The organism is Kitasatospora sp. NPDC006697, assembly GCF_042869935.1.
Classification (GTDB): Bacteria; Actinomycetota; Actinomycetes; order Streptomycetales; family Streptomycetaceae; genus Kitasatospora.
This window is the reverse complement of record NZ_JBIAGU010000008.1, coordinates 164903-221725: the sequence shown is the minus strand read 5'-3', so window position 1 is coordinate 221725 and position 56823 is coordinate 164903. Positions and strand designations below refer to the sequence as shown.

Sequence of the window (56823 nt, the reverse complement as noted above, 5' to 3'; positions counted from 1 at the left end):
GCCGCCGTCCGGCCGCGGGAGGCCGTCGTAGAAGGTCTGGAGCCGGCCGGAGGTGCGGTCCACGAACTGGTCGGGCACCACCAGCGTGCCGGGCCCGTACTCGGGCCGCAGCCCGCCGACCGCACACGGACCGACCACCTGGCGCACCCCGAGCGAGTGCAGCGCCCACAGGTTGGCCCGGTAGTTGATCCGGTGCGGCGGCAGCCGGTGGTCGCGGCCGTGCCGGGGCAGGAAGGCCACCGTGCGCCCGGCGATCTCGCCGAGGAAGACCGAGTCGCTGGGCGCCCCGTAGGGCGTGCCGACCCGGACCTCGGCGACCTCGTCGAGCAGCGCGTAGAGACCGGAGCCACCGATGACCCCGATCTCCGCGCGCCGCCGTGCCGTGGACATCAGTGGTGCACCGTCGGGCGCAGCACGGTCTTGAAGGCCGGTACGTGCCAGCGGCCGGCGACCTCCTCCTCGGGTTCCCGGTCGCCCGGGTGCCGCTGCTTCCAGTAGGGGTTGTCGTGCGGCAGGTGGCCGCTGACCCGGCCGTACATGCCGAAGGTGGCGACCACCAGCCCGAACAGGAAGCTGAAGATCACATTGACCATCCGGAACGCCAGGTGGTTCCAGCTGCTGTCGAGGGCGATCAGGCCGACGAATCCGGCCACGAAGAAGATCGCGCCGACGATCATGTTGGTCCAGGAGGCGATGTTGCCCCCGATCACCGCGGCGACCACCAGGATCCCGCCGAAGACGATCGACAGCACGCTCAGCGCGCCGTTGCTCGACATCCCGGCGATGTTCTGTCCGTGGGTGCTCAGGAAGCCGGGCGTGCCGGCCAGTCCGAAGCAGCCCCAGATCAGCAGCAGCAGGCCCATCAGGCCGGCGCCCGCGCGGTAGACCTGGGCCAGGCGGTGGTCCACGGGAAGTTCGTCCTGCAGTTTCATTCGCTGCCTCCACCGGAGGTTTCCGGGCGGGAGCGGCCGGTCGGTGCTCCCGGCTGTGGGCTCCACGCTACGCCCGCGGCAGCGGGCGGGCGCCCCGGAGAGCGATTGTCCGTTCTCGGCCAATCCGTCGGCGGCGCCTTTCGGAGCCGGGGCGGCACCGCGTAGCGTCACGGTGCGCGTACGCAACGGTGCGTACCGGCGGGAGGGGGCGACTGCGTGGCGGAGCCGAGCGCGAGCGGACCCGGGGCGGTGCCGGGCTTGCTACGCGCTGACCGGCGGTGGGGCGCCGGTCAGCGCGGGTACTCGTCGTCGTCGACCGGGACCTGGCGGGTCTGTTCGACCGCGTCGGCCACGTCGGCGGCGGCGTCCAGTGGGAGGTCGGAGCGCGGCGGCAGCGGTGCGTCCGCCCCGGTCTCCAGGTCCTCCGGGTCCAGCGAGTCGATGGCGAATTCGGTGGCGTTGTCCGTCATGACCTCACCCCATCAGGGCCGCGAGGCCCTTGTGGCCCCGGCCGTTCCCCCCAACACTTACCCGACCCGCGGCGTCCCACTCGGCACCCGCGGGCCGCGTCGGCGTGTTGCCGGGCGGCGAGGTCGGCGGGGCTCAGGTCCAGGCGGTGTCGCGGTCGGCGGTCATGTCCGGGTCCTCCCTCTGCGGTGCGGTGCTTCGACCAAGGCCGACCCGGCCGGTGCCCTCCCCTGTTCGGCACCGGCCCGGTCCGGCTCGGTCGTCTTGAGCCTGCCGCAGGCCGCTCACGGGCGGGTAACATCCGGATAATGGACCATCAACAAGGGCCTGTGGCAGGCCGCCCGACCGGCCCGGCACCGGAGGCGCCCGCACTGCGCTTCGGTCTGCTGGGGCCGCTGACGGTCCATGGGGAGAACGGCGCCGCACTGCGGGTCAGCTCCCCGAAGGTGCGCGCGCTGCTGGCCATGCTGCTGCTGGAGCCCGGCCGGGTGGTCTCCCGGGACCGGCTGACCGGCGCGCTCTGGGGCGAGCACCCGCCGCCCACCGCCGCCACCTCGCTCAACAACCACGTGGTGCAGCTGCGCCGACTGCTCGGCCCGGGCGGCCCGGCCCGGCTGCGCACCGCCTCCCCCGGCTACCTGCTCCAGGCCGGCCCGGGCGAGCTGGACACCGCCGTCTTCACCGAGCTGCTGGACCAGGCCAGGGCGGCCCGGCGCACCGCCGAGTGGTCCACCGTGGCCGAGCGCTGCGCGGCGGCGCTGCGGCTCTGGCGCGGCACCCCGCTCTCCGACCTGCCCGGGCTGGCCGAGGAGGCGCTGCCGCACGTGCAGCAGTTGCAGGAGCTGCGGCTGCAGGCGCTGGAATGGCAGTTCGACGCCGAGCTGGAGCTTGGCCGTCCGCACGGGGTGATCCCGGCGCTGAACCGGCTCACCACCGAGCACCCGCTGCGCGAGGCCTTCCACCGCCAGCTGATGATCGCCCTGCACCGCACCGACCAGCGGGCCGAGGCACTGGCCGGCTACCAGCGGCTGCGCCGCACCCTGATCGAGGAGCTGGGCATCGAGCCCGGGCCCCGGGTGCGGGCCGCGCACCAGGAGATCCTGCGCGCCGAGCAGGCCGAGGCCGAGCGGCAGGAGGACGAGGCCGCGCCGACCGTGGCGGCCGGCGCCGGGCTGCCCCGGGACGTGGCCGGGTTCACCGGCCGCTACGAGGAGTTGGAGCAGCTGCTGACGGCCTGCCGCTCGGGCGTGGACGGCCCGGTCGGCATCGTGGCGCTGGACGGCATGCCGGGGGTGGGCAAGAGCGCGCTCGCCGTGCACGCCGCGCACCGGCTGGCCGCCGACTTCCCGGACGGGCAGATCTTCCTGCCGCTGCACGCCCACACTCCCGGCACCCCGGCGGTGGAGCCGGCCGACGCGCTGGCCGCGCTGCTGCTGACCGTCGGCGTGGCCCCGCAGCAGATCCCGCCGGACCTGGACGCCCGGGCCAACCTGTGGCGCGGCCGGCTGGCCGGCCGGCGGATGCTGCTGCTGCTCGACGACGCCCGCAGCAGCGAGCAGGTCCGCCCGCTGCTGCCCGGCACCGCGGGCAGCCTGGTGCTGGTCACCAGCCGCCGCCGGCTGCCGGCGCTGGGCGACGCGGTGCCGATGACGCTCGGCGTGCTGCCGCCCAACGAGGCCGCCGAGCTGTTCACCGCCACCGCGCAGCGCCGCGACCTGGCGCCGGACCAGCCGGCCGTCACCGAGGTGGTCCGGCTCTGCGGCAACCTGCCGCTGGCGATCCACCTGACCGCCGCCCGGCTGCGCCACCGGCGGGCCTGGACGGTCGCCGACCTGGTGCCCGACCTGGCGGCGGCGGCCGGGCGGCTGGCCGCGCTGCGCGCCGAGGACGTCTCGGTGGCCGCCGCCTTCGACCTCTCCTACCGGGACCTGACGCCCGCTCAGCGCCGGCTCTTCCGCCGGCTCGGCCTCAACCCGGGCGACCACTTCGACGCCCGGGCCGCGGCCGCGCTGGACGGCACCGACCTGGCCACCGCCCGCCGACTGCTGGAGGAGCTGGAGGACCACCACCTGGTGGACGAGCCGGTCCGCGGCCGCTACCGGATGCACGACCTGATCCGCGAGCACGCCCGGGCGCTGGGCACCATGGACGACCCCGGGGTGCGGCACGCGGCGGTCGGTCGGCTGCTGGAGAGCTGCCTGGCCACCGTGGTGGAGGCCGAGCAGCGGCTGGCGGCGCGGCGGCCGCGCTGGGTGCCGGCCCAGCGCTCGGCCGGCACCGAGTTGCCCACCGAGGAGGCGGCGATCGCCTGGCTGCGGGCCGAGCGGGGCAACCTGCACGCCGCCGTGGAGTACGCCGCCGCGCACGGGCACCCGGACTACGCGATCCGGCTGCCGATCGCGCTGCACGACTTCCTGCGCACGCAGGGCCACTGGAGCCAGGCGCTGGCGCTGCACCGGATCGCGCTGGAGACCGCCCGGGCCACCGGCGACCGGTTCGGCCAGGCCTCCTCGCTGACCCACCTGGGCACCTTCCAGCGGCTGACCGGCGAGCACGAGGCGGCCGCGGAGCATCTGCGGCTCGCACTGGAGCTCTTCCGGGAGCTGGACGAGCCCTGCGGGCAGGCCTCGGCCCGGATCCAGCTGGGCGCGATGGAGCGCACCTTCGGCTGCAACTCCCGGGCCCGGATGCACTTCATCTCCGCGCTGGCGCTGGCCCGGGACGCCGCCGACCGGCCCGGCGAGGCGGACGCGCTGAGCCAGCTGGGCATCCTGGGCCGGATCACCGGCGAGTACACCGAGGCGACCGAGAGCACCGAGCGGGCCCTGGAGCTCTTCCGCGAGCTGGGCAACCGCACCGGCCAGACCGCCGCGCTCAGCGAGCTCAGCCTGATCCGCCAGCTCACCGGCGACCTGGACGGCGCCGAGCAGAGCCTCTGCCAGGCGCTGGAGCTCTGCCGGGCCCGCGGCGACCGCCCGGGCGAGGCCTACGCGCTGGCCAGCCTGGGTTCGCTGCAGCAGCTGACCGGCCGCTACCGGGAGGCCGAGGCCACCCACCGCCGGGCCGGCTCGCTCTACCGGGGCCTGGGCAACCTGATCGGCGAGGCCAACGCGGTGATGGCGCTGGGCGCGGTGCGGCTGGTGATCGGCCAGTACCGGGCGGCCGAGCAGGACCTGCTGCGGGCCAGCGCGATGTACCACGAGCTGGACGAGGCGCGCGGGCGGATGAACACCGTCGCCTACCTGGGCGTGCTGCGGCTCGCCACCGGCCGCCCGGCCGAGGCGGAGCAGAACCTGCGGGCGGCCCTGGAGCTCTACCGGGCGCAGGGCGACCGGCTGGGCGAGTCCCGGGTGCTCGCCTACCTGGGCGACGCGCTGGCCGCGCTGGGCCGCGCCGAGGACGCCGAGCGGACCCTGCGGGAGGCGCTGGAGCTCTGCCGGGAGCGCGGCGACCGGGCCGGCGAGGCGGAGCTGCGCAACATCATGGGCCGGCTGCTGGCCGGCACCGACCGGCCCGCGGCGGCCCGCCGGGAGTTCGCGGCGGCGCTGGACGGCGCGCTGGCGGCCGGCTCCCCGCTGGAGGAGGTGCGGGCGCTGGCCGGGCTGGGCCAGCACGAGCTGGCGGCCGGGCAGCACGCCGAGGGCACCGCCCACCTGGCCCGGGCGCTGGAGCTGGCCGAGCGGCTGGGCGTGCCGGAGGCGGTGGGCCTGCGCGATCTGCTGGGGCGGCCGGCGGGGGCGGTGGCGAACTTCTGACCGGGGGTCGGCTGACGTCCGGTCAGCCGGGCGGGGCAGTCCGGCTTGCGGGGCGGCCGGCTGCTGGCAGGCTGGTGCGCGGGGGCAGGCCTGGCGAAGGGATGTGCGGTCGCGGTGAGCTACGCCCACTGGTCAGTGCGTGTGGTGGCCTTCCTGATCGACTGCCTGGCCTGCGCCGCGCCGAACATCATCGCCGGGGTGCTGGACCCGGGGGCCACCGGGCTGCAGACCGGGCTGCTCCTGCTCTCGCTGGCGCTGCTCGGCTACAACCGCTGGTGGCGGGCCGGCCGGACCGGGCAGAGCTGGGGCAAGCAGCTGATGGAGCTGCGGCTGGCCGGCCCGCTGGACGGCGCCGAGACGGGGGTGCGACGGGCCTTCCTGCGCGACCTGGCGCACGTGCTGGACACCCTGCCCTGCTTCCTGGGCTGGTTCTGGCCGATCTGGGACCGCCGCCGGCAGACCTTCGCCGACAAGGTGCTGGCCACGGTGGTGCTGGTCGGCACCTGAACCGATGGTGACCCCAGGGCGAATTCTCGGCAATCGCCGCCAAGGGGGGCTTGCCTCCGGCTACTTGCCGGTGAATCCACGCCGAACAGGACGGTTAGGGTGCGGGCAGATCGTCAGCTGAACTGCCCGCACCACCGATCGGAGTCCCCGTGTCCTCCTCCAGCCTCTGGCCCGCCGGCCCGCGCCGCGTCCTGGTGGTCGGCATCGACGGCGTCCGGCTCGACCTGCTCCCCGGGCTGCGCACCCCGCACCTGGACGCGGTGGCGGCGGCCGGCTTCCTCGCCCCGGTCGAGGTGGACGAGGCCACGCCCACCATGTCGGGCCCGTGCTGGGCCACCATCGCCACCGGCGTCACCGTGGCCAAGCACGGGGTCTACGGCAACCACCTGGGCGGCAACCGGCTGGACGTGTTCCCGGACTTCACCACCCGGCTGGCCACGGCCCACCGCCGCCGCACCTTCGCGGCCGGCGGCTGGGAGCCGCTCTTCCTGGCCCGGCAGGGCGGCCCGCTCTTCGCCGCCCCCGGCCGGCTCGCCTACATCGGCCCGCTGGAGGACACCCCGCAGGCCTGGGAGGTCTGCGACGAGCGGGTCACCGCCGAGGCGGTCGCCGTGCTCACCGGCGACGACGACCCGCAGGCGAGCTTCGTCTACCTGGGCGCGGTGGACGAGACCGCGCACTTCCTGGGCTGCGGCGCCGAGTACCGGGCCGCGATCGAGGCCGCCGACGACCGGCTCGGCCGGCTGCTGGCGGCGCTGCGCTCCCGGGCCGGCTACGCCGACGAGGAGTGGACGGTGATCGTGGTGACCGACCACGGCCACCTCGACCAAGGCGGCCACGGCGGCCGCAGCGGGCTGGAGCGCACCGCCTGGGTGGCCGCCTGCGGGCCGGGCCTGGAGCCGGGCGCCCCGGTGGCGCCGGTGCGCCACGTCGACGTGGCGGCGCACGTCTATGCGGCGCTGGAGATCGCCCCGGACCCGCACTGGACGCTGGACGGGCGCCCGTTCACCCCCGCCGGGGTGCCGGTCCCGCAGCAGGCCTAGCGGATCAGAGCGCCTTGACCAGCTTCTCGAAGGCCAGGTCGGGGCGCTTGGGCATGCCGAACCGCTCGTTGCCGTACGGGAACGGCGAGAGCTCGCCGGTGCGGCGGAAGCCCCGCCGCTCGTACCAGGCGATCAGCTCCTCGCGCTGGACGATCACCGTCATCTCCAGCTCGGTGGCGGCCCACTCGGACCGCACGTAGCGCTCGGCCTCGGCCAGCACCGCCTTGCCCAGGCCGCCGCCCTGGAGGGTGGGCCGGACCGAGAACATGCCGAAGTAGGCGCCCGGGGTGCGCTGCTCGACCGTGCAGCAGGCGACCAGCAGGCCGTCCAGCTCGGCCAGCAGCACCACCGTGCCGGGCGCGGCCAGGGTGGCGGCCAGCGTCTCGGGGTCGGTGCGCTGGCCGTCCAGCAGGTGCGCCTCGGTGGTCCAGCCGACCTGGCTGGCCTCGCCGCGGTACGCCGACTCGACCAGCTCCGCCAGGGCGGGAACGTCCGCGGCGGTGGCGGGGCGGAAGGTCAGGTCGGCGGCCATCTGGACTCCTGGGACGCGGCGGCGGGTGGTCCAGGCATGGTGCCACACCGGCGACACACCCCGGATGGCCCACTCGATGTCCGGTGGCGGGCGGTAACCGGTCAGGATGAGACGGTAACCGTACGCAACCGAACGGCAGGGGAGCCGACCAGCCATGCAGCCGCGCCTCTTCGCGATCGTGACCGCTGTCCTGCTCGGCGCCCTGGGGCTCGGCGCGGTCGCCGTGACCCAGTGGGTCCCGCCGGCCGCCTCGGTGGCCGGACCGGCGGCCGCGCCCGCCCGCGGCCGCCCGGCCGCGGCCGCCGCCTCGGCCTCCCCCACCGGCGATCCGGCGGTCTGGACCCGCAGCACGCTACGGAACAAGCTGATGGCCGAGATGACGGCGACCGACCCCGGGGTGGCGCTGGCCGATCTGGACAAGATCACCAAGGAGAAGCCGTACACCGTGCGGTTCTGCCACCCGATCGCGCACGAGCTCGGCCACGCCGCGGTCAAGCGCTACGACCACGACTTCCAGAAGGTGCTCTCCTTCCCGCACGACACCTGCGCGGCCGGCTACCTGCACGGCGCGGTGGAGGAGATGCTGGTCGCCTCCAGCGACCCGGGCAACGACCTGCTGAAGCTCTGCCAGCCGCAGATGAGCGGCCCCTGCGTGCACGGGGTGGGGCACGGCACGATGTTCGTCTCCGACCAGGACGTGGCCAAGGCCCGCGACCTGTGCAGCCGGTTCGGCAGCCAGAGCCGGATCATCACCTGCTCGGAGGGCCTGTTCATGCAGCTCTTCGGGCCGGACGAGGAGGACGAGAAGGCCAAGGCGCTGGTGCCGGCCGACAAGCTGGCGGCCGAGCCGCTCTACCCGTGCCCGGAGCAGCCGGCGCTCTTCCAGTCCGCCTGCTACTTCTACGCGCCGACCTTCTACCTCTCCTCGCACGACTACCCGAACCACCCGGAGATCTACGCCCAGGCGCTGAAGTGGTGCCTGAACGCGCAGGCCGGCGGTGGGGCGAACGACTGCAGCCGGGGCGTCGGCTCGCGGCTGATGAAGTACAACCTGGACCGCGAGGACTGGGTGGGCCAGCAGTGCGCCACGGCGGCCGACGGCTGGCAGCGCAAGGCCTGCACGGACGGCATCGTCAGCTACTACACGGTCAACTACACCGACCCGGGCGCGGCCGGCCGGCTCTGCGGCAAGATCACCAACGAGGAGATCGCCCGGGACTGCCGCTCCTCGGCCCACCTCTCGGGCTCGCTGGACTGACCTCGTACGATCGCGGGTATGTCTGCCCCCTCCGATGCGAGCTTCCGCAGTGCCGCGCACGCCACCGCCGACCTGGTCGCCGACTACCTGGCGGCGCTGCCCGCCGGCAAGGTCTGGCAGCCGATGGACCCGGCCGAGCGGGCCGCACTGCTGGACGCGCCGCTGCCGCGGGCCGGGCGCGGGCTGGCGGAGCTGCTGGCCGAGGTCGGCGAGCGGATCATGCCCGCGCCGATGGGCAACGGGCACCCGCGGTTCTTCGGCTGGGTGAACTCCGCGCCGGCCCCCGCCGGGGTGCTGGCCACCCTGGCGGCCAGCGCGATGAACCCCAGCTCGGCCGGCGGCGACCACGCCGACGTGCACCTGGAGCGCGCCGTAGTGCGCTGGATCGCCGAGCTGGTCGGCTTCCCGCACGCCCCCGGCGCCGGACTGCTCACCTCCGGCACCTCGATGGCCACCATCGTCTGCCTGGCCGCCGCCCGCTCCCGGGCCGCCGAGCGGGCCGGCTGGGACGTCCGGGCCGACGGCCTGGCCGGGATGCCGCCGCTGGTCGGCTACGTCACCGGCGAGACCCACTCCTGCGTGCGCAAGGCCGCCGAGCTGCTGGGCCTGGGCAGCCGGCAGCTGCGGACCGTGCCCGGGGACGCCGAGGGCCGGCTCGACCCGGTCGCGCTGCGCGCCGAGATCGCCGCCGACCGAGCGGCCGGCCGGCTGCCGTTCCTGGTCGCCGCCTCGGCGGGCACCGTGAACACCGGCGCGGTGGACGCCTTCGAGCCGATCGCCGACCTCTGCGAGCAGGAGGGCCTGTGGCTGCACGTCGACGGCGCCTACGGCGCCTTCGGCGTGCTGGACCCGGAGATCGCGCACCGCTACGCCGGCCTGGACCGCGCCGACTCGCTCGCCCTGGACCCGCACAAGTGGCTGGGCGTGCCGGTGGACTGCGGCTGCGCCCTGGTCCGCGACCCCGAGCAGCTGCGCGCCACCTTCAGCCTGGTCCCCTCCTACCTGCGCGACGAGGAGGCCGGCGGGCTCGGCTGGTTCTCCGAGTACGGCACCGAGCAGACCCGCCCGTTCCGCTCGCTGAAGGTCTGGGCCACCATCGCGCACCGCGGCCGGGACGGCATCGCCGCCGACATCGCGCACTGCACCCGGCTGGCCCGCCGGCTCGGCGAGCTGGTGGCGGCCGATCCGGAGCTGGAGCTGATGGCGCCGGTGGACACCTCGATCGTCGCCTTCCGGGCCCGCCCGGCCGGGCTGGCCGAGCCGGAGCTCAACCTGCTCAACCAGCGGCTGCCGCTCGCCGTGCAGCGGCGCGGTGAGGCCTTCGTGACGGGCACCGTGCTGGCCGGCCGCGAGGCCGTGCGCGCCTGCCTGCTCAACCCGGCCACCACCGAGGCCGACCTGGCCGTGCTGCTGGCCGAAGTCCGGGCCGCGGCGGCCGACCTGACTACCCGGCAGTAGTCATTCCGGGACTGATCGTCCCCGGAAGACATTTACCGGGCGGTCATGGCGGATTCGTGATCGTGAAACACCGGTGAGTCATTGTGGTGGCATGAGTGAATCCTCCGTCACCACCCGTACCCCTGCCCCGTCGCGCGCCGAGCGCCGGCGGGCCCGCCGGGACCGCTGGCGGCACGCCACCGTGGAGCTGGCCGCCGTCTTCACCGCCGTGGCCACCGCCGACCTGGTCGCCAACGTGGTCGTGCACGGCCACGACGGCCCGGTGCTGCTGGTCGCCTCCGCGGTGGCGCTGATGGCCGCCGCGGGGTTCCAGGCCTGGTGGGCACACCGGCACCCGCACGGGGCACCGCCCCCGCTGCCGGCCGCACCGCCACCGCCGACGGCCGACCAGGCCCCGGTGGAGACCAGGCTCTGGCGGGTGCGCTGCACCGTCTCGGACTCGCCCGGCAGCCTGGCCGCGATCTGCACGGCGCTGGCCGAGGTGCGGGCCAGCATCATCTCGCTGCAGACCCACCCGCTGCCCGACGCCACCGTGGACGAGTTCCTGCTGCGCGCCCCCGCCACGCTCCTCCGGGCCGCGCTGACCGAGGCGGTGGCCGCGGCCGGCGCCCGGGAGATCTGGACCGACCCGGCCGACGCGCACGACCTGGTGGACGTGCCCGCCCACGTGCTCGGCCTGGCCACCCGCACCGCGCTGGACGCCGCCGAGCTGCCGGTGGCGCTGCGCCAGCTGTTCGGCCGGCTCACCGTGCGCCAGTTTCCGGGACGGCGCGGCGAGCAGCCGGCCGTGCCCAGCCTGGACGGCCACCTGATGCGGCTGGCCGCGCCCGGCGGCGGGCAGATCGAGCTGTCCCGCCCGCACCTGCCCTTCACCCCGACCGAGTTCGCCCGGGCCAAGGCGCTGGTCGAGCTGGACGCGGTGCTCGGGCCGCGGGTGCCCAAGGTGGCGGCCCGGCTGCGGGTGCCGGAGCGCGACGAGCTGACGGTCCGCCGGGCCGACCCCGGCGACCGCACGGCGGCCCTGGCGATGCACCGGCGCTGCTCCACCGAGACGCTGCGCCGGCGCTACCACGGCCCGGTGGCGGACGCCCAGCGCTATGTGGACCACCTGCTGGACCCGCGGCACGGCCAGACCCTGGCCGTGGAGACCCGGGACGGCGAGCTGGTCGCGCTGGCCCACCTGCTCTGGGACGACGACAGCGCCGAGCTGGCCGTGCTGGTCGAGGACGCCTGGCAGCGGCACGGCCTCGGCCTGGACCTCCTGCGCCGGATGGCGGCGCTGGCCGCCGAGGCCGGGGTGGCCACCGTCTACGCCGTCACCCAGGCCGCGAACACCGCGCTGATCGGCGCCATGCAGCGGCTGGACATCCCGCTGGACTACCAGGTGGACGAGGGCACCCTGGTGATCACCGCGCACCTGTCCGGGGCGGCCGAGCAGCTGCCCAGCCCGTGGACCACCCTGCCCGGACGGCCCTGAGCCGCGGGTCCGATCCCGGTGGCCGCCCCGACGGGGGCGGCCACCGGCCGTTTCGAGCCGCCGTCAGGCCCGGGCCGCCCGCGGCTTGCCGGGCCGGAGTGCCGCTGACCGGGGGCCATGGCTCGGCGCCGTCCCGATGAGCCGTTAGGCTGGCTCCGTCCCAAGCCGTCCGTCGGCACCCGGTCAGGACTGGCCGCCACCGACGGGGGGTCGTCAGTCAGAGGAGGAACCCCTGAGCATGCCAGGCACCGGATCGGAGGCCGCAGCCACCGGCGCGCGCGACTCCTCACTGCCCGCCCGCTCCAAGCTCGCCGTCACCGCGGGGCGGATGGCCGCGGCCGCCTCCCGTTCGGTCGGCCGCGGCAGCGGCTCGGTGATCGGCGGCAAGGTCGCCCTCAAGCTCGACCCCGACCTGCTGGCCCGGCTGGCCGAGCACCTGGACGTGGTGCTGGTCTCGGCGACCAACGGCAAGACCACCACCACCCGGCTGATCGCCGAGGCGCTGGGCGCCGCCGGCCCGGTGGTCTCCAACGCGCTGGGCGCCAACATGCCGGCCGGCATCACCTCGGCGCTGGCCGGCGGCTCGGACGCCCGGTTCGGCGTGATCGAGGTGGACGAGAAGTACCTGGCCGGCGTGGCCCGGGACACCGCCCCCAAGGCCATAGCGCTGCTCAACCTCTCCCGCGACCAGCTGGACCGGGCCGCCGAGACCCGGATGCTGGCCGAGAAGTGGCGCGAGGGGCTGCAGCACACCGAGGCGGTGATCATCGCCAACGCCGACGACCCGCTGGTGACCTGGGCCGCCTCCTCCTGCCGCCGGGTGGTCTGGGTGGCCGCCGGGCAGGCCTGGAAGGAGGACGCCTGGTCCTGCCCGTCCTGCGGCGGTGTGATGCAGCGTCCGGGCGACGACTGGTTCTGCCAGGAGTGCGGCTTCCGCCGCCCGCAGCCGCACTGGGCGCTGCAGGGGCAGCACGTGATCGACCCGAACGGCTCCGCCTGGCCGATCCAGCTGCAGCTGCCGGGCCGGGCCAACCTGGCCAACGCGACCAGCTCGGCCGCGGTGGCCGCGGTCTTCGGCGTGCCGCCGCAGACGGCGCTGGAGCGGATGCGCTCGGTGACCGCGGTGGCCGGCCGCTACGACGTGGTCGGCTTCCAGGGCCGCGACGTGCGGCTGCTGCTGGCCAAGAACCCGGCCGGCTGGCTGGAGACCTTCTCCCTGATCGACCCCCCGCCGGCGCCGGTGATCCTCTCGGTGAACGCGCTGGACGCCGACGGCACCGACACCTCCTGGCTCTGGGACGTGGACTACGAGCGGCTGCACGGCCACCCGATCTTCGTGATGGGCCAGCGCAAGCTGGACCTGGCGGTCCGGCTGGAGGTGGCCGGCCTGCAGTTCCAGGTGGTCGACTCGGTGGCCGACGCGGTGCGGCTGGCCCCGGCCGGCCGGATCGAGGCCATCGCCAACTACACGGCGTTCCAGCAACTGCGGAAGGCGGTGGCGGCCGGATGAGCACGCCTCCCGGATACGGCGGTCAGCAGCAGCCCGGCTACGGCGCCCCGCAGCAGCCGCCGCAGGGCTACCCGGCCCAGCCCTACGGCCAGCCGGGCCAGCCCGCGCCGCAGCCCGGCCACCCGGCGCAGCCCGGGTACGGGCAGCAGCAGCCCGCAGGCCCGCAGCCCGGCTACGGGCAGCAGCCCGCCGGCCCGCCGCCCGGCTACCCGGCGGCGCCCCCGCAGCACCCCGGCTACCAGCAGCAGCCGCCGCAGGCCCCGGCGGCCGCCCCCCAGCAGCCGGCCCAGCCACAGCAGCAGCACTATGGGAGGCCTTCTCGGATGAGCGACAGCAGCCTGCGGCTGGTCTGGGTCTATCCGGACCTGCTCAGCACCTACGGCGACCGGGGCAACGCCCTGGTGGTCGAGCGCCGGGCCCGCCAGCGCGGGCTGAACGTGCAGCGCATCGACGTCCGCTCCGACCAGCCGATCCCGACCAGCGGCGACATCTACCTGATCGGCGGCGGCGAGGACCGGCCGCAGCGGCTGGCGGCCGAGCGGCTGCGCGCGGACGCCGGGCTGCCGCGGGCCGTGGACAACGGCGCGATCGTCTTCTCGGTCTGCGCGGGCTACCAGATCCTCGGCCACGAGTTCATCAACGACCTGGGCCAGCGCGAGCCGGGCCTGGGCCTGCTGGACGTCTGGTCCACCCGGGGCGAGGGCGCCCGCAGCGTCGGCGACGTGCTGGCCGAGCCGGACCAGCGCCTGGGCCTGCCGGCCCTGACCGGCTTCGAGAACCACCAAGGCGTCACCCACCTGGGCCAGGGCGTCTCGCCGCTGGCGCAGGTGACGGCGGGCGGCGGCAACGGCGACGGGCACGGCACCGAGGGCGCCTGGCGGGACACCGTCTTCGGCACCTACCTGCACGGCCCGGTGATGGCCCGCAACCCCGCGGTGGCCGACCTGCTGATCAAGCTGGCGCTGGACGTCAACGCGCTGCCGCCGGCCGACACCACCTGGTACGACGCGCTGCGCGCGGAGCGGATCGCGGCGGCGAGCCAGCCGGCCTGATCCGCGCCCGACCAGTGGTCGGGGACGTGTGAACCGGGCGACCCCCGTCCCCGGGCGAAGTGAACGTTCTCCGGCCGCCGGATGTCCAGCATCCGGCGCCGGGAACGTCCGGTTCGCGAAAGTACGACAATAAGCACCGTCGGATGCAACCCTCCTCGGCAACCGGCAGCACCAACGCGCGGGCGCGCCGACGACGCCGCCCCCGCGCCTGCTCCCGCCCGGCCGGAGGTGGGGGCCGCTATGATCAGCTTCGGCGTGATATGTCCGATTCTGACCCCGCCCTTCCAAGGTGGTAGTCCGGCCTTCCGGTTATTCCCCCAGCCGCGGCTGGGGCGGTGCCCCCAGGGGAGTTGCAAGAACAATGCGAATTGGTGTGCTGACCAGCGGCGGCGACTGCCCCGGTCTGAACGCTGTCATCCGCTCCGTGGTCCACCGGGGGGTGGTCGACCACGGCGACGAGATCATCGGTTTCCAGGACGGCTGGAGAGGCCTGCTGGAGGGCGTCCACCGCCCGCTGACCCTGGACTCGGTCAGCGGCATCCTGGCCCAGGGCGGCACGATCCTCGGGTCCTCCCGGGTCCAGCCCAGCCACCTGCGCGACGGGGTGGAGCGCGCCAAGCAGTACTGCGCGGACCTCGGCATCGACGCGGTGATCCCGATCGGCGGCGAGGGCACCCTGAAGGCCGCGAAGCTGATGAGCGACGCCGGCCTGCCGGTGGTCGGCGTGCCGAAGACCATCGACAACGACATCGCCTGCACCGACGTCACCTTCGGCTTCGACACCGCCGTCTCGGTGGCCACCGAGGCGCTGGACCGGCTGAAGACCACCGCCGAGTCGCACCAGCGCGTGATGGTGGTCGAGGTGATGGGCCGGCACACCGGCTGGATCGCGCTCAACGCGGGCATGGCCGCCGGTGCGCACGCCATCGTCGTGCCGGAGCGCCCGTTCCACATCGACAAGCTCACCGAGGTGGTCCGCGAGCGGTTCGAGCGCGGCAAGAAGTTCGCCATCGTGGTCTGCGCCGAGGGCGCCAAGCCCGAGCCCGGCACCATGCGCTGGGAGGAGGGCACCAAGGACATCTACGGCCACGAGCGGTTCGCCGGGATCGCCACCACGCTCTCCGGCGAGCTGGAGCACCGCCTCGGCAAGGAGGCCCGCCCGGTGATCCTCGGCCACACCCAGCGCGGCGGCACCCCGACCGCCTACGACCGGGTGCTGGCCACCCGGTTCGGCTGGCACGCCGTGGAGGCCGCCCACAAGGGCGCCTTCGGGCACATCACCGCGCTGCAGGGCACCCAGATCAACCTGGTGCCGCTGGCCGAGGCGGTCGCCGACCTGAAGACGGTGCCCGCCGACCGCTACTCCGAGGCCGAGACGGTCATCTGACCCCGCCCGGATCCGCTGCCCCGCCGCGCACCCGCGGCGGGGCAGCGGCGTCTGCGCCCCTGGCGCATGCACCCGGCATACGCCGGAACGCCGGGTTCCGGCCAGCCGCTCTCCTGACGCTGTCTCAACTATCGGACGGTGCTGGCGAGTTCCCCGCCGGCCTCCGGTTCCACCGGTCCCCACCGGTGCCCGTCCACCCCGTGCGCGCCTGCCGTCGCGGGCCGGAGCGGCGATCCGGACAGCCGTCCTCCTGTCCGGAAAAGGGCTGGAACGTCCGCCGCGTCCGCTGGTTAGGCTGCGGAGTACTCCGGACCCACTCCATCCCACCCGGTGCGGCACACCGCGCCCGGTGTGCCGTGCCCGAGGACGGGAGAAGCACAGATGGCAGACGATTCGAGCACCGGACGAGGCCCCCAGCCGGACGGACTGACCGAGGGCACCATCGTCACGGTCGCGGGCAACGGCAGCCCGGGCTACGGCTCCGACGGCGGACCGGCCACCGCCACCACCCTCAACCGCCCCCAGGGCGTGGCCGTCGACGGCGCGGGCAACCTCTACATCGCCGACTACAACAACCAGCGGGTCCGCAAGGTGACCCCCGGCGGGATCATCACCACGGTCGCCGGCACCGGCACGGCGGGCTACGGCTCCGACGGCGGACCCGCCACCGCCACCACCCTCTACGGCCCGAACGACGTGGCTGTCGACGGCGCGGGCAACCTCTACATCGCCGACTACTACAACCAGCGGATCCGCAAGGTCGACGCCAAGGGCATCATCACCACCGTGGCCGGCAACGGCACCGCCGGCTACGGCTCCGACGGCGGACCCGCCACCGCCACCCCGATCAACTACCCGTACGGCGTGCTGGTGGCCGCCGACGGCAGCGTGTACTTCAGCGAGTGGTACGGCAACCGGATCCGCAAGGTGGACCCCGCGGGGATCATCACCACCGTCGCCGGCAACGGCAACGGCGGCTTCGGCTCGGACGGCGGACCCGCCACCGCCACCAGCATCTCCTACCCGTCCGGCATCGCGCTGGACACGGCCGGGAACCTGTACATCGCGGACTGGAGCAACCAGCGGATCCGCAGGGTCGACACCAGGGGCATCATCACCACCGTGGCCGGCAACGGCATCGCCGGCTTCGGCTCGGACGGCGGACCCGCCACCGCCACCTCCCTCTACAACCCCACCGGCGTGACGGTCGACCCGGCCGGGAACCTGTACATCGCGGACTGGAGCAACCAGCGGATCCGCAAGGTGGACACCAAGGGCATCATCACCACCGTGGCCGGCAACGGCGCCTCGGGCTACGGCTCCGACGGCGGACCCGCCATCAGCACCTCCCTCTACTACCCCACCGGGGTCGCGCTGGACGCGGTCGGCGACCTCTACGTCGCCGACAGCTACAACCACCGGGTGCGCGGCGTGAGCGCGGTGGCCGACATGGCCCCGCCCGCGCAGCCCGCCGCCGACCTGTACGGCGAGAGCGTCCACCCCTCCGCCGTCCAACGCGGACAGCAGTTCGACCTCGGCGCCCGGATCAGGAACCGCGGGCCCAACCCGGTGGACGGGCAGTACGTCACCGTGGTGCTGACCCTGCCGGACGGTCTGGTCGGTGGGCCGGGCAGCGACGGGCAGCGGCTCAGCCGCAGCTTCGCGGGCCAGCGGCTGCTTCCCCTTCAGGGGTCCCTGGACGGCGTGTTCCGGGTCGCCACCACCGCCGAGACGCCGCCCGGCCACTACGTCGCCACACTGGAGATCCAGTACAGCGGTGAGATCGACCTCAAGGACAGCGCGCTGCTGCTGCCCGTCACGGTCGTGGTCCCGGAACCGGTCGAGGACGAGACGGCGCTGACCATCGTCCAGGACACCGTGCCGCTCGCCGCACCGGGCCAGCAGAACGTCATCACCGTCAAGTTCACCTGCGCCACCGGCCAGCCGGTCAACCCCGGGGTGATCGCCCAGCACTACGCCGCCCCGGACGGATTCCTCTTCATCGAGCAGCCGGCCTACGCCTACTACGACACCGTCCACGGCGTGCTCCACGGCGCGCTCGACCACGAGATCCAGGACGCCGGGCGGACCCTGCTGATCACCGCCAACCCGCACCTCAACACCAACGGCGCCGACACCGGTTCGCTGGTCTACACGATCCCGGTGCAGGCCCGTGCGGACGCCCGGCCCGGCAACCACGGCAACGGTTCGGCGCGCATCGGCCGGCATGCGCCGGTCCCGCTCTCCGGCCAGGTCGCCGACAGCACGCTGCGCGCGAACATCAAGGCGGTGCCGCCGAAGCCGCCCGTGACGGCGGGCCAGGAGCGCTGGATCTACCCGGCGTTCGTCATCCGCAACACCGGCAGCCGCACCATCGGCACCGTCCGGGTCGTCTTCACCGCGACGGAGGGGCTGCTCTTCTCCGAGGACCGGGTGGCCTTCACCCGCTCCACGGACGAGCAGCACGAGGCGCACGCCGACGGCGTGCGGTCGGCCGACAACCGGACCCTGACCTGCTCGGCCGTGCAGCTGGACCTGCTCTCCCGCGGGAACGGCACCGACCCCTGGGTGTCGATCTACCCGGCTCTGGAGGTCGAGGCCTCCGCGCCGACCGGACAGGCCGTGGTCACCATCCAGCTGGGCGAGCCGCCCTTCGCCGGGACTCCGGACGCCTTCGACATCCTGCCCGGCGCCTGACCCCCCGGGCGGCCGAGCGGGCCTCCTGCCCGGCCGCCCCCAGCAACGAGGAGGAGCCACCCGGATGCGCCGGCCCCGTGCCGTCCCCCGCCCCCAGCACCGCGCCGGCAGCCCGGCCGGCCGGGTCGTCGCGCTGATCCCCGCGCACGACGAGGCCGACCGGATCGCCGCCGCGATCGCCGCCCTGCAGCACCAGCTGCGGCCGCCGGACCGGATCGTGGTGGTGGCCGACAACTGCACCGACCGGACCGCCGAGACCGCCCGGGCGGCCGGCGCCGGCGTGGTCGAGTCCCGGGACAACCGGCACCGCAAGGCCGGCGCGCTCAACCAGGCGCTCGGCCCGCTGCTGGCCGAGCTGGCCCCGGACGACCTGGTGCTGGTCCAGGACGCCGACACCACGCTCTGGCCGGGCTTCCTGGCCAGCGCCGTCGCCGCGATGGACGAGACGGTCGGCGCGGTCGGCGGCATCTTCTACGGCGAGCCGGGCGGCGGCCTGCTCGGCCTGCTCCAGCGGATCGAGTACCACCGCTATGCCCGGGAGATCGCCCGCCGGGACTACCGCGCCGACGTGCTGACCGGCACGGCGACGCTGTTCCGCGCGGGCACCCTGCGCGAGGTCCGGCAGGCCCGGCTGGACGGGCTGATCGGCGGCGGCGACTCCTACTACTCGCTGGCCTCGCTCACCGAGGACGACGAGATCACCAAGGCGGTGCGGACCCTGGGCTACCGCACCGTCTCCCCGCCGGGCTGCGGCGTGGTCACCGAGGTGATGACCAGTCTGCCCGCGCTCTGGCACCAGCGGTTGCGCTGGCAGCGCGGCGCGCTGGAGAACCTGCGCGACTACGGCTGGACGCCGGTCACCGCGCCGTACATCCGCCGGCAGGTGTTCATGGGGCTGTCCGTCCTCTTCCTGGCGCTCTACCTGGTCTTCACCGGCTGGATGCTGGCCCGGGGACGACCGCGGTTCTCCCGGTTCTGGCTGGCCGTCGGGCTCGTCTTCGTCGCGGAGAAGGTGGTCACCGCGCGCGGCGCCGGCCGGCGGTCGCAGCTGCTGGCGGGCACCCTCGCCGTGGAGCTGGCCTACGACGGGTTCCAGCACGCCGTCTACCTGCGGGCGCTGTGGGACATGCTGCGGCGCGGCGAGGAGCAGTGGCGCGCCACCTGAACCATCCTGACGAGGGGATCGCGTGTACGGAGGATTGCCACCGGCCGGGGCGCTGGGCGCGGGCGGCGCGTCGGTGCTCTCGGTGAAGAGCCTGGTCCGGCCGGAGTCCGGGTTCCAGGCGCTGGCCACCGTGGTCGCCGCGACCACGCTGGTGATGGCGGGGGCCTCGCTGGTCAAGCTGCTGCCGGCCGGAGCCCTGCGGCCGTCACTCGGGCAGGGGGACCGGCGGCTGCGCCGCGCGGGCGTCGAACCGCGCCCGGGCGGCGTGGATGGCGTGCGCGTGGTCGACCGCCCAGTCGGCGATCGCGGTGGTCAACTGCCCGGCCGCGCGGCCCTCCTCGGTGAGCGAGTACTGGACCCGGGGCGGGACGGTCGGGTAGACCGCGCGGGCGACCAGGCCGTCGCGCTCCAGCGCGCGCAGGGTCTGGGTGAGCATCTTCTGGGTGATGCCGTCCAGGATCCGGCGCAGTTCGTTGAACCGCAGCGGGCGGTCCGAGCGGCCGAGCGCGGCGAGCACGTAGAGCGACCACTTGTTGGCGAGGACCTCGACGACCGTGCGGGAGGGGCAGTCGCGGCGGTAGGCGGCGAACTCGTCGGCGAGGGCGCGGCGCGTGGCGGTATCCATGAGGTACCTGAATATCAAACAGGTTCCTTCTTCACAACAGGTACCGCGGACGAACAGGATGGACGCGTTGATCCGATTGCCGGGAGGGCGTCATGCGCACTGTTCTGATCCGTTCCTTCGGCGGCCCCGAGGTCGTCGAACTGGCCGAGCTTCCGGTCCCGCAGGCCGGGCCCGGCGAGGTGCTGGTGCGGGTGGCCGCGGCGGGGGTGAACCCGGCCGACTGGAGGATCCGGGCCGGTGAGGTGCGCCGCCTCGGCGAGCCGCCGCTCGGGCTGGGGCTGGACCTGGCCGGCGCGGTGGCCGCGGTCGGCCCGGGCGCCGACCGGTTCCGGCCCGGCGACCGGGTGTTCGGGGTGGTGCTGCCGCCGCAGGGCTCCTTCGCCGAGTACGTCACCGTCCCGGAGGCGGCGCTGGCCCGCACGCCCGACGGGCTGGACGACCTCACCGCGGCCGCCCTGCCGGTCGCCGGCCTGACGGCCTGGCAGGCCTTGGTCGGCGCGGCGCAACTGGCGGCGGGCGAGCGGGTGCTGGTGCACGCCGGGGCGGGCGGCGTCGGGCACTTCGCGGTGCAGATCGCCAAGGCGCGCGGCGCCCGCGTCACCGCGACGGCGGGCCCCGCCAACCAGGCGCTGCTGGGCGAACTGGGCGCGGACGAGGCCGTCGACTACCGCGGCACGGACGTCTTCGGCGCGCTCGGGCCGTTCGACGTCGTCCTCGACCCGTTCAGCGGCGAGAACGCGCTGCGCTCGCTGGCGCTGCTGCGGCCCGGCGGCCGGCTGGTCGATGTCCGCGGCACCGGCGTGGACCGCACCGAACTGGCGGAGCGCGCAGGGGCGCTGGGCATCGCGCTGACCGAGCTCTACTTCCGGCCCGACGCCGGGGACCTCGCCGCGCTCGGCGCGCTCGCCGAGAAGGGCGAACTGCGGCCGCACCTCTCGCTGGTGCTGCCGCTGGAGCGGGCGGGTGAGGCGGTCACCGAGGTGGCCTCGGGGCACGCCCGGGGCAAGGTGGTCGTACAGATCTGACGCCGCGTCAGGTGCCACCGGCCGGGCCAGCAGGCAGTCCAGGCCGGTGAGCAGCCGTCAGCGAGCCGTGCCGGGCGATCCGGGCGGGCTCCGGCTACCGTGCGGGCATGGAGATCATCGCCTTCGGCGTGCAGACCGACGAGAGCCCCCTGCTGGAGCGCGCCTTCGCCGGGCGCCACGCGCTGCGCAGCCTGTCCGTCTTCCTCAACCGGGACACCGCACCGCTGGCCGCCGGGTTCCCGGTGGTCTCCAGCAGCGTCAACGCGGTGCTGGACGCCGAGACCCTGGCCCTGCTGGCGGCCGGCGGCACCAAGCTGATCGCCCAGCGCTCCACCGGCTTCAACAACATCGACCTCAATGCGGCCGCCGACCTCGGCCTCACCATCGCCCGGGTCTCCTACTACAGCCCCTACGCCGTGGCCGAACACGCCTGGACCCTCGCCCTGGCCGTCAACCGCCGCCTCACCCGCGCCGCGAGCCGCTCACGCGAGTTCGACTTCCGCCTCGACGGCCTGCTCGGCCGCGACATCCACGGCATGACCGTCGGCGTCATCGGCACCGGCAAGATCGGCGAGTGCTTCGCCCGGATCGCCGCCGGCTTCGGCACCCACCTGCTCGGCTGGGACATCGCCCGCAACCCCGCCTGCCTGGAACTCGGCATGGCCTACACCGAACTGCCCGAACTCCTCTCCCGCGCCGACCTGGTCAGCCTGCACGTCCCGCTGCTGCCCGCCACCCACCACCTCATCGACAGCGCCGCCCTGGCCCGCATGAAGGAGGACGCCATCCTGGTCAACTCCAGCCGCGGCGGCCTGATCGACAGCGCCGCCCTGGTCGAGGCCCTGCGCGCCGGCCGCCTCTCCGGCGTCGGCCTCGACGTCTACGAGGAGGAGACCGGCGTCTTCTTCACCGACCGCTCCATCCAGGGCATCACCGACGACACCCTCGCCCGCCTGGTGACCTTCCCCCAGGTCCTGGTCACCAGCCACCAGGCCTACTTCACCCACACCGCCGTCGGCCAGATCATCGACGCCACCGCCCGCAACATCGAGGACTTCGCGGCGGGACGGCGCAACGAGAACACGCTGGTGCCGAAGGACCGACTCGGACAGTCCTGAGTACGAGATCGCCCCTGCTCACCCGGCAGCCGTCGCACGCTGGCTCCGCACCGACCGGACCGACCGTCGAAGGAGTAGCCACGTGCTGCCGTTCCTCAACCAACTCGCCGCCTCCCAGCGGGTCCTCCTGCTCGCCCTCGCGCTCGTCCCGCTGCTGGTGATCGCCGTCGCCACCGTCCCCGCCTACCTGGTCCTCCCCTTCCTCCCCGACGGGGTGGACCGCGCGGCCCGGCTCCTCGCCACGCAGACCGCCTGGCTGCGCACGGCCCTGGCCGGCACCCGCGCATGACGGGGTGTCACGAAGGCTCCTCGCGCTGCCAGGGCACCCGGGCCAAGGCCGCGTCGACCATCGCCGCCGGGTCCCCGACCTCGAAGCCGAGCCGCCGCAGCCGGGCGGCGGTCCCGGCCAGCGGCCGGTTCAGCGCCCGCGCCGCGGTGGCCAGCCGGCCGAGCCCGTACCGCGTGTCGACCGGCAGCCAGGGCTCACGCCCGTCGAGGTTCGCGCTGATCAGCACCAGGTCGGAGCGGTCCGGGTGGTCATCACCCGGGACGCGGGCGTCGAGTCCGTAGCCGCGCATCCGGGCGGCAACCTGCTCGACCGGCAGGTCGAGCGTCAGGGCGCAGAGGACCACCCGGGCGTAGGGCACTCGGTCGCCAGGGTGGTACCAGGGTGCCTTCTGGTCCAGGTTCCGGCTGAGCAGGTTGAGGTCGACGTGGGGGGCGTCGCGGGTCAGGGCCTTGCCGTGGAGCACCGTGACGCCGAGCCCGGCCAGCCGTTCGAGCACCGTCTCGGGCGACAGGCCGAACCGGCGGACCACGTGCTGGAAGGCGGCGATGTCGGTGCTGTCCTCGTACGGGGTCGCCTCCTCCTCCTCGTGGTGGTGCAGCTCGAGCAGGAGCGCTTCGTCGCCCTCGCTGAGCTCACGCAGTCGCCGGGGCAGGCGGTAGCCGAACCGCTCGAGCTCGCCGACGACTTCGCCGATCGGCAGGTCCGCGCTGTAGGAGGCCGCCACGACATGGCGCCCGGAGACCGGTCGGCGCAGGTCGAGCCACGGGGGACCACCGTCCCTGCCGGTGGCGACCACGCCCGGGTCGATCGGCTCGGCGGATCGCACCCGGTGGAGGTCCCTGGTCCTGAACCCGTACGCCGCCATCCGCTCGACCACCTCGGACGTCTCGACGCCGAGGTGGTCGGCAGCCAGCACGACGTGGACCGGGTGGACCGGTTCCGCCGGGTCGAGCCACACCACCAACCGGTCCGAGGCCGCGCTGAACAGCACGGTGTCGCCCTCCTCGGCAGCCGTCCGCCCGCCCGGCAAGGAGAGGGACGGGCACGCGTACCCGTACCGGGCCAGCCGGTTCGCGATCTCCTCGAAGGCCAGTCCGGTCCGCTCGCTCACCGCCACCAGGTGGCCCAGCGCGACCGGTCGATCCGCCGGAAGCCACAGGTAGTCGCCGCTCAGATCGCTACTGAGGATCAGAAGGTCGAGTCGGTCCGGTTCGTCCGGCGCGGACTCGGGGAGCTCCACTCGGTAGCCGAGCCAGGTGAGGCGGTCGGCGAGCTCGTGCAGCCCGCGCTGGAACCTCCGGGCGAGCGTCAGCAGGCCTGCCACGTCACAGCACCAGGGCTCCCTGCTTCCGCTCCATACCCGTGCGTTCAGCATTTCCAGGTCGGTGCCGTCGAGCTCCCGGGGCTCGGCGAGCACCGTCGACCGCCCCGTGAGCAGACCCAGCTCGGCCAGTCGACGGGCCGTGCGGTGCAGCGGCCACCCCACGTCCCTGGCAGCGCTCAGGATCCGCCACGGGCCCCGGAAGTCGGCCTCGGACAGCCACCCCTCCTTGCCCGCCAGCAGGGTGACGTCCGACGGGAACGCCGGTGCGACCGGGCCCACCGTCCGCGGGTCGACGGCGCTCGCCAGCTGGGGGTACTCGTCGAGCATGCCCAGCGCGAGCAACCGCCAGAGGAAGATCTGGTCGGGAAGGCCGAGAACCGGGTGGCTCGACTCGTTGAGCTGGGTCCCTGCCGCGGCCCGGTACGCGGACCCGCCGCGGTCGACGCCGGCCAGCGACTGGTCGGGGCCGAAGATCCCGGTCGCCCCGAGGTCGAGCACGCGGCGGCCGACCCGCTCCGTCCTCCGCTGGTCGACCGCCTCCCTGGTCACCAGATCGGCGATCTCGGGCCGCAGGCGGGCGACCCAGTCCAGGCTGAACACGCCGGAGGTGGAGCCGACCAACTCGCCGACACCGCGCCGGAGGAGGTCCGTGACGCGGGCGGAGACATCCTCCATGATCCGTTTCCGGTCCACCGAGAGCGCGACCTGCTGTGGTCCGAACAGGTTCACCACCGCGCCCAGGACGGGCTCGGAGATTCCGAGGCCGGCGCGCTTCGGCGGGCGTTCGGTCCTGATGCCGTCCACCAGGATCTCGTCCGCCCCGGCCGACCAGATCACCTGGCCGTCCGGCTGCCGCGCGGCGTGGACCGGGGCAGCCTGCGGCCGGTCGTCCCAGCGCCGCTCCGGCGCCGCCCGGGTGTACTCCCACGGGGTCCACTCGTGCCGCCGGGGCCGGTCCTCGGTCCGGTCCTCGGCGGTGAGGACGAACTCCGAGACGGCGACCAGGTCCTGCAGCACGTCGACGCAGGACCGGGTCAGCACGCCCTCGCGCAGGTAGAGGCGGACCGCGGTGTGCGGGGTCGCGGGCTCCTCGGGGTACTCGATCCGGAAGAGGTGGCCGGGTCCGGCGATGGTGGCGCGCAGCACGGGGCCGAGTTCGCGGTCGGGCCGGCGGTGCGTCCGGCAGGTGGTCACGCGGATCTCGTCGGCGAGCATGAAGTAGCTGAGCACCCCGATGCCGAACCGGCTGTTGGGGAAGAGCCGGATGCCGTGCTGCTCCCACTCGGCCCGTTCCTCCGCGAACTCCTCGGTGCCGGTGAAGCTGACGCCGGCCTGGGAGAAGACGCCGGTGATCTCCTCCTCCCCCATGCCGACGCCGTTGTCGCGGCACTCGACGTACGCGCGGCCGTCCTCGTCGACGTCCTGGAGGAAGCTGATCTCGCCGCGGTAGAGGTCGGGCGGGACGGCCAGGTCCGGGCCGCGGAACCGGTACTCCAGTCGGGCCCGGCGGTAGCGGCAGGCGTCGAGCGCGTTCTGGTACAGCTCGCGCAGGGCGAGCGCCGGGTCGCCGTACAGCTGGTCGCCCATCAGCAGTTCGCGCAGCCGGCGTTCGTCGACGGTGAAGCGGGCGGTGCGGGTGCTGAAGGCGGCGGCCGGGTCCAGCCGCCCCAGCGCCGCGGTGGGCAGCCGGCGCAGCGGCGCGAGGGAGTCGTGCCGGGCGGCGGCCCGGTGCACGGCGCGCAGGGTGTGGTCGACGGCCTCGGTGTGCTCCCGCAGCGCCAGCAGGGTGGCGGGGTGGTCGCAGACGGCCTCCAGGACGCAGTCGCGCGGCGCGCCCGCCGGCCCCTCCCGGTACCACCGGGCCTGCTCCAGCCTGGTGCGCACCTGGGCGAGGTCCACGGCATCGGGGATTCCGAGGTGCTCGACCAGGACGGCCGGCAGGTCGGCGGCGTCCAGCGCGAGCGGGCGGGTGCAGGCGAGCAGCAGCCCGAGCAGTCGCAGGCGGACGGACTGGTCCTGGTACAGGCCCGGGAGGTCGAGGTGCTCGCCGGAGGCGAGCCCGCCCGCGTCGTCCTCGGCGAGCCGGGCCGGGCCGAAGCGCAGGACCCGCAGGAGGGCGGTGGCCCGGCCCCGGCCGAGGAGCACCCGCAGCGCGGGCTCGGCCGGCTCGGACAGGCCCGCGACGAGCTCCGGATCCACCGGGCGCTTCTCCAGGGTCCAGCGGCGCAGCAGCCACTGCCCGATCTCGTGGGCGGCGGGCCGGCGGCCGGGCAGGTCGCGCGCCTCGGCGCGCCGGACCAGCCAGGGGTGTCCGAGCAGGTAGCCGCGGAAGGAGTTTCGCTCGGGCCCGGCCGGGGCGTCGGCGGCCAGGCTGTCCGGGTGGACCAGTGGGCCGAGCACCGCGCCCGCGCGGGCCTGGTGGGCCAGCTGGAGCAGTGGCAGCAGGGTCAGCAACGAGGCTTCGGCCGCGGAGAGTTCACTCAGCCCGGCCCACAGGGCGAGGGTGGCGACCCGGTCCAGCCAGCGACCGGGCAGGGCCGGGTCGTGCCACGGGTCGCCGGTGGTGGCGGACCACCCGATGCCCCACTCCCCCGCCAGCCGGGCGGCCGGTTCGCGCAGTGCGGCGGGGTCGGGGACGCACTCCCACAGCGGGTGCGCGCGGACCAGGTCCGGCCAGCCGCCGTCCGCCGGTGCGGCTCTCCGCCGGGAGCCGCGGGCGGTCTCGTGCAGGTCCGCCCAGTACTTCTGCGTCCCGGGGGCGGCGGACTCGGGCCCGAGGTAGTAGGCGATCAGCTTCCAGACGCTGTCGAACTCGGGGGCGATGTGCTGGTTGAACCAGCCGTGGACGGTCTGCTTCGGCAGGTCCAGCGCGCTCGTCGCCTGGCGCCGCGTCCGGCCCTCGGCCGCTGCTCGTCGCTCCAGCTCGTTCAGTTCCTCGAACCACCCCATGCGGCGAGGCTATCGAGCGGAGCACCGGCCGTGTGCGGTGGGCCGGAACTGCCCGGAGCCCTGGCGGCTCCGGGCGGCTCGGCGGGTGACGGGGGCTCAGTACTGCGTGGTGAGCGTGACGCCGCTGAAATCGGTCACGGCATAGAGGCTGATGTACCGGTAGCCCGCCGTGGAGTTGGTGACGGTCAGGCTCTGCGTGGTGCCGTTGTTGGTCGACGCCGCGGTGTAGGCGGTGGGCAGGGCCCAGGTGTCGGGGTTGTAGTAGAGGTAGGCGGTGCCGGTTCCGCCGGTGCTGGTGATGTTCAGGGTGGTGCTGCCGGCCGGCAGGTAGAGGTAGAAGTAGTCGGTGTTCTGGACCGTCTCGGACTGGTTGGCGCGGTAGCAGTTGCGGTCCATCGCGCGGGTGTCGGCGGCGGTGCAGGCGGTCACGGTGGTGGAGCCCGCGCTGACGGTGACGGACCGGGTGGCGGTGGCCGTCTTGCCGTTGCTGTCGGTCACGGTGAGGCCGACGGTGTAGCTGCCCGCCGTGGCGTAGGTGTGCGAGGGGTTCTGAGTGGTGGCGGTGGCGCCGTCGCCGAAGTTCCAGGACCAGCCGGTGATGTGGCCGCTGCCCGTCTGGGTGGACTGGTCGGTGAACTGCACCGCCAGGTTGGCGGGTGTGGCGGCGAAGGCGGCGGTCGGGGCGCCGCCCACCACGCAGGCTCCGGCCGCGCAGGCGTCCAGCCAGGTGGTGAAGTCGGCGTCGTAGGCGGTGCCGATGGAGTGGTAGACCGCGTAGCCGCCGGTGTAGTCACCGGTCCGGAAGTGGCCCAGCATGCTGGCGATCACATCCGGGTGCTTCTCGACCATGTACCGGACGGCGAGGTAACCCCAGGGGTAGGTGCGGGTGGTGTCGCTGTTGTTGTACGTGTTCTGGAAGAGCGTGCTGAGCGCGTAGGTGTGCAGCGGCGCGACGTTCACCGCTCCGGTGTCGGTGAGGTTGCGGTAGCTGTAGGAGACGTACTCCGCGACGCCCTCGATCCACCAGACATCGGGCACCGAGGTCTGCGCGGTGAAGTCGCCCTTCATGTCCAGGCGGCCGTCCAGCGCGTGGGTGTACTCGTGGTTGAGGTTCCACACGCCGGCCGTGAAGCCGTCGTTGCCGTTCTGGTAGGTGATGGAGATCGGCTGGTTGCCGGGGTCGGTCGGGGTGCCGATCAGCGTCATGCCGCCGTTGTTGGTGTTGATGCCGTAGATCCCGCCGGCGTAGGTCTGGTAGTCGCGCGGGGAGGCGAAGACCACCATCTGCAGGGTGTTCTCGTACTGGCCGGGGATCGGGCCGTTGTCCTTGACCAGGCTGTGGACGTAGGGGTCCTGGCCCTGGAGGCTGGCGCAGACCGCGGCGAGGTCGGCGGAGGCCATGCTCTGCGCCAGGATGCTGTGCGCGGCATCGCAGCTGTAACTGATCGGCAGGGCCGCGGCCTTGAGTTGTGCGGCGAGGTTGCAGGTGCCGAAGTAGGCGCAGTCGGCGTTGTCGTAGTAGGTGACCATCTCGGCCACGCCGACCCAGAGCGGGGCGGTCGGGTCGGTGATCTGCGAGGCGTTCATCAGGCCCTTGGCGAGCGGCTTGACGGTGGGCAGCAGCGCCGGGTGCTCGATGTAGCGCGAGGTCTCCAGACCGGCGTTGGAGTCCAGGAACCAGTTGCTGCCGCTGAGCAGGGCGGTGTGGTTCAGCGCGAAGGTGTCGAGCGTGTTGATGATGCTCGGGTCGGCGGTCACCGCGGCGACGTAGTCGGCGTTCTGGTGGCCGCGGAAGATCGGCGTGTAGACGCTGTTGGCGAAGTTCACCATGTACCAGGAGGCGTCCCAGGAGCTGGTGTACGCGTTCAGCACCCGCTGGTAGGTGGCCAGGTAGTGCGCCTGCAGGTTGGCGCTGTCGCTGAGGATCATCTCCTGCCCGGCGACCATGCCGTTGGCGTCGCTGACGTCCAGGAGGTGCGGACTGGCCGTGAAGCTGTCCAGGGCGGCCTGCACGGCGCTGGTCAGCGCGGCGGAGTAGGCGGGCACGTCGGCGGAGTCGTAGTACTGCACGTAGTAGCCGGCCTGGAGGAAGTAGCCCAGCTGGAAGATGCCGGTGGAGTTGTCGCCGGTGTAGGAACCGGCGCTGCCGCGCAGGCCGTTGGCGACGGCGGTCATCTGGCTCTCCTTGAACACCCCGTCGGCGGTGGCGCCGGTGAGGCCGAAGAGCGAGCTGATGCAGTCGGTGGTGGAGCCTTCGAGGTAGCTCACCAGCGCCGCTCCGGTCCGGCTACTGAAGTCGGCCGGGGTGCAGGAGGTGGCGGCGACCTTGGCGGGCTTGGACGAGGGGGCTTTGGGGGCGGCGGACTGCGGTGCGCTTGGCGGGAGTTGGCCGGGGGCGAGCCGGCCAGCCTGGGTCGCGGCGCCGGTGCCGGCGCCGAACGCGGTTCCGGTGGGCGCGAGACCGCTGGGGCGACCGGGCGCGGGTGCGTGGACGACCTGCCCCGCCTTCGCCGTGGGGGCGGCGAGGGCGGGTGCGGCGGCGAAGCCGCCCAGGGCTGTGCTCGCGGCGGCCAGCAGGGCCAGGGTTCTGGGCAGGCGGAACGGCTGACGCATCGTCACTCCCTCTGTGGGGGTCGTGGAGTGCGCCTCGATGCGAATCGTGGAGGCGTGCCAGGACGGTCTCACGCTACGTATCGCCCTATCAACGGTCCGTGACATAACATTCGGAGCGCCGAGGCCATAGCACCGACCGGGCGACGGTCCGGCGCGGAGCGGGCACACCTGGCGCACAGTCAACATCCTTCGGAACCACGCACTCCGGTGACGACTGTTCACCTTGGCCGCGTTGAATACCCGCGCAGTCGTCTGATGGTCAGATCTGGAGGAGCGGTAGATGCGCGTCGTTCGGTTCCACGAGTTGGGCGGGCCCGAGGTGCTGCGGCTGGAGGAGGCGGAGCCGGGCCTGCCGGGGTCCGGTGAGGTGCGGGTGCGGATCGCGGTGATCGGGCTGAACCGTGCGGAGGCCAACTTCCGCCTCGGCCGGTACATCGAGCAGGCCAAGGAGCTGCCGTCCAGCCTGGGTTACGAGGCGGCCGGGGTGGTCGAGGAGCTGGGCGACGGGGTGACCGGGTTCGCGGTCGGCGACCGGGTGTCGATCCTGCCGACCTTCTCGATGAACGACTACACCGTCTACGCCGAGCAGGCCGTGGTGCCCGCCGCGGCGCTGGTCAAGCTGGACGAGGAGGTGGACTTCGAGACCGGCGCCGCCGTCTGGATGGCCTACCTGACCGCCTACGGCGCCCTGGTGGACATCGCCGGCCTCGGCAAGGGCGACACCGTGCTGATCCCGGCCGCCTCCAGCAGCGTCGGCCTGGCGGCGATCCAGATCGCCAACCAGCTGGGCGCGGTGCCGATCGCCACCACCCGGACCGCCGCGAAGAAGGCGGCCCTGGAGCAGGCCGGCGCGGCGGCCGTGGTGGCCACCGACGAGCAGGACCTGGTGACCGAGGTGCTGCGGCTGACCGACGGCAAGGGCGCGACCGTGGTCTTCGACCCGGTGGCCGGCCCGGGCATCAACGAGCTGGCGCTGCTGACCGCGCGCGGCGGCACGCTCTTCGTCTACGGCAGCCTGAGCGGCCAGCCCACCCCGTTCCCGCGCGCCGCGGTCGGCCGGGGCATCGCGCTGCGCGGCTACGTGGTCTTCGAGATCACCGCCCACCCGGTGCGGCACGCCAAGGGCGTGGAGTTCGTGCTGGCCGGCCTGCGGGACGGCTGGCTGAAGCCGGCCGTGGACCGCACCTTCCCGCTGGAGCGGATCGTCGAGGCGCACGCCCACCTGGACGCCAACCGGCACGTCGGCAAGGTGCTGGTCACCGTCGGCTGAGCCGGCGGACGATGGCGGGGCGCGGCCGGTCCGGGCCGCGCCCCCGTGCGCCGGTCGCTCCGGTCGCGCCGGTGTGCCGCCAAGTCGCCGTCCAGCGGCCGCCGCAGGGGCTGCGCCGCCCGGCACGGGCCCCCGCCGATCGCCTGCCCCGACGGCACGCGCCACGGTACAGTAGCCGCGCGTCGGTGCCGGTTCGCGCGCCGACGGCTGACGAGGTGTGGTTCCACCAGAGGCAATTGGGGTAACTGTGGCGTCCACTGGGCACATTCTGCGGTTCGACGAGGTTCGCGGGTACGGCTTCATCGCGCCGGACGGCGGCGGCGAGGACCTGTTCATGCACGCCAACGACCTGCTGGGCGAGAAGCACCAGTTCCGGGCCGGCCTGGCGGTGACCTTCGAGGCGGAGCACGGCGACCGGGGCATGAAGGCCTCCCGCGTGCGGCTGCTGGACGGTCCGCCGCGCGAGGGCGTCGGCGCGCAGCGCGTCCCGGCCCCGATCGTGCCGCCGTGGACCATCCGGGACGAGCCCAACGACGGGCTGTGCGACGTGCTCTCCATCGCCGAGTACCAGCAGGAGCTGACCGAGGCGCTGCTGGAGGCGGCGCCGTCGATGACCGGCGGTCAGATCCTGGCCGCCCGCCGGGCGCTGCTGGTGCTGGCCCGCCAGCACAACTGGCTGGAGAGCTGACCCTCCGCCGGCCCCGCTCGAACGCCCGGCCCCGGTTCGATCGGGTGGTCGGCCCGCCGGCCGTCCGATCGACCGATGGTGTGTCACCTGCCGTGCCGTGCCCGCGTGCTCCGCGGCCGGGGCGGTCACGGCGGGTAGCCTGACGCGGTGCGTACACCATCCCGGCAGGGCCCGGACGGCCACCGCCGGGCGGGGTCGGTCAACGAGATCACCCGCTGGTCGCCGTTCCTGCTGATCGCCCTCTCGGTCATCGTCGACCTGGCCACCCCGGGCTCGCAGCGCTTCGACCGGGTGCTGTCGGCGGTGCCGGCGCTGGCCGCCGCCACCTGGAACGTGCCCGCCACCGCCGCCTTCGGCGTGCTGGCCGCGGCCTTCGAGGTGCTGCTCTCGTTCACCCGGAGCAACGAGGTCCACCCGGCCTCCTTACTCACCTCGATGCTGGTGATCACGGCGGTGACCGTCGCCGCCTGCTTCGTCAGCCGCGTCCGGCTCACCCGGGAGCGCGAGCTGGCCGAGATCCACGCCGTCGCCGACACCGCCCAGCAGGTGCTGCTGCGGCCGCTGGCGCCGCGGCTCTCCGGGGTGGACCTCGACCTGCTCTACGCGGGGGCGGCGGCCCAGGCCCGGATCGGCGGCGACTTCTACGAGGCGCTGCGCACCGCGCACGGGGTCCGGGTGATCGTCGGCGATGTGCAGGGCAAGGGGCTGTCGGCGGTGGAGGCCGCCTCGGTGCTGCTCGGCTCCTTCCGCGAGGCCGCCTACGACGCCCCCGACCTGGGGGTGCTGGTCGGCCGGCTGGAGATCAGCATGATCCGCTACGGCGAGCAGGTGCCGGGGTCGGACGCCGCCGAGCGGTTCGCCACCGCCGTGCTGCTGGAGCTGCCGGCCGAGCAGCCGGTGGCCCGGCTGCTGAACTGCGGCCACCCGCCGCCGCTGCTGCTGACCGCCGGGGGCGGGGTGCGGCTGCTGGAGCCGTCCGCGCCGGCCCTGCCGCTCAACCTCTCGCCGCTGCTGGACGACGAGCACCCGATCGACACCGTGCCGTTCGGCCCGGGCGACCGCCTGCTGCTCTACACCGACGGGGTCAGCGAGACCCGCAACGCCGAGGGCGAGTTCTATCCGCTGCCGGAGCGGGTCGGCGAGTGGACCGACCAGCCGTCCCGCAGGCTGCTCGACCTGCTCCGCACCGACCTGCGGGCCTACGGCGGCGGCAGCGGCGACGACGTGGCCGTGGTGATCGCGGGCCGGCCCGCGCCACCCCCGGAGGCCGGGCGCGGGTAAGGCGCCCGTAGGGTGGTGCGGAGGAAAAACGGACGAACCGGACCAGCGCCGGCCGTCCCCGGGGGCGGAGCAGCCACTCCCCGGGCAGCACGAAGGAAAGCAGGACCGCGGATGGACGGAATGTCGGGGATGCACCACCACGGTGGCGGGATGCTCGGTCCGTTCTCGCTCCACTCGGTGCTGACCTGGTCCCCGGACTGGCCGTTCCTGATCGGCAGCCTGCTGGCGGCCGGCCTCTACACCGCCGGCGTGCTGCGGCTGCGCCGGCGCGGTGACGGCTGGCCGATCGGTCGGCTGGTGGCCTGGCTGCTCGGCGTGCTCACCGTGCTGGCGGTCACCTGCTCGGGGCTGAACGACTACGGCATGGCACTGTTCAGCGCGCACATGATGCAGCACATGGTGCTCAGCATGCTGTCGCCGATCCTGCTGCTGCTCGGCGCGCCGATCACCCTGGCGCTGCGGGCGCTGCGGCCGGCCGGCAAGGGCCGCCCGCGCGGGCCGCGCGAGCTGCTGGTGGCCCTGCTGCACAGCCGGTACGTCAAGGTGGTCTCGCACCCCGCCTTCACCATCCCGCTCTTCATCGCCAGCCTCTACGGCCTGTACTTCACGCCGATCTTCGACAGCCTGATGGGCTCCCGGATCGGCCACCTGGCGATGATGGTGCACTTCCTCGGCGTCGGCCTGCTCTTCTTCTGGCCGATCATGGGCGTGGACCCGGGGCCGCACCGGCCCGGTCCGGTGATCCGGATCCTGGAGCTGTTCATGGGGATGCCGTTCCACGCCTTCTTCGGCGTGGCGGTGATGATGGCCACCAGCCGGCTGGTGACCACCTTCGGCACGGCGGGCGCGCCGCCCGGCACCGACCTGATGGCCGACCAGAAGATGGCGGGCGGGATCACCTGGGCGTTCGGCGAGATCCCGACCGCGGTGGTGCTGATCGCGCTGGTCTTCCAGTGGTCCAAGTCGGAGCAGCGCCAGGCCGCCCGCAAGGACCGGGCCGCCGAGCGCGACGGCGACGCCGAGCTGACCGCCTACAACGCCTACCTGGCCTCGCTGGAGAAGCGCGGCACCCGGCCGGCCGAGACCGGCTGAGCCGAGCCGCGCCCGTTCCGGAGCCCCGTCCACCCGCTCGGTGGGCGGGGCTCCGGCGGTTGGTGGCAGGCTGGACGGTGGGGTGAGGACGATGACCGTGTTCCAGGCCCAGGGCCACCACCAGCCGAGCTTCCGCGACCGTGCCGAGGCCGGCCGGCTGCTGGGCAAGCGGGTGGCCGGCTGGGCGGCCGACTCCCCGATCGTGGTCGGCCTGCCGCGCGGCGGGGTGCCGGTGGCCTTCGAGGTGGCCCGGGCGCTGGGCGCGCCGCTGGACATCCTGGTGGTGCGCAAGATCGGCGCGCCCGGCCAGCCGGAGCTGGCGCTGGGCGCGGTCGGCGAGGGCGGCATCCGGCTCTACAACCACGACATCATCACCGCCCTGGGCATCGGCGCCGGGCAGCTGGAGCAGCTGGCCGACCGCACGGCCGCGGAGGTCGCCGAGCGCACCGGCCTGCTGCGCGGCGACCGGGCCGCGCTGGACCCGGCCGGGCGCGCGGTGGTCGTGGTGGACGACGGCGTCGCCACCGGCGCCACCGTCCGCGCCGCCCTGGCCGTACTGCGCCGGCGCGCGGTGGCGCAGCTGCTGCTCGCGGTCCCGGTGACCGCCCCGGAGGCCCTGCGGGTGCTCGGCCCGCTCGCCGACGACCTGGTCTGCCTGGCGGCGCCGCCCGCCTTCATGGCGGTGGGGCAGTACTACCGCGACTTCGACCAGACCAGCGACCAGGAGGTGCGGCGCCTGCTCGCGGCGGCCGGGGAGTGAGCCGGCCCGCCGGGAAATCCCCTTGACCCGGGCGCGGACCCGGCGGTCCACTGTGGCGCGCACATGACCGGCCGCATAGGGGAGGAACCCTTGGAGATCCGCGCCACCACCGAGCAGGACCGGGACGTCTTCGTCGACACGGTGCACACCGCCTTCGGCCGCTTCCCGGACCGGACCGAGGACGGGACCGGTGTGTGGTGGTCGGCGCTGGAGATGGAGCGCAACCTGCTGGCGGTGGCCCCCGGCGGGCGGCCGGTCGGGACCGCGGGGGCGTTCTCCTTCGAGCTGACCCTGCCGGGCGGGGCGCTGCTGCCGGTCTCGGGGGTCTCCTCGGTCGGGGTGGTGCCCACGCACCGGCGGCAGGGGGTGCTGACGGAGCTGATGCGGCGTCAGCTCGCCGACCTGCGGGCACGCGGCGAGGCGGTCTGCGTGCTGCTGGCCGCGGAGGCGCTGATCTACCGCCGGTTCGGCTACGGCCCGGCGACGTACACCCGGCGGCTGACGGTGGCCCGGCACAAGGCGGTGCTCGCCGCTCCCCGGGCGGGCGCGGTCGGGGCCGGTTCGGTCGGGGCCGGTTCGGTCGAGATCCTGCGCCGGGCCGACTGCACGGAGCTGCTGGCGGGGGTCTACGACCGCTACCGCCGCGCCCAGCCCGGCGCGCTCTCCCGCCCGGCGACCTGGTGGGCCCGGGGCGCGGGCATGCCCCCGGTCTCCCCCGCGCCGCGCTACGTGGCCGTGCACCGGAACGCGGACGGCGTGCCCGACGGGTACGCCAGCTACGCGCTCGGCGACTCGGACAGCGTGCTGACGGCCGACGAGCTGATCGCCACCGATGACGCCGCGGTCACCGCGCTGGCCCGCTTCCTGCTCGGGCACGACCTGGTCAGCGAGGTGGTGATCAAGCACGTGACGGCCGACCACCCGCTGCGCTGGCAGCTCGCCGACTTCAACGCCGGGCATCTGGGCGCCGAGACCGACTGGCTCTGGGTGCGCCCGCTGGACGTCCCGGCGGCACTCACCGCACGCAGCTGGTTCACCGAGGGCGAGCTGGTGCTCGACGTCACGGACCCCTTCCTCGGCGAGCACGACCGCTACCTGCTGTCCGTGGCGGACGGCAAGGCGCGCTGCGTCCCGACCGACCGGGAGCCCGACCTGTCGCTGGACATCAGCGACCTGGGGTCGGTCTACCTCGGCGGGACGGCGGTCAGCACGCTGGTGCGGGCCGGCCACGTCCGGGAGCACCGGGCGGGGGCGGCCGGCCTGGCGGACACGCTCTTCCGGGCCGAGCGCGCACCGCACTGCCTGCACTGGTTCTAGGAGCCGGCTCAGTTCTCGCCGTGCACCATGAAGGAGGCCGGCTTCGCCAGCGGCGCGAAGCCGGCCTTGGCGTAGACGCCGTGCGCGTCCCGGGTGGCCAGCATGATCCGGCGCAGGCCGTAGCCGGCCAGGTGGTCGCGGATCTCGGCGGCCAGCGCGGTGCCGACGCCCAGGCCCCGGGCCGGGCGGTCGACGAAGACGTCGCACAGCCAGGCGAAGGTGGCGTAGTCGGTGACGATCCGGGCGTAGGCCACCTGGCGGCCAGAACCCTCTTCGTAGACACCGAAGTTGAGCGAGCTGTCGACGGCCCGGCGGTGCTTCTCCGGAGCCCGGCCGAGGGCCCAGTAACTGTCCTCGGCGAGCCAGCGGTGGACCGCCTCGTGGTCCAGCCGGGCCGGGTCGGTGGAGATCAGGTAGCCGTCGGGCAGGTGGGTGCTCATGGCCGCATCCAAACAGTCCGGGGGCTCCCGGACCACCGGTTATCGATCACGGGGCGGCACGGGCCTGAGCCTGCATCAGCGCTCTCCCCCATCGGGTCGGGGCCGGGACTCGGGCGGTGCGGGCGAACACCGCGGGAAATCCGCAGCCGGGGATTGCCGGGGAATTCCGGCGGGCGGCCGGGACAACGGAGCAATTGTTCCCGGGCCACTCCGACTTTCGCACAGGAAATTCACCGGGTCAAGGTCTGTACCTATCCGGCGACCGGCCCCTACGCTGCCCGCGGAGTGGGCCGGGCGGTCCACCGCGGAGGGAGTTCCCGGATGGAAATTACCGTGCACACGCCAGAATGGGACTGGGAGGATCCCGATTCGCTGGCAATCCGGATGGCCGAATTCTCCGGGGAGCTGGCCACCTGCGAGGCGCTGGAGCAGGTCGCGGACCGGCTGCCGCACACCGCCGCGGACTTCGCCGCGCTCGGCCTGACCGGGGTGGAGTTCGCCGCCTTCAGCACCAGGCACCCGGGCGGCCTCGCCTCCGACCTGGCCGAACTGCGCTCCCCGCAACTGGTCAGCGAGTTCGGCCGGCTCTACCGGGTGGACGGCGGCAGCCTCTTCGCCCGGCTCGACGTGGGCCGGCCGCTGCCGTTCGCGGACCGGAGCGTGGACTGGGTGTATGCGGAGCACCTGATCGAGCACATTCCGCTGCCGGTCGCCGTGGGCTGGCTGCGCGAGGTGCGCCGCATTCTGCGCCCGGGCGGCACGCTGCGGCTCACCACGCCGGACCTGGCCCAATACATCGAGGGTTACCAGGACAGCCGCGACGGATTCTTCAAAAGGCACCGGCGGCGGCTGAAGCTGATGCGCGTGGGACCGCCGATGCCGGAGCGCAAGGCATTCATGCTGAATCAGATCTTCTACCACTACGGGCACCGCTGGATTTACGACGAGGCCGAATTGCGGCACGCGCTGACCAGCGCCGGATTCGCCGACCGGAACATTCACCGGGCCGGCTACCAGCAGGGCGCGCGGGCCGACCTGGCCGCGCTGGACACCACCTTCCGCAGTGACGAGACGATCTACCTGGAGGCCGTGGCCTGAGCCGCCGGCCGGGCGGTGCCCGAAGGGCCCCGGACCGCTCGGCGGTCCGGGGCCCTCGCGGCCTCAGCGCACCCGGCCGGCGAAGAGCCGGGCGGCCCAGCCCACCATCAGCACGGTGAGCACCGCGACCAGCAGCAGGCTGCGCCAGACCACCGGGTCCCCGGGGTGGCCGGAGAAGAGCGCCCGCATCCCCTGCACCGCCCAGTAGAACGGGTTCCAGTCCGCCACCGCGCGCAGCCAGCCAGGGGCCAGCGAGAGCGGCAGCAGCACGCCGGAGAGCAGCGCGATCGGCTGGGCGATGGTGTTCACCACCGGCGCCAGCGCAGCATCGTTCGGCACCACCAGCGCGATGGCGTAGGAGACCGAGGAGGCCATCAGGGCCATCAGGCCGAGCAGCAGGTAGGCGAGCAGCAGCTGGCCGATCGGCACCGAGAGGCCGAACGGCAGCGCCAGCAGCGTGATGATCACCGCCTGCACCAGCAGCGCCACGGTCTCCCGCAGCGCCCGGCCGAGCAGCAGCGCCACCCGGCTGACCGGGGTGACCCGGGAGCGCTCGATGATGCCGGCCCGCAGCTCGCCGAGCAGGGTGAATCCGGTGAACAGCCCGCCCATGATCACCAGGGCGGTGAGCAGGCCGGGCACGTAGATCCGGTAGGCGTCCGCATAGCTCCCGCCCGGGGCCAGCACCGATTTCAGCAGCGGGGCGAAGAGCAGCAGGTAGAAGAGCGGTTGGACCACGCCGACGGCGATCCAGACCGGGGTGCGGGCCATCAGCAGCAGCTGCCGCTGGAAGACCAGCCAGGTGTCCCGGGCGAGTTTCAACTTCGGCTCCGAAGTTCGTTGCTGGCAGTACGTCAGGGCGGGGTTGCGGGTCGGTGGCGGTGCGTCAGGCCAGGGAGCGGCCGGTGCGGGCCAGGAAGACGTCGTCCAGGCTGGGCCGGTGCAGCCGGATCTGCCGGGGTTCCAGCCCGGCCTCCGAGAGTTCGCGCAGCACCTGCGGGACGGCGGCGCCGCCGTCGTCCACGTAGAGCCGCAGCTCGCCCTCCTCGGTGGGCTCCAGCCGGTGCAGGCAGCTCAGCCCGGCGAGCACGCCGACGGCCGGTTCCCGCTCGTCCTCGGGTAGTTCGATGCTGACCACGTCCCCGGAGATCTCCCGCTTGAGCTGGTCGGGGCTGCCCTCGGTGACCAGTTCGCCGTGGTCCACGATGCCGATCCGGTCGCAGAGCGCGTCGGCCTCGTCCAGGTAGTGGGTGGTGAGCACCACGGTCATGCCCTCGTCCCGCAGCCGGCGCACCTCGGTCCAGACACCGGCCCGGCTCTGCGGGTCGAGGCCGACCGTGGGTTCGTCCAGGAAGAGCAGTCGCGGGCGGTGGATCACGCCGAGCGCCAGGTCCACCCGGCGGCGCTGGCCGCCCGAGTAGGTGCGGCAGATCCGGTCCGCGAACTCGGTCAACTCGAACGCGGTGAGGAGCTGTTCGGCGCGCCTGACGGCCTCCGCCTTGGCGATGCCGTACATCCTGGCCTGCATCACCAGCTCCTCGCGGGCGCTGGCGTGGTCGGTGGTGCCGCCGCCCTGGGAGACGTATCCGATCCGGCGGCGCACCTCGGCGGGCTCGCCGCGCAGGTCGGCGCCGGCCAGGGTGGCCTCGCCGTCGTCCGGGCGGATCAGCGTGGCGAGCATCCGCATGGTGGTGGTCTTGCCGGCCCCGTTGGGTCCGAGCAAGCCGTAGATCTCGCCCTGATCCACCCTCAGGTCCAGGCCGCGGACGGCCTCGACGGTGGTGGTGCGGCGGCCCTGGCGCGACTGGAAGGTCTTCCGCAGCCCCTTGGTCACGATCAACCGAGACTCCCGTGGCTCGATGGGAACCGGTCGTCGGCCGCACGCCGCGGCACGGCGCTCGGCGGCGCGCGGCCGGGTGGCGTCGATCACGATAGGGGGTTCCACCGGCCCGGAACAATGGTCTGGACCAAGATGTGGTCCATCAGCTGAGGTGAACGACGGTTTCCTCAATGGCGTCAACTGCCGTGCGTGCACCGCCTTCCGCCGGAAAGCTCCGGGAGATCCGCTCGGCGGCCGCCCGGTAGCCCGGCTGGTCCAGCACCGCGGTCAGCGCCCGCCGCAGCTCGGCCGGATCGGCGCCGGTGAAGTCCACCACCAGGCCCGCACCGGCCCGTTCCACCTGGTCGGCGGCGATCGGCTGGTCGTGCCGGATCGGGGCCAGCACCAACGGCACTCCGTGCGCGAGCGATTCCATGACCGTGTTCATTCCAGCGTGGCAGAGCACCGCTCCCGGTCGTGTCCGCGCCAACAGGTCCAGCAGCGGGAACCGCTCCACGCCGATCAGGAACTCCGGCAGCCCGGCCAGCACTTGGGGCGGCGCCGCGACGATGCCCTGCACCCGCCCGGCCAGCGGCCGCAGCGCCTCGGCGGCCCGCCGGTGGAAGTCCCCCGCCACCTCGGCGGCGAGCGTGCCCAGGGTGACCAGCACCGGCACCCGATCCGGATCCAGCCGCTCCCAGGGGAAGTCCGGCGCGGCCGGCCGGCGCCCGAGCAGCGGTCCGACCAGCGCCACCTGCGGCGGCAGCCCGGCCGGACCGGCCAACTCCCGCCCGGTGAACGCCAGCACCAGCCGGGGCGAGAACCGCGGGTCCTGGTACGCGGCGGCCGGGATGCCGACCTGCGCGGACAGCTCGCGCAGCAGGCCGGGCAGCCAGCCGGCCAGCTCCGGATCCCGCTCCAGCGGCTCGCCCAGCTCCATCGCCGAGGGGGCCAGGCTGATCCAGGGCAGGCCGTGCCGCTGCGCGAGCAGCGCGCCCATCGGGGTGTGCTGGTCCACCAGCAGCAGGTCGGGCCGCCAGTCGGCGATCGCCCGCTCCAGGCCGCGCCGGGTGAACTTGGCGTTGGGCAGCACGAAGCCCTCCCAGAGTGTGCGGATCGCGGCCGTGCCGCTGCCGCCCTGCGGCCGGAACAGCCGGCTGCCGGTGGAGATCACCTGGTCAGCGGGGCCGAGCAGGCCGCGCAGCACCGGCCCGTCGCCGGCCCAGGCCACCTGGTGGCCGCGGGCGGCGAGTTCGTCGGCCAGCGCGATCGCGGGGTGGACGTGGCCGGCCAGCGGCGGGACCACCAGCAGCACGCGCAGCGGTCCGGAGCGGGGATTGGTCATCGGGGCCTCCGGGAGGCGAAGAAGTCCTGGCGGACCGGTGGGGATCTTGTGCGGCCCGCGGGGCGCGGGAATACTAGCCCGGGTGACCGCACTGGCGGCAGTCGCCGTCCACTTGCCCCCCGAGTCCGTGCCGGTCGAACTTCTCGGCGAACGACTCGGGTTGAGTACACGTCAGACCACCATGCTGCGCCGCTTCCACGGCCTGGACCGGGTCCGTCTGGATCCCGGTGACGACCTGCTGGACCTGCTGGTCCCCGCGGTCGCCGGGCTCGCGGAGCTGCGCGGCCGGGAGTCGGACATCCGCTACGTGATCCACGCCCGGAGCATGCCGGTCGTGGCACCCTACCCGCGCAATCCGCTGCACGAGCTGGTCGACCGCTTCGGCCTGCGCCCGACGGCGGCCTTCACCGTCACCCACCACGCCTGCGCCGCCTCGCTGCTGGCCATCGACCTGGCCGGCCGGCTGCTGGCGGTCGACGGCGACCCGGACGCGCTCGCGCTGGTGGTCGCCGGCGAGAAGACTTTCACCAAGCACGCCCGGCTCGTGCCGGAGACCTCGGTCTTCGGCGAGGGCGCGGCGGCCTGCCTGGTCGCCGCCGACGGGCCGCGCGACCGGGTGCTGAGCTACGCCAGCAGCCAGCTCGGCGAGTTCGACGGGCGGCTGGACATCGACAAGGAGCTGCAGGCCGCCTACCAGCGCGGCTACCCGCTGGCCATGGTCGAGGTGATGGAGGCCGCACTGGCGCAGGCCGGCGAGAGCTGGCAGACCGTCAGGCTGCTGCTCCCGCACAACGTCAACCTGGTCTCCTGGAAGCGCCTCTGCCGGCTCACCGGGTTCCCGCTGGACCGGGTGGTGCTGGACAATGTGCCCGAGGTGGGGCACAGTTTCGCTGCGGATGCGTTCATCAACCACCGCACCGCCACCGCGCGTGGTCTGCTCCGGTCGGGCGACCGGTACCTGATCGCGGCGGCCGGCCTCGGCGCGACCTTCTCGGCCATGGTCCTGGAGCACTGACCGGCCGGCGGCCCGCCGTCCCTCCTTTCCGACGCCGTGCGGCTCTGCACCGCCGCACGACCGCCTCCCCTGGACGGACCGTGACGGACTCTGCCCTCGCCCTGCCCTCGCCCACCCCCGCGGCGGACCCGGTCGACCCCGTGCTGCGCCTGCGGGTGCTGACCGGCATCGAGGACCTGCTGCCCCGGGTGCTCGGCCGCGAGCTGCCCGAACTCCCGGCAGACGCCTGCCTCTTCGACGACCTCGGGCTCACCTCGGCGAGCACCCTGGAGCTGATCCTGGAGCTCGAGGAGTCGCTGGAGATCCAGATCGACGTGGAGCAGATCGACCAGGACGCGCTGCGCTCGATCTCCTCGCTGGCCGACTTCGTGGCCGGCCACACCGTCCCCGAGGAGTGAGGCGATGTTCAGCAGCGGAGCGGTCGCGGCCGACCGCCCCGGACGGCTGCGCCTCGGCTCGGCGCTGGCCCGGGAGTTCGCCGGGCACTCGCCGACCGCCGACAACCCCGACCTGCGGGAGTACACCGCGGACCTGGTCCGCCCGTACGGCCTGCCACTGGACGAGGCCGTCCTGACCGGCGGGCTCGGCCACGCCTACGGTGAGCTGGGCGAACGCCTGGTCGCCGAACTCGTGGCCCCGGACCGGCCGGTGGACCTGCTGGTGGTGGTCTTCGGCTCGCCCGACGTGCAGCCGGTGCGGACCACGGCGGTGCACCTGAGCACCGTCTGCCCGGGCCGACCGCTGGCCTTCGCGCTCTGCGACCAGGGCGCGGCCGGGGTGTTCGGCGCGCTGCGGATCGTCCGGGCCTACGCGGCCTGCGGCGTGGTGCGGCGGGCCCTGGTGCTGGTGCTGGAGCAGGCCCACCTGCCGTATCCGCCGCTGCGCCCGGCCCCCTGGCCGGACCGGCACGCGGGCGTCGGGCTGCTCTGGGAGACGGACGGGCCGGGCGAGTTGGAGCTGGTGGCCGACCACCGCGGGGTGGCGGCCGAGGGGCTGGCGGAGCTGGCCGCCCGGGAGCTGCCGGCCGCGCTCGCGGGGCTGGCCGACCCGGTGCTGCTGCTCGGCCCGGGCCTGGCCGCGCTGCCCGCGCCGCCCGGCGTGCCCACCGTGCGGGCCCGGACCGGCAGCCCGTTCACCGGGCTCTGGGCCGAGCTGGCGCACCACCGGGAGGAGTGGCGGGCGGCCGGGCGCAGCGTGCTGCTGGCCGACCACGACCCGGTGCTGGGCTACCTCAGCCTGGCTGCCTGGACCCCTGAGCCGGAAACCGCACGACCGTTCGTCCCGCAGATGGCCGCGCAGGGGTGACCGCCGACCTCTGGCCTGCGCCCCTCCCCCGACCGACTCCCCGTCAGCCCCAGCCCTTGGTGGAACGATGAACGACGACGCCCGCCCGCTGCCCACCGGCGCCTCCGGCGTGTACCTCTACCCCGCCGCCTTCGAGCAGGTGGTGGCCGGTCTGCGCGCCGGCATCGCCGCGATGGCCGCCGACGAGCCGTTCCAGCGGCTGGCCGTGCCGCCGGTGATCTCCCGCGCCACCCTGGAGCGGGCCGGCTACGTGGCCTCCTTCCCGCAGCTGCTCGGCACCGTGCACAGCTACCCGGGCACCCCGGCCCAGTGGGCCGAGCTGGCCCCGCTGGCCGCCACCGGCGGCGACTGGCACCGCGAGCAGCGGATCGGCGACCTGGTGCTGCTGCCCGCCGCCTGCTACCCGGTGCACGCCTCGCTGGCCGGCCGGGAGCTGGCCGAGCCGGTCCGCTTCGCGGTGGAGGCGAGCTGCTTCCGGCAGGAGCTGACCAGCGAGACCGGCCGGATGCGCAGTTTCCGGATGGCCGAGCTGGTCACCGCGGGCACCGAGGAGCACTGCCTGGCCTGGCGCGAGCGCTGGCTCGAGCGGGTCACCGACTGGCTGGCCGGCCTGGAGCTGAAGCCCTCGGTCGAGGTCGCCGACGACCCGTTCTTCGGCCGCGGCGCCCGGCTCTACCAGGCGGCGCAGCGGATGCAGCAGCTGAAGTTCGAGCTGCGGGTGGAGCTGGGCGAGGGCCTGGTGCAGGCGGTGGCCTCGGCCAACATCCACAAGGAGCACTTCGGCGAGGTCTTCGGCTTCACCGCCGGGGGCGAGCCCGGGCAGACCGCCTGCACCGCCTTCGGCCTGGAGCGGATCACGCTGGCGCTGCTGCACGCGCACGGTCCGCGCACCGGCGAGTGGCCGGACGGGCTCCGCGCCCAGCTGGGCCTGGACCGGTGAGCGCCGAGCGGCAGGTGGTCCGCTACCGGGCCGCCGGTCCCGGCGGCGAAGCGCCGCTGACGCTCGGTCAGGACAACATGGTGCGCTGTGTGTTGCGCGACGAGCCGGCGCACATGAACAAGCAGGCACTCTGGCCGGTGCCGCCCGGCGCCGGGGTGCCGGCCGTGCTGGCGGCGTTGCGCACGCTGGCCGAGCGGCACGCCGCGCTGCGCACGGTCTTCCCGGGCGACCACTTCACGTGCCAGCGCGAGCGGGTCGAGGGCGAGTTCGCGGTGGCCGTCCGGGAGGTCCCGGAGGGCACCGAACCGGGTCTGTTCGGTGAGGAGTTGGGCTGGGAGGAGCGCCGTGCGGCGTTCGACCTGGCGACCGACTTCCCGCTGCGGTGCACGGTGCTGACGGTGGACGGGCGGCCGGTGCTGCTGCTGGTGGTGGTCTGCCACGCCCAGTTGGACGGTGCGGCCACCGCGCTGCTCTTCCAGGAGTGGCAGCGGCTGGTGGTCGGCGAGCAGCTGCCGCCGTCCACCGCGGTCAGCCCGCGCGAGCTGGCGGCGCAGGAGGGCTCGGCGGTCGGCCGGCGCCGGGGCGCGGCCGCGCTGCGGCACTGGGAGCGCATCCTGCGCGAGGAGCCGGCGACCGTCTTCTCGCACGACGGCGTGACCCGTTCGGACGCCCGACTCCCCACCCTGGTGGTGCGGTCCGCCGCGGGGGCGAAGGACCTGATCCGGGCGGCGGAGCGCACCGGGAGCAGCCCCTCCACCCTGCTGCTGACCGCCTACGCGGCGCTGGTGGCAGTGCTGGCCGACCAGTCCTCACTGGTGATCGCGGCCCTGTCGGCCAACCGGCACCGCCGGACGCTGGCCGACCACATCGGCACCCTGGCCCAGGACGCACTGATCTCGCTGACCGTTCCGCTGGACCAACCAGCTATGGATCTGGACGAGTTGGGCCGTCGCACGCAGGCCGCGGCGCTGGCCGGCTACTGGCACAGCAGCTTCGACGCGGAGGCGGTCTGGCAGCTGATCGAGGACGCGGCAGCCGAGCGCGGCGCGCGCTACGAGCGGCACATGGTGCTCAACGACCTGAGCGCCACCATCCCGGAGTCGGCGGCGCGGTCCCGCCCGGATCCGGTGGCCGAGCCGGAGTTCCACTGGCTGCCGGCCGAGACCATCCCGACCCGGATGATGCTGAACATCTGGCGGGTCTCCGGGGTGCTGGAGCTGAGCCTGCACGCCGATCCGGTGCTCTTCCCGCCCGCGGCCACCGAGCAGTTCGCCGCCACGCTGCTGAAGATGCTCCATCTGACGGCCGAACGCCCGGTGGCCATAGGTGAGTTGGCAGGGATCGCGGAACTGTCCGGGCTGCGCCCTGGGCGCCGGGAGCGGCCGGGCTGGCGACGGGTGGCCGGCAGCTGGGTCGAACTGGCTGCCGTGCACGAGCTGGTGACCGAGGCGCTGGCCACCTCCTGTGAGATCGAGCTGGCCGAGGGCGGCCCGCTGACCGCGGTGCTGGAGCAGCCGCCGGGCGAACCGCTCACCCCGCAGGAGGCGCACCGCGCGGTGCTGGCCGCACTGCCGGGCCACCACACCGCGATGGCGCCGCAGCTCTACCGGATCCGGGAGGGCGGCCGGACCCTGCGTGAGGGGTCCGGCCGCTGATCGGCTGACGGCTACCAGGTGGTGGTCCAACTCTGTCCGGGCGCAGCCGTGTTGGCCGGATTGGTCAGCACGTACGAGCCAGGGGTGGTGCCCGCGACATCCAGGGTCAGTCCGTTGCCGACATTGGTGACGGTCAGGGCGCCGCTACCGCTCTGGGCGACCTTCCACTTCTGCCACGGGTTGCCCGGGTAGGAGTTCAGCAGGTAGGCGGTGCCGACGCCGTTGCCACCCGACAGTACGGTGTGCACCTGGGCGCCCGGGGTGTTGCAGTTGTCGGTGATCTGCACGGTGCCGTCGGCGTTCGGGGTGAAGAGCCACTGCTGGGCGGGGCTACTGCTGTCGTAGGCGTTGATGTCGGTGTTGCTGCCCACGGCAGCACCGCAGCCGCCCTGCGCCTCCAGCACCTGACCGCCGCTGCCCCCGGCCGCGATGGCGTGGTACCTGCCGTCGCCGACGATGCCCGAGGGCGGGGTGCCGCCGACGGCGCTGATCCGGTAGAGCGCGGTGCCGTGCGGGGGCAGCGTGCCGCCGCCGACCGTGCCGGTGGTGGTGCCGGTGGCGCCGGTCCACAGCTCCTTGTAGGAGTAGCCGCCGCCGCTCAGGCCGAGCGCGCTGAGCGTGGTGCTCGGGCTCGCCGGGTTGGCCGGGTCCTGGTTGACCAGGGCGACGGCGGTGTCCCCGTTGGCCAGGGTGCGCTTGAGGATCACCGGCGCGGTGGGCGAGTTGGGCGGGCTTGCGACCAGGGTGCCCGGCTGGGCCTTGGCGTCCTGGTCGACGGCGATCAGATCGGCGTTCTTCAGCATCGCCAGCGAGGCCGCGCTGATCCCGGTGGACCAGGTGTAGCCCTGGGAGCTGTGCTGCGAATCGGCAGCGTTGCGCAGGTCGGCGCCGGAGATCAGCGGTGCGGCCAGCATCGAGAGGATGGACAGCTCGGTGCGCGACTCGTCGTCGGTGAACGGCTTGTGGCAGGTGCAGGTGTCGGTCACGCCGTAGTCGCCGTACGGGTCGTTCCAGCCGGCGAAGGACATGTCCAGGTCGTTCCAGCTGCCCGGGCGGACATTGCCCGGGTACTGCAGCGCCGTCGCCAACTGGCCCTGGTAGAGCACGCCGTTGAGGTCGCTGTTGCGGTCGCCGCCGATCCGGCAGAGGTTGGCGACCTGGCCGCACCAGACCCCGGTGGGCGCGTAGCCGGGCGCCTGGTACTGCGGGGTGCCGGCGGCCAGGATCACCGGGTCGGTGCGGGCCGGGTCGTTGGCGTTCAGCAGGTAGGGCAGGCCGGTGTGCGGCGGCTGGGCGGAGACGCTGAGCACCACCCGGGGCTTGCCCTGGGCGGCGGAGGCGGCGTCCAGCGCCTTCTGGAAGGTCTGCACCCGGGCGTAGATGGACTGGGTGAGCTCCCTGCCCTCGCCCTGGGTGCCGTAGTTGTGACCGTCCGGGCCGGTGATCGCCGGGCCGTAGGGGCAGTCGTCGTACTTGACGAAGTCCACGCCCCAGGAGACGAGGTCGGCCGCGTCGGTGGACTCGTGGCCGAGGCTGCCGGGGTGGTCCTGGCAGGTCTCGTAGGTGTCGGTGGCATAGACGCCGAACTTCATGCCCTTGCTGTGCGCGTACTGGGCCAGGTACTGGATCCCGTTCATCTTCCGGCCGTTGACGGTCTGCCCGGGGAAGTTCGGGTTGGGCGACAGGTGGCCGGAGGTGGGGTCGATCCCGGTGCCGTCGCTGCCGGAGACCGGGTGGCCGGCGCTGTCGTAGAGCTGCATCCCGCCGTCGGCGTTGCGGGCGAACCAGGCCTTCTGGTCCGAGCGGTAGAGCTTGGACCAGCCGTCGTCGATGGTGACGGTGTTGTAGCCCGCCTGGACCAGCCCGTTGGCCGACATGAAGTCGATGGTCTGCTTGACCTGCTGCTCGGTCACGTCGGTGCCGAGCGAGTTCCAGGAGTTCCAGCCCATCGGCGGGGTCAGCGCGACCCCGTTGTCCAGGGCCAGGGCGGGGGTGGCGGCGCCGATGGCGAGGGTGCCGAGTCCGGAGGCGACCAGGGCGAGGGTGGCCACGGCTGCGGCGATGCGGTTCGCGGAAACACGCATGGGGGCTCCAGTGTGGAGTTATGTGGGGAGTTGACCCGGCCGGGCCCGCTGTGCGAACCCGGCCGGGGTGGTGCCCAGGTGTTTCGACTACTGGGTACGACGGGGGCGATCAGTTCTCGTGCGCCGACGCGTCGTCGATCAGGAACGCCGTGCCGGGGTTGGTGGAGGACTCGTGCGAGACCAGCTTCAGCTCGATCGTGGTGCCCCAGCCCACCTGCTGGATGAAGGGGGTGACGTCCACCGACTGCTGCTGCCAGCCGGCCTGGGCGCCCGCGCTGCTCCAGCTCTTCACCACACCGAGCTCGTGGCCGTCGTACTGGGAGTACGCGACCAGCTGCAGGGTGTCCGGGCTGCCACCCGAGGTGTTGGTGGACTCGGTGTCCAGCCAGAAGGAGAAGTTGGCGCTGTGGTAGCCCGGGTAGGTGTTCAGGCCGGCGCTGATCGAGTCGTCCGAGGCGCTGCCGTCCTGGCCGAGCCAGGCGTACCACTGGCCGGTGTGCGCCGTGTAGGTGCTGGACGGGGTGATGACGTTGTAGCCGGAGGGGCTCCAGGCGTCGGTCATCACGGTGTGGTCGACGTCGGCGGAGCCGTTCTCGAAGCCGGTGTCGATCAGCTGCTCCGGGCCGCTGGTGCAGCCGGCGGCGCCGCCGCCGATGCTCTCCCACCAGCCGCTGCTGGCGGTGCGGCCGCCCGCGTCGGTGGCCGTGACGGTGATCCGCTGCCAGCCGTTGGTGCCGGAGTTGGTGCCGGAGATGACACCGCTCTTGGCATTGATGGTCAGGCCGTTCGGCAGACCGGTCGCGCTGTAGCTGACGGCCGATCCGGCCGAGTCGGCGGCGGTCACACCGATGTTGACGGGCGAGTTGGCCGGGTCGGTGCGGTCGCACATGACGCTGGTGGTCAGCGCCGGGCCGGTGACGATCGGGTCCGAGGACTGGCAGAGGTGGTCGGTGTTGGACCACAGGGTCTGCAGCGGGAAGGAGCCGGTCGACAGGTTCTCGGTGAAGAGGCCGCCGTTGGAGCCCATCGGGATCCAGGCGCACTTGTCGGCGATCTCCTGGCCGGTGGCGTCGGTCCAGCCGCCCGGGGTGTTCGGGTCGGTCAGGGTCTCGGCGTACTCGTGGCCGCCGATGATGCCGTAGCCGTCGTTCTTCGCGCGGGTGGTGTTCTCACCGAACCAGTTGGCGCCGCAGCCGGCCACGTCGGGCAGGTAGGGCATGTTGGTGTAGGCGATCGACCCGAACGAGGTGCGCTGGAAGTCGTGCCAGGCGCAGTAGCCCAGGTCCTTCCACTTGTCCGGGTTGGCACCCTGCGGCGAGTCGATGATGTACTGCACGTTGCGGTTCTGCGCCTCGGTGGTGTTGCCGAAGTGCTGCGCAGCCGCGAGCGCCTCGGCGCCCAGCTGGGGCTCGGTGGCCGCGTCGGGGGACGGGGCCGCGTTGTCGACCCAGACGCCGGCCAGCACGCTGCCCGGGGTCGGGTACTGGATGTGCGCGGCGTTGGCCGGGCACTTCATCGAGCCGGCCTGGATGCCTTCGCAGTACTGGGTGAGCACCGCGCTCCAGCCGTCGCCGGCGGAGCCCAGGCCCTTGAAGAAGTCCTGCTGGTACGCGGCGGCACCGGTCGGGTCGTTGCTGGTGGTGATGTCACCGGTCGAGGTGGTGGACGGGGTCCCCCACTGCGATCCCCAGAGCACCAGGTAGACCTTGGGCGCGCCGGTGACGATGCCCGCCGAGTCCTCGCCGCCCTTGTAGGTCATCGGCAGGTCGTACTCGTTGGCGACGGAGCCGTCGCCGTCCTTGCCGCCGGTGCCGGGGTCCGCGCCGTCAGCGAGCTGCGGGGTGACCTTGCCGGCGGTGCCGCCGGTCTTGGCGCCGCTGCCCGCGGTGGCCGGGGCGGCCTTGGCGACGTGCGCCTTGTGCGGACCCGCGGCGGCGGCCGGGGTCTTGGTGGTGCTGCCGGCCGCCGGGGTGCCCGGCTTCGCGTCGGCCTGCGAGGTCCAGTGGGTCGCGGGGTGCGGGGCGGCGCTCGCGGCCAGCGGGCTGGTGGCCAGCCCGGCCGCGGCCATGGCGGCCGTCAGGCCGACCATGAGGTGTCGCCTGCTGCGCAGCAGCAGACGGGCTCTGTTCTTGAGCACGTGTCACATTCCTTCTGGGGTCGCTCACTCACCCGCGGCCGGACGTGAGGGTCCGTTCGGGGCGAAGGGAATGCGGTGGGGGGACACGAGGGCAGCACTGTGCGAGTGGCGCCGTCGGGACGAGGCACTGCGTGGGGGTACTACGCGGCCACCGGGACCCCGGCGGCAGTGCCATACGATATTGCACTGTCGAAAGGCCGACAAGAGTTGACGCAAGCAATCGATATCCAACATTCAGGTTGATAGATCATGACTGGTTCTGTTGGATACCGGGGGCGGCCAGGCGGATGCCCAGCGGATTGCCCCCAGGAGACCCCTGTCCGCTTTGGCGGATTTCATGGATTTCGCCCGTACAAAGCACTGACGGCACGCCTTGGTGACGTGCCGTCAGGTTTCGGGACGGCTCGGGGTCAGGCCTGGCCGCCCAGCAGCAGCGCGGCGTGGTCCAGAGCGGCGGCCACCGACTCCTCGTCGATGCCCGGGACCACGCAGCCCAGCAGCAGCACCCGCTCGGTCCGCTCGCCCACCGCCTGGTGCCGGCCGTCCCGGTAGGCGAAGAGCGAGAGCACCCGGGACTCGTCGGCCAGTACCAGCCGGCCCGGGTCCAGCTCGGCGCTGTGGTCGGCGCCGAGCGCGAAGAACTCCTCGCCGCCCTGACTGACCGTCATCCGGACGTCACCGGTGAGCTTGTCCGCGTCGAACAGGCCGAGCGCGGACAGGTGGGCCACCGCCACCGCGTTGACGGCGTCCACCGCCGGGTTGATCCGCGGCCAGCGGCCCGGCTCCTTGCCCCGCAGGCCCCGGTCGATCAGCGCCTGGATCGACGGCGGCTGCTTGTCCGGGTCGGTGCCGATCAGCTTGGCCAGCTCCCGATAGGCGGCCACCCGCGGGTGGTTGCGGATCTCGCCCCGGGTCTTCTCGTGCCAGAGCCTGTGCTGGGCCAGCCAGAGCCGGTCGGCCGCCTCGGCGGCGCCGGCCGGGGCGACCTCGGCCGGCCGGGCCAGCACCCGCACACCGGGGAAGGCCTCGGCGGCGGCCGCGTCGACCGGGATCGGCTGTGCTGACAGGGTCATGCGTGCTCCTTGAAGACGACCGTGTGCCCCGCGCGCAGATCCACGTCCTCGCCCGTGAGCAGCCGGTCGGTGTCGATCAGGATGTTGTAGTGGTTGGGATAGTGGCACTCGTCGAAGCCCGCGACCACCCCGAGCAGCCGGCCGTCCGCCCACACCTGGTCGCCGCGCTCCACCACGGTGGCGGTGCGGAACTCGGCGAAGCCGAGGAAGCCCACCGCGTCCACCCGGTCGCCCGTGCTGCCGGGCCGGTCGGTGGTGGTGACCAGCTCGTGCACCTCGCCCGCCCGCACGCAGCGGCTGGCCCAGGGCGAGAGCACCATGCCGCGGTCGGTGCGGCGGTGGAAGAGCCGCTTCACCACGGTCGCCTCGGCCGGCTCCTTGGCCGGCATCCGCAGCCGCTGCTCCTTGGCCCGGGCCACCAGGTAGGCCTGCTCCACCAGGTCGACCACCACCGGGCCGTCGTCGCGCCGCTCCGGGCCGGCCGCGACCGCCGCCCGGAAGTCGGCCATGATGCCCTGGTACTCGTGGTCCAGCGAGGACTTGAAGCCGTGGTAGCCGGCCAGCATGTCGGCGCTGCGGGTACTGCCGTCCTTGAGGTGCACGGTGATGTCCTTGACCTCGCCGGTGGGCAGCGCCCAGTCCAGCTCGACCTGCACCGGGATGCCGTCCTCGGTGCGCAGCGACAGCTCGGCGTAGAACTCCACGCCGCCGCGGACGTCGCCGATGGTGGCGTCCACCAGGGTCAGCTCGCCCGCCACCTGGCGCAGCGCGTCCAGCGCGTTGGGGCCGTTGTCGATCACGCAGCCGCCGCCGCAGCGCCGCACGTCCAGGTACCAGCGGTCGCTGCCGGTGTGCTCCTCGATCCGCTCGTGGTAGCGGGCGGTCACCTTGGCGATCTGCGCCCGGTCCGGCAACTCCTCGGCGAGCCGGAGCACGTGCGAGTTGTAGCGGCGGTGGAAGGCGGTGAAGAGCGTGCTGCCGGTCCGGGCCGAGACCTCGGCCAGCATCCGGGCGTCGGCGGTGTGCACGGTGAGCGGCTTCTCACAGCAGACGTGGACGCCCGCCTCCAGCGCCTCGGCGACCACCGCGGCGTGCAGGTCGTTCGGCAGGGTGACCACCACGCCGTCCACCAGGCCACTCGCCAGCAGGTCCTGGTAGTCGGTGAAGGTGGCGGTGCCCTCCGGGAGTTCGGCGAACTTGGCGAGGTCGAGGTCGCAGGCGGCGGTGAGCTCCAGCTGCTCGTCCTGCTCGATCGCGCGCAGGAAGTAGGGCGCGATCACGCCCAGGCCGATGATGCCGATCCTCATTCCGCCACCGCCGCCAGCTCGGTGGGCGCCTTGATCTCCAGGTCGGCGGCCATCGAGAGGAGTTGGCGGGCGACGTGGTCCGGCAGCGCGACCCCGTCGGCGAGCGAGGCGGCCGCGGTGCGGGCCTCGGGGGCGCCGGGGTAGGTGACCGGGCGGGCCGGGTCCACCGGCAGGTCGGCGCTCAGGGTGTCCAGCAGTTGGCGGGCGCCGGCGCCGAAGGTGCTGCCCGCTCCGAAGGCGGCCGGATCGATGGCGATCACCACATGGCCGATGTCGGTGTCGGGGCGCTCCTCGCCGTTCTCCAGCAGGTCCGGGGTGGGCCCCCAGGAGGCGCCCGCCAGCGGGCCGCAGAGCAGGTCGACCAGGATCGCCAGGCCGTAGCCCTTGGCGCCGCCGGTGGCCGCCGAGCCGCCCAGCCAGGTGACGTCGGCCTTGCCGTCGAAGTAGGCGTTCGGGTCGGTGACCGGCATGCCGTCCAGGCCGGTCAGCCAGCCCACCGGGACCTCGCGGCCCTCGCGCTGGGCGGCCCGGATCTTGCCGGTGGCCACCGTGGTGGCGCTCATGTCCAGCACGAACGGCGCGCCGCCGGGGGCCGGGGCGCCGGCTGCCAGCGGGTTGGTGCCGAGCATCCGGGTGGTGCCGCCGAGGCCCGGGGCGACGCCCTGGGCACCGCAGTTGGTCATCGCGATCGCGATCAGGCCGGCCTCGGTGGCGCGGTGGGCGTAGTAGCCGGCGCTGCCGAAGTGGCTGCTGTTGCGGACCGCGACCAGCGCGATGCCGGTCTGCCGGGCCTTGCCGATCGCCAGGTCGGTGGCGCGCACCGTGCTGACCAGGCCGAGGCCCCGGTCGCCGTCCAGCACCGCGCCGGAGGCGGTGTCGGAGACGGTGCGCAGCTGCGGGCCGGGGTTGATCCGGCCGTCCCGCAGGCGCGGCACGTAGATGCCGGCCAGCGCGTTGCTGCCGTGCGTGGTGAAGCCGTGCACGTCCGCGTAGACCACGACCTCGGCGCCGGCCGCGGCGTCCTGCTCGGTCAGGCCGGCGCACTGCAGCGCCTCGGTCGCGAAGCTGCGCAGCCGCTGCACCGGGATTCGGACGGTCATCGGGTCTCCTCCTGTGCGGTGTCCTGTGCGATGTGGGTGCCGAAGCGCACCACGAGTTTCTTGATCTGCTGGGCGTAGGCGGCGAGTTCGGCCACCGCCAGGTGCTCGTCCGGGGTGTGCGCACCGTTGCGGTCCAGGCCGCCGGGGCCGCAGACGGCCACGTAGCGGCCGGGCGCGGCGGCCCAGATGGCGTCGCAGGTGAAGGCGCTGCCGTCGGCCAGGCCGTCGTGCCGGGGCAGTCCGCAGTCGGCGAGCAGCCGCTCCATCACCGCGTCCCGGTTGTTCAGCGCGGGCAGGCCACGCTTGAGCCAGTCGAAGTGCAGCACCCGGTCCCAGTCGGCGACCAGCTTGGCGGTGAACGGGTTGTCGGCGTGCGCGGCGGCGAACTCCTCCTTGGCCCGCGGCAGCAGGCCGGTCAGCGCGCGCTCCAACCCGGCTGCCTGCTCGGCGTCCTGGTAGGCGATGTTCAGCTTAAGCTCGCCGCTGCCGTAGACCCGGTTGTGCGAGGTGCCGGTGTGCAGGCCCGCCACGCAGAGCTTGGCGCCGCTGCGGTGGGCGAGCGGGCCGAGCCGCCGGGAGAGGAAGTCGGCCAGGAAGCCGAGCGCCACGGTGGCGTTGTGGCCGCCGGCCGGGTGGTCGTCGGTGCTGTCGGCGCCGGTGATCCGCAGCCGGGGGGTCATCGCGGCGGTGCAGGCGTCCATCACCCGGCCCTCGGTGGGCTCGGCGAAGAGCATCAGCCGGCCGACCGAGCCGGTCTCCACCAGGTGGCGGGTGCCGTAGCTGCCCATCGCGCCGCCCTCCTCGCCGGGCACCGAGGCGAGCTGCACCTCGATGGTCTCGGCGAGCCAGGGCTCGGCGGCGAAGGCCGCGGCGATGCCGGCCGCGGCGGCCACCCCGGGGCCCTTGTCGTCCACCGCGCCGCGCCCGTGCAGCACGCCGTCGACCAGCCGCGGGGCGAGGTGCGGGCCGACGGTGTCCAGGTGGAAGTTGACGATCAGCCGGCGGTCCGGGCCGCGGTCCCGGCCGAGGCCGACCACGGCGCTGGGCTGGCCGGCCAGGAAGTCCGGATCGGCGGCGACCGCCTCGCGGACCGGGGCGGGGACGTCCGCCCGGTCCGCGAACTCGGCCGCCGGGCTGTCCAACCGGAGCTGGCGGAAACCGAGTTCGGCCGCGCCCTCGAGGAAGGTGCGCTGCGCCCGGCCGAGGGCGGCGGGTTCGCCGCCCTCGAACGGCGAGACCGTGTCCAGCTCCATCAGCGCGAGCAGCCAGGCCAGTTCGGCCTTGCCGAACGGCTCAGCCATCGCACTGCTCCTTCTCCCAGAGCCGCTGGAAGGCGGTGGTGCAGGCCCGGTAGCCGGCCGCCAGCTCCGCCGCGTCGGCGGTGCGGGCCAGGTGCGGGATGTGGGCGACGTGCGGCTCCATGCTGTACCGCCCCCGGTAGCCGGCGTCCTCCAGCAGCCGCAGGCAGGCGGCCAGGTCGAGTTCGCCGGTGCCGGGCTCGGTGAAGACGGCGCCGTCGGCGGTGCGGTGGCCGTCCTTGATGTGGACGTGGTCCACGAAGGGCAGCACCTCGGCCAGGAACTCCTCCGGCTGGTAGCCGTAGGCCAGGCCGTTGCCGACGTCGAAGATCAGCCGCAGCGCCGGGCTGGCCACGTGCTCCAGCATCCGCAGGGTCTGCGCCGGGCCCTGGCCCGCCCAGCCCTGGCAGTTCTCGTGCAGCAGCACCACGTCGAGGCGTTCGGCCTCCCGGGTCAGCACGGCCATCCGGTCCAGCACGGCGGCGGCCCACTGCGGCTCGGGGCGGCCGTCGTTGGGGTAGGACATCACCCGCAGCCAGCGGGTGCCGAAGGCGTGCGCCGCGGCGGCCGAGCCGGCCAGCACGGCCAGCTCCCCGTCCAGGTCGGTGGCGATGGTGGTGCCCCAGTTGCCGATCGGGGTGTCGACGGCGGGCACCGCCAGCCCGGAGGCGGCCACCTCGGCGGCCACCTCGGCCAGCTCGGCGGCCGCCAGCTGGTGCAGACCGCGGCCGTCGACGGTGCGCAACTCGATCGCCCCGAGCCCGAGTTCACGGTGGATGGCGAGCTGCTCGGTCAGCCCGGCAGCGGCCTCGTCACCGATGCCGCAGGAGCGGTCGGTCCAGTTCACCGGCCACCCCGGTAGAAGCGGCGGATGCTCTCCGTCACCCGCTCCAGGTCGCCGGGGCGCATCTCGGGGTGCAGCGGCAGCGCCACGCACTCCTCGGCCAGCCGCTCGGCGACCGGGAACTCCCCGGCGCGGTGGCCCAGTTCGGCGAAGGCGGGCTGCAGGTGCAGCGGCTTCGGGTAGTAGACCACGGTCTCGATGCCCTCGGCGGCCAGGTGCTCGCGCAGCCGGTCGCGCTGCTGGGCGCGCACCACGTAGCTGTAGACGGCCCGGCCGGTGAAGTCGCCGGGCGGGGTGAGCAGGTCGGGCGCGAGGTCGGCCAGCCGCTCCCGGTACTCCTCGGCCAGCTGCCGGCGCTTCGTCAGGTACGCGTCCAGGTGCGGCAGCCGGCGCAGCAGGAAGCCGGCGGTGATCTCGTCCATCCGGCAGTTGAAGCCGACCTTGTGGTGCAGGAAGCGCACCGCGAGGTCCTGGCCGTGGTTGCGCAGCATCCGCATCTCGCGGGCCAGTTCGGCGTCGTCGGTGACGATCATGCCGGCGTCGCCGACCCCGCCCGAGGGCTTGCCGGGGAAGAAGGAGAAGACGCCGGCGATGCCGTGCCGGCCGGCCGGGCGGCCCGCCGCGGTGGAGCCGAGCGCGATCGCGCTGTCCTCCACCAGGGCCAGGCCGCGCCGCTCGGCCAGCCCGCCGAGCGCGGCCAGGTCGGGCTGGTTGGTGAAGAGGTAGGCCGGCAGCAGCGCCCGGGTGCGGTCGGTGACCGCGGTCTCGGCGGCGGCCGGGTCCAGGCAGGCCGTGTCGTACTCGACGTCGGCGAAGACCGGGCGGGCGCCGCGCAGCGCCACGGTGCTGGCGGTGGAGATGAACGAGAAGGCGGGGGTGACCACCTCGTCGCCCGGGCCGAGGCCGAGCGCGGTGAGCACCACGGTGAGCGCGCCGGTGGCGCTGGCCACCGCGATGGCGTGGCCGGCCCCGGTCAGCTCGCGGACCTGCTCCTCCAGCGCGGCGGCCCGCGACTTGAGGATGAACTCGTCGCTGTCGGCGACCTCCTGGACCACCTCGAGCAGCTGCTCGGTCCAGTCCCGGTAGCGGTTGTCCCAGTCGAAGTAGGGCACGCCCTGGGCGGCGGGAAGGCTCGTGGTCACGCGTGCTCCTTGTGGAACCGGATCAGCAGCTCGCACACTCGGTCGACCTGGGCGTCCGTCAGGTCCGGGTACATCGGCAGGCCGACGGCGCGCCGGCTGGCCGCCTCGGCGACCGGCACCGGGTGCTGGGCGCCCGGCAGCGGCGCGAGCGCGGGCTGGGCGGTGAGCGGGCGCGGGTAGTAGACCTCGGTGCCCACGCCGTGCGCGGTCAGGTACTCGACCAGCTCGTCCCGGTGGTCGGTCTCGATCAGATAGACGTAGTAGACCGGGTTGCCGGGCTCGACCTGCGGGGCGAACCAGGGGATGGTCAGCGCCGGTGCCAGGCCGGCGAGCTGCTCGTCGTAGCGGGCGGCCAGCTCGGCCCGGCGGGCGATGTCCTCGGCCAGCACCTCCAGGCGGGTCAGCAGCACGGCCGAGTGCACCTCGTCCATCCGGCTGTTGTAGCCGACCTCCAGGTACTCGTAGGCGCCGTCGGCCTCCTGGCCGTGGCAGCGCAGCCGGCGGACCCGCTCGGCGATCGCGTCGTCGTCGGTCAGCACCATGCCGGCGTCGCCGAGCGAGCCGAGGGTCTTGGTCGGGAAGAAGGAGAGCACTCCCCCGGCGCCCCACAGGCCGGCGTGCACACCGCC

The 56823-nt window shown here is 73.8% G+C and carries 46 protein-coding genes (2 of these 46 only partly in view); 26 read left to right on the top strand and 20 right to left on the bottom strand.

The genetic code is table 11. The features are described 5' to 3' along the window. The 3 genes from ACFYNO_RS13920 to ACFYNO_RS13910 form a co-directional block, all read right to left on the bottom strand. A protein-coding gene (locus tag ACFYNO_RS13920) for an S-methyl-5'-thioadenosine phosphorylase (protein WP_388010559.1) crosses the window boundary here: on the bottom strand, positions 1–390 show its beginning. Its footprint begins 462 nt before the window's first position; only the first 390 of its 852 coding nucleotides appear in the window; its start codon is at positions 388–390; the stop codon falls past the left edge of the window. Further along, a complete protein-coding gene (locus ACFYNO_RS13915) occupies positions 390–932 on the bottom strand; it encodes a DUF308 domain-containing protein (RefSeq protein ID WP_388010556.1) in 543 nt (180 codons plus the stop codon). Before ACFYNO_RS13915 ends, ACFYNO_RS13920 begins: the two co-directional genes overlap by 1 nt. Before the next feature lie 290 nt (positions 933–1222). After that, positions 1223–1402 carry a hypothetical protein gene (locus ACFYNO_RS13910; RefSeq protein ID WP_388010553.1) on the bottom strand — a complete coding sequence of 60 codons (180 nt, stop codon included), beginning with the start codon at positions 1400–1402 and terminating at the stop codon, positions 1223–1225. A 327-nt stretch (positions 1403–1729) separates the two neighbouring features. On the opposite strand from ACFYNO_RS13910, the gene ACFYNO_RS13905 reads away from it, so the two are divergent. From ACFYNO_RS13905 to ACFYNO_RS13895, 3 genes are all read left to right on the top strand, one after another. Next, complete coding sequence (locus tag ACFYNO_RS13905) at positions 1730–5155, top strand: BTAD domain-containing putative transcriptional regulator (protein WP_388010550.1); 3426 nt, start codon at positions 1730–1732, stop codon at positions 5153–5155. 114 nt (positions 5156–5269) lie between these two features. Continuing rightward, positions 5270–5662 (top strand): RDD family protein, encoded by a 393-nt coding sequence (locus tag ACFYNO_RS13900; RefSeq protein ID WP_388010547.1) that lies wholly within the window; start codon positions 5270–5272, stop codon positions 5660–5662. 149 nt (positions 5663–5811) lie between these two features. Beyond that, positions 5812–6705: an alkaline phosphatase family protein gene (locus tag ACFYNO_RS13895; RefSeq protein ID WP_388010544.1), complete on the top strand. Its 894-nt coding sequence runs from the start codon at positions 5812–5814 to the stop codon at positions 6703–6705. Positions 6706–6709: 4 nt separating this feature from the next. On the opposite strand, the gene ACFYNO_RS13890 is transcribed toward ACFYNO_RS13895, so the two are convergent. After that, a complete protein-coding gene (locus ACFYNO_RS13890) occupies positions 6710–7237 on the bottom strand; it encodes a GNAT family N-acetyltransferase (protein WP_388010541.1) in 528 nt (175 codons plus the stop codon). A 154-nt stretch (positions 7238–7391) separates the two neighbouring features. Between ACFYNO_RS13890 and ACFYNO_RS13885 the strand changes: the two genes are divergently transcribed. The 8 genes from ACFYNO_RS13885 to ACFYNO_RS13850 all read left to right on the top strand — a co-directional run bounded on the left by ACFYNO_RS13885 (position 7392) and on the right by ACFYNO_RS13850 (position 19241). Next, the gene (locus ACFYNO_RS13885; RefSeq protein ID WP_388010538.1) at positions 7392–8495 is read left to right on the top strand and encodes a hypothetical protein; all 1104 of its coding nucleotides are present in this window, start codon (positions 7392–7394) and stop codon (positions 8493–8495) included. A gap of 18 nt (positions 8496–8513) precedes the next feature. Next, positions 8514–9953 (top strand): pyridoxal phosphate-dependent decarboxylase family protein, encoded by a 1440-nt coding sequence (locus tag ACFYNO_RS13880; RefSeq protein WP_388010535.1) that lies wholly within the window; start codon positions 8514–8516, stop codon positions 9951–9953. Positions 9954–10044: 91 nt separating this feature from the next. Continuing rightward, positions 10045–11430: a GNAT family N-acetyltransferase gene (locus tag ACFYNO_RS13875; RefSeq protein ID WP_388010532.1), complete on the top strand. Its 1386-nt coding sequence runs from the start codon at positions 10045–10047 to the stop codon at positions 11428–11430. 238 nt (positions 11431–11668) lie between these two features. Further along, entirely contained in the window at positions 11669–12940 is a 1272-nt protein-coding gene (locus tag ACFYNO_RS13870; RefSeq protein ID WP_388010529.1) for a MurT ligase domain-containing protein, read from the top strand. 323 nt (positions 12941–13263) lie between these two features. After that, a complete protein-coding gene (locus ACFYNO_RS13865; protein WP_388010767.1) occupies positions 13264–13992 on the top strand; it encodes a type 1 glutamine amidotransferase in 729 nt (242 codons plus the stop codon). A 361-nt stretch (positions 13993–14353) separates the two neighbouring features. Continuing rightward, entirely contained in the window at positions 14354–15379 is a 1026-nt protein-coding gene (locus ACFYNO_RS13860) for a 6-phosphofructokinase (protein WP_388010526.1), read from the top strand. Positions 15380–15760: 381 nt separating this feature from the next. Next, on the top strand, positions 15761–18076 hold the full coding sequence (locus ACFYNO_RS13855; protein WP_388010523.1) for an NHL repeat-containing protein: 2316 nt from the start codon (positions 15761–15763) through the stop codon (positions 18074–18076). 64 nt (positions 18077–18140) lie between these two features. After that, on the top strand, positions 18141–19241 hold the full coding sequence (locus ACFYNO_RS13850; RefSeq protein ID WP_388010520.1) for a glycosyltransferase: 1101 nt from the start codon (positions 18141–18143) through the stop codon (positions 19239–19241). A 205-nt stretch (positions 19242–19446) separates the two neighbouring features. On the opposite strand, the gene ACFYNO_RS13845 is transcribed toward ACFYNO_RS13850, so the two are convergent. Beyond that, positions 19447–19866: a winged helix-turn-helix transcriptional regulator gene (locus tag ACFYNO_RS13845; RefSeq protein ID WP_388010517.1), complete on the bottom strand. Its 420-nt coding sequence runs from the start codon at positions 19864–19866 to the stop codon at positions 19447–19449. 92 nt (positions 19867–19958) lie between these two features. Between ACFYNO_RS13845 and ACFYNO_RS13840 the strand changes: the two genes are divergently transcribed. From ACFYNO_RS13840 to ACFYNO_RS13830, 3 genes are all read left to right on the top strand, one after another. Next, entirely contained in the window at positions 19959–20891 is a 933-nt protein-coding gene (locus tag ACFYNO_RS13840) for an NADP-dependent oxidoreductase (protein WP_388010514.1), read from the top strand. Between the two features lie 107 nt (positions 20892–20998). Beyond that, positions 20999–22009, top strand: coding sequence for a 2-hydroxyacid dehydrogenase (locus ACFYNO_RS13835; protein WP_388010511.1), 1011 nt, complete (start codon positions 20999–21001; stop codon positions 22007–22009). An 82-nt stretch (positions 22010–22091) separates the two neighbouring features. Next, positions 22092–22298, top strand: a complete 207-nt coding sequence (locus ACFYNO_RS13830; protein ID WP_388010508.1) for a dTMP kinase — start codon at positions 22092–22094, stop codon at positions 22296–22298. 7 nt (positions 22299–22305) lie between these two features. Here ACFYNO_RS13830 and ACFYNO_RS13825 read toward each other — a convergent pair whose 3' ends face one another. Both ACFYNO_RS13825 and ACFYNO_RS13820 read right to left on the bottom strand, forming a co-directional pair. Next, the gene (locus ACFYNO_RS13825; protein WP_388010505.1) at positions 22306–26571 is read right to left on the bottom strand and encodes a hypothetical protein; all 4266 of its coding nucleotides are present in this window, start codon (positions 26569–26571) and stop codon (positions 22306–22308) included. Between the two features lie 96 nt (positions 26572–26667). Further along, positions 26668–29184 (bottom strand): collagenase, encoded by a 2517-nt coding sequence (locus ACFYNO_RS13820; protein WP_388010502.1) that lies wholly within the window; start codon positions 29182–29184, stop codon positions 26668–26670. Positions 29185–29464: 280 nt separating this feature from the next. Here ACFYNO_RS13820 and ACFYNO_RS13815 point away from each other — a divergent pair, with 280 nt between their 5' ends. From ACFYNO_RS13815 to ACFYNO_RS13790, 6 genes are all read left to right on the top strand, one after another. Then, positions 29465–30454, top strand: a complete 990-nt coding sequence (locus tag ACFYNO_RS13815; RefSeq protein ID WP_388010499.1) for a zinc-dependent alcohol dehydrogenase family protein — start codon at positions 29465–29467, stop codon at positions 30452–30454. A gap of 247 nt (positions 30455–30701) precedes the next feature. Then, the gene (locus ACFYNO_RS13810; protein WP_388010496.1) at positions 30702–31142 is read left to right on the top strand and encodes a cold-shock protein; all 441 of its coding nucleotides are present in this window, start codon (positions 30702–30704) and stop codon (positions 31140–31142) included. 147 nt (positions 31143–31289) lie between these two features. After that, on the top strand, positions 31290–32423 hold the full coding sequence (locus ACFYNO_RS13805) for a PP2C family protein-serine/threonine phosphatase (RefSeq protein WP_388010493.1): 1134 nt from the start codon (positions 31290–31292) through the stop codon (positions 32421–32423). Positions 32424–32552: 129 nt separating this feature from the next. Continuing rightward, complete coding sequence (locus ACFYNO_RS13800; protein ID WP_388010764.1) at positions 32553–33515, top strand: cytochrome c oxidase assembly protein; 963 nt, start codon at positions 32553–32555, stop codon at positions 33513–33515. A 91-nt stretch (positions 33516–33606) separates the two neighbouring features. Beyond that, a complete protein-coding gene (locus ACFYNO_RS13795) occupies positions 33607–34275 on the top strand; it encodes a phosphoribosyltransferase (RefSeq protein WP_388010490.1) in 669 nt (222 codons plus the stop codon). A gap of 90 nt (positions 34276–34365) precedes the next feature. Beyond that, on the top strand, positions 34366–35592 hold the full coding sequence (locus ACFYNO_RS13790) for a GNAT family N-acetyltransferase (protein ID WP_388010487.1): 1227 nt from the start codon (positions 34366–34368) through the stop codon (positions 35590–35592). An 8-nt stretch (positions 35593–35600) separates the two neighbouring features. Here the strand turns inward: ACFYNO_RS13790 and ACFYNO_RS13785 are convergent, their stop codons facing one another. Then, positions 35601–36032: a GNAT family N-acetyltransferase gene (locus ACFYNO_RS13785; RefSeq protein ID WP_388010484.1), complete on the bottom strand. Its 432-nt coding sequence runs from the start codon at positions 36030–36032 to the stop codon at positions 35601–35603. A gap of 384 nt (positions 36033–36416) precedes the next feature. Here ACFYNO_RS13785 and ACFYNO_RS13780 point away from each other — a divergent pair, with 384 nt between their 5' ends. After that, on the top strand, positions 36417–37130 hold the full coding sequence (locus ACFYNO_RS13780; RefSeq protein WP_388010481.1) for a class I SAM-dependent methyltransferase: 714 nt from the start codon (positions 36417–36419) through the stop codon (positions 37128–37130). A 63-nt stretch (positions 37131–37193) separates the two neighbouring features. On the opposite strand, the gene ACFYNO_RS13775 is transcribed toward ACFYNO_RS13780, so the two are convergent. The 3 genes from ACFYNO_RS13775 to ACFYNO_RS13765 form a co-directional block, all read right to left on the bottom strand. Next, a complete protein-coding gene (locus ACFYNO_RS13775; RefSeq protein WP_388010478.1) occupies positions 37194–37952 on the bottom strand; it encodes an ABC transporter permease in 759 nt (252 codons plus the stop codon). A 64-nt stretch (positions 37953–38016) separates the two neighbouring features. Next, positions 38017–38964, bottom strand: a complete 948-nt coding sequence (locus ACFYNO_RS13770; protein WP_388010761.1) for an ATP-binding cassette domain-containing protein — start codon at positions 38962–38964, stop codon at positions 38017–38019. Positions 38965–39112: 148 nt separating this feature from the next. Continuing rightward, positions 39113–40294 (bottom strand): glycosyltransferase, encoded by a 1182-nt coding sequence (locus tag ACFYNO_RS13765; RefSeq protein ID WP_388010475.1) that lies wholly within the window; start codon positions 40292–40294, stop codon positions 39113–39115. A 160-nt stretch (positions 40295–40454) separates the two neighbouring features. Between ACFYNO_RS13765 and ACFYNO_RS13760 the strand changes: the two genes are divergently transcribed. The 5 genes from ACFYNO_RS13760 to ACFYNO_RS13740 all read left to right on the top strand — a co-directional run bounded on the left by ACFYNO_RS13760 (position 40455) and on the right by ACFYNO_RS13740 (position 45209). After that, positions 40455–41309 carry a 3-oxoacyl-[acyl-carrier-protein] synthase III C-terminal domain-containing protein gene (locus ACFYNO_RS13760; protein WP_388010472.1) on the top strand — a complete coding sequence of 285 codons (855 nt, stop codon included), beginning with the start codon at positions 40455–40457 and terminating at the stop codon, positions 41307–41309. A gap of 80 nt (positions 41310–41389) precedes the next feature. After that, positions 41390–41707: a phosphopantetheine-binding protein gene (locus tag ACFYNO_RS13755; RefSeq protein WP_388010469.1), complete on the top strand. Its 318-nt coding sequence runs from the start codon at positions 41390–41392 to the stop codon at positions 41705–41707. A gap of 4 nt (positions 41708–41711) precedes the next feature. Next, positions 41712–42614, top strand: a complete 903-nt coding sequence (locus ACFYNO_RS13750) for a hypothetical protein (protein ID WP_388010466.1) — start codon at positions 41712–41714, stop codon at positions 42612–42614. 67 nt (positions 42615–42681) lie between these two features. Then, positions 42682–43554 (top strand): hypothetical protein, encoded by an 873-nt coding sequence (locus ACFYNO_RS13745; RefSeq protein ID WP_388010463.1) that lies wholly within the window; start codon positions 42682–42684, stop codon positions 43552–43554. Next, on the top strand, positions 43551–45209 hold the full coding sequence (locus ACFYNO_RS13740) for a condensation domain-containing protein (RefSeq protein ID WP_388010460.1): 1659 nt from the start codon (positions 43551–43553) through the stop codon (positions 45207–45209). Before ACFYNO_RS13745 ends, ACFYNO_RS13740 begins: the two co-directional genes overlap by 4 nt. Before the next feature lie 11 nt (positions 45210–45220). Here the strand turns inward: ACFYNO_RS13740 and ACFYNO_RS13735 are convergent, their stop codons facing one another. The 9 genes from ACFYNO_RS13735 to ACFYNO_RS13695 form a co-directional block, all read right to left on the bottom strand. Continuing rightward, a complete protein-coding gene (locus ACFYNO_RS13735; protein WP_388010457.1) occupies positions 45221–47293 on the bottom strand; it encodes an alpha-galactosidase in 2073 nt (690 codons plus the stop codon). 109 nt (positions 47294–47402) lie between these two features. Then, on the bottom strand, positions 47403–49430 hold the full coding sequence (locus ACFYNO_RS13730) for a putative Ig domain-containing protein (protein WP_388010454.1): 2028 nt from the start codon (positions 49428–49430) through the stop codon (positions 47403–47405). A gap of 410 nt (positions 49431–49840) precedes the next feature. Then, positions 49841–50503, bottom strand: coding sequence for a phenylalanine--tRNA ligase beta subunit-related protein (locus ACFYNO_RS13725; protein WP_388010451.1), 663 nt, complete (start codon positions 50501–50503; stop codon positions 49841–49843). Next, positions 50500–51810 carry a Gfo/Idh/MocA family protein gene (locus tag ACFYNO_RS13720; RefSeq protein ID WP_388010448.1) on the bottom strand — a complete coding sequence of 437 codons (1311 nt, stop codon included), beginning with the start codon at positions 51808–51810 and terminating at the stop codon, positions 50500–50502. Before ACFYNO_RS13720 ends, ACFYNO_RS13725 begins: the two co-directional genes overlap by 4 nt. Next, positions 51807–52910 carry an Ldh family oxidoreductase gene (locus ACFYNO_RS13715; RefSeq protein ID WP_388010445.1) on the bottom strand — a complete coding sequence of 368 codons (1104 nt, stop codon included), beginning with the start codon at positions 52908–52910 and terminating at the stop codon, positions 51807–51809. The genes ACFYNO_RS13720 and ACFYNO_RS13715 overlap by 4 nt, the downstream gene beginning before the upstream one ends. Further along, positions 52907–54211, bottom strand: a complete 1305-nt coding sequence (locus ACFYNO_RS13710) for a M20/M25/M40 family metallo-hydrolase (RefSeq protein ID WP_388010442.1) — start codon at positions 54209–54211, stop codon at positions 52907–52909. The genes ACFYNO_RS13715 and ACFYNO_RS13710 overlap by 4 nt, the downstream gene beginning before the upstream one ends. Then, a complete protein-coding gene (locus tag ACFYNO_RS13705; RefSeq protein ID WP_388010439.1) occupies positions 54204–55055 on the bottom strand; it encodes a sugar phosphate isomerase/epimerase family protein in 852 nt (283 codons plus the stop codon). The genes ACFYNO_RS13710 and ACFYNO_RS13705 overlap by 8 nt, the downstream gene beginning before the upstream one ends. Further along, positions 55052–56194: a DegT/DnrJ/EryC1/StrS family aminotransferase gene (locus tag ACFYNO_RS13700; protein ID WP_388010436.1), complete on the bottom strand. Its 1143-nt coding sequence runs from the start codon at positions 56192–56194 to the stop codon at positions 55052–55054. The genes ACFYNO_RS13705 and ACFYNO_RS13700 overlap by 4 nt, the downstream gene beginning before the upstream one ends. Then, positions 56191–56823: the 3' portion of a DegT/DnrJ/EryC1/StrS family aminotransferase gene (locus tag ACFYNO_RS13695; RefSeq protein WP_388010434.1), read on the bottom strand. Its footprint extends 510 nt past the window's final position; the window shows 633 of its 1143 coding nt (coding positions 511–1143); its start codon lies beyond the right edge, outside the window; the stop codon is at positions 56191–56193. Before ACFYNO_RS13695 ends, ACFYNO_RS13700 begins: the two co-directional genes overlap by 4 nt.

Excerpts from the sequence above, each read along its gene's own strand:
- ACFYNO_RS13885 (WP_388010538.1), top strand. The coding sequence starts at position 7,392 with ATGCAGCCGCGCCTCTTCGCGATCGTGACCGCTGTCCTGCTCGGCGCC.
- ACFYNO_RS13880 (WP_388010535.1), top strand. The coding sequence starts at position 8,514 with ATGTCTGCCCCCTCCGATGCGAGCTTCCGCAGTGCCGCGCACGCCACC.
- ACFYNO_RS13915 (WP_388010556.1), bottom strand. The coding sequence starts at position 932 with ATGAAACTGCAGGACGAACTTCCCGTGGACCACCGCCTGGCCCAGGTC.
- ACFYNO_RS13890 (WP_388010541.1), bottom strand. The coding sequence starts at position 7,237 with ATGGCCGCCGACCTGACCTTCCGCCCCGCCACCGCCGCGGACGTTCCC.
- ACFYNO_RS13745 (WP_388010463.1), top strand. The coding sequence starts at position 42,682 with ATGAACGACGACGCCCGCCCGCTGCCCACCGGCGCCTCCGGCGTGTAC.
- ACFYNO_RS13825 (WP_388010505.1), bottom strand. The coding sequence starts at position 26,571 with ATGGGGTGGTTCGAGGAACTGAACGAGCTGGAGCGACGAGCAGCGGCC.
- ACFYNO_RS13750 (WP_388010466.1), top strand. The coding sequence starts at position 41,712 with ATGTTCAGCAGCGGAGCGGTCGCGGCCGACCGCCCCGGACGGCTGCGC.
- ACFYNO_RS13855 (WP_388010523.1), top strand. The coding sequence starts at position 15,761 with ATGGCAGACGATTCGAGCACCGGACGAGGCCCCCAGCCGGACGGACTG.
- ACFYNO_RS13845 (WP_388010517.1), bottom strand. The coding sequence starts at position 19,866 with ATGGATACCGCCACGCGCCGCGCCCTCGCCGACGAGTTCGCCGCCTAC.
- ACFYNO_RS13865 (WP_388010767.1), top strand. The coding sequence starts at position 13,264 with ATGAGCGACAGCAGCCTGCGGCTGGTCTGGGTCTATCCGGACCTGCTC.
- ACFYNO_RS13850 (WP_388010520.1), top strand. The coding sequence starts at position 18,141 with ATGCGCCGGCCCCGTGCCGTCCCCCGCCCCCAGCACCGCGCCGGCAGC.
- ACFYNO_RS13780 (WP_388010481.1), top strand. The coding sequence starts at position 36,417 with ATGGCCGAATTCTCCGGGGAGCTGGCCACCTGCGAGGCGCTGGAGCAG.
- ACFYNO_RS13765 (WP_388010475.1), bottom strand. The coding sequence starts at position 40,294 with ATGACCAATCCCCGCTCCGGACCGCTGCGCGTGCTGCTGGTGGTCCCG.
- ACFYNO_RS13715 (WP_388010445.1), bottom strand. The coding sequence starts at position 52,910 with ATGACCGTCCGAATCCCGGTGCAGCGGCTGCGCAGCTTCGCGACCGAG.
- ACFYNO_RS13835 (WP_388010511.1), top strand. The coding sequence starts at position 20,999 with ATGGAGATCATCGCCTTCGGCGTGCAGACCGACGAGAGCCCCCTGCTG.
- ACFYNO_RS13815 (WP_388010499.1), top strand. The coding sequence starts at position 29,465 with ATGCGCGTCGTTCGGTTCCACGAGTTGGGCGGGCCCGAGGTGCTGCGG.
- ACFYNO_RS13820 (WP_388010502.1), bottom strand. The coding sequence starts at position 29,184 with ATGCGTCAGCCGTTCCGCCTGCCCAGAACCCTGGCCCTGCTGGCCGCC.
- ACFYNO_RS13840 (WP_388010514.1), top strand. The coding sequence starts at position 19,959 with ATGCGCACTGTTCTGATCCGTTCCTTCGGCGGCCCCGAGGTCGTCGAA.
- ACFYNO_RS13795 (WP_388010490.1), top strand. The coding sequence starts at position 33,607 with ATGACCGTGTTCCAGGCCCAGGGCCACCACCAGCCGAGCTTCCGCGAC.
- ACFYNO_RS13800 (WP_388010764.1), top strand. The coding sequence starts at position 32,553 with ATGCACCACCACGGTGGCGGGATGCTCGGTCCGTTCTCGCTCCACTCG.
- ACFYNO_RS13860 (WP_388010526.1), top strand. The coding sequence starts at position 14,354 with ATGCGAATTGGTGTGCTGACCAGCGGCGGCGACTGCCCCGGTCTGAAC.
- ACFYNO_RS13725 (WP_388010451.1), bottom strand. The coding sequence starts at position 50,503 with ATGACCCTGTCAGCACAGCCGATCCCGGTCGACGCGGCCGCCGCCGAG.
- ACFYNO_RS13910 (WP_388010553.1), bottom strand. The coding sequence starts at position 1,402 with ATGACGGACAACGCCACCGAATTCGCCATCGACTCGCTGGACCCGGAG.
- ACFYNO_RS13720 (WP_388010448.1), bottom strand. The coding sequence starts at position 51,810 with ATGAGGATCGGCATCATCGGCCTGGGCGTGATCGCGCCCTACTTCCTG.
- ACFYNO_RS13870 (WP_388010529.1), top strand. The coding sequence starts at position 11,669 with ATGCCAGGCACCGGATCGGAGGCCGCAGCCACCGGCGCGCGCGACTCC.
- ACFYNO_RS13735 (WP_388010457.1), bottom strand. The coding sequence starts at position 47,293 with ATGCGTGTTTCCGCGAACCGCATCGCCGCAGCCGTGGCCACCCTCGCC.
- ACFYNO_RS13875 (WP_388010532.1), top strand. The coding sequence starts at position 10,045 with ATGAGTGAATCCTCCGTCACCACCCGTACCCCTGCCCCGTCGCGCGCC.
- ACFYNO_RS13710 (WP_388010442.1), bottom strand. The coding sequence starts at position 54,211 with ATGGCTGAGCCGTTCGGCAAGGCCGAACTGGCCTGGCTGCTCGCGCTG.
- ACFYNO_RS13785 (WP_388010484.1), bottom strand. The coding sequence starts at position 36,032 with ATGAGCACCCACCTGCCCGACGGCTACCTGATCTCCACCGACCCGGCC.